Annotated in this window: 44 protein-coding genes, 1 pseudogene and 1 riboswitch; of the genes and pseudogenes, 21 read left to right on the forward strand and 24 right to left on the reverse strand. The window is 43.0% G+C overall.

Annotated elements, in window-relative coordinates:
* The first annotated feature begins 165 nt into the window (after window positions 1–165).
* The 4 genes from EGC80_RS22285 to EGC80_RS00015 all read left to right on the forward strand — a co-directional run bounded on the left by EGC80_RS22285 (window position 166) and on the right by EGC80_RS00015 (window position 5,049).
* Window positions 166–333, forward strand: a complete 168-nt coding sequence (locus EGC80_RS22285) for a hypothetical protein (RefSeq protein ID WP_164839396.1) — start codon at window positions 166–168, stop codon at window positions 331–333.
* Between the two features lie 229 nt (window positions 334–562).
* Window positions 563–1,828, forward strand: a complete 1,266-nt coding sequence (locus EGC80_RS00005; RefSeq protein ID WP_124013657.1) for an NRAMP family divalent metal transporter — start codon at window positions 563–565, stop codon at window positions 1,826–1,828.
* A gap of 839 nt (window positions 1,829–2,667) precedes the next feature.
* Entirely contained in the window at window positions 2,668–3,132 is a 465-nt protein-coding gene (locus EGC80_RS00010; RefSeq protein ID WP_101032653.1) for a YehS family protein, read from the forward strand.
* Between the two features lie 228 nt (window positions 3,133–3,360).
* Window positions 3,361–5,049, forward strand: a complete 1,689-nt coding sequence (locus EGC80_RS00015) for an NAD-dependent malic enzyme (protein WP_124013599.1) — start codon at window positions 3,361–3,363, stop codon at window positions 5,047–5,049.
* A 147-nt stretch (window positions 5,050–5,196) separates the two neighbouring features.
* On the opposite strand, the gene EGC80_RS00020 is transcribed toward EGC80_RS00015, so the two are convergent.
* Window positions 5,197–5,631, reverse strand: a complete 435-nt coding sequence (locus EGC80_RS00020; protein WP_124013598.1) for a DUF3069 domain-containing protein — start codon at window positions 5,629–5,631, stop codon at window positions 5,197–5,199.
* A 782-nt stretch (window positions 5,632–6,413) separates the two neighbouring features.
* On the opposite strand from EGC80_RS00020, the gene EGC80_RS00025 reads away from it, so the two are divergent.
* Entirely contained in the window at window positions 6,414–8,261 is a 1,848-nt protein-coding gene (locus EGC80_RS00025) for a tetratricopeptide repeat-containing diguanylate cyclase (RefSeq protein ID WP_124013597.1), read from the forward strand.
* 34 nt (window positions 8,262–8,295) lie between these two features.
* Complete coding sequence (queG, locus tag EGC80_RS00030; RefSeq protein ID WP_372491465.1) at window positions 8,296–9,537, forward strand: tRNA epoxyqueuosine(34) reductase QueG; 1,242 nt, start codon at window positions 8,296–8,298, stop codon at window positions 9,535–9,537.
* A 12-nt stretch (window positions 9,538–9,549) separates the two neighbouring features.
* Here queG and EGC80_RS00035 read toward each other — a convergent pair whose 3' ends face one another.
* Entirely contained in the window at window positions 9,550–9,762 is a 213-nt protein-coding gene (locus EGC80_RS00035) for a dodecin (RefSeq protein WP_101032658.1), read from the reverse strand.
* 215 nt (window positions 9,763–9,977) lie between these two features.
* Window positions 9,978–12,269 carry a 5-methyltetrahydropteroyltriglutamate--homocysteine S-methyltransferase gene (gene metE / locus EGC80_RS00040; RefSeq protein ID WP_124013595.1) on the reverse strand — a complete coding sequence of 764 codons (2,292 nt, stop codon included), beginning with the start codon at window positions 12,267–12,269 and terminating at the stop codon, window positions 9,978–9,980.
* 153 nt (window positions 12,270–12,422) lie between these two features.
* On the opposite strand from metE, the gene EGC80_RS00045 reads away from it, so the two are divergent.
* Window positions 12,423–13,328 carry a LysR family transcriptional regulator gene (locus EGC80_RS00045; protein WP_124013594.1) on the forward strand — a complete coding sequence of 302 codons (906 nt, stop codon included), beginning with the start codon at window positions 12,423–12,425 and terminating at the stop codon, window positions 13,326–13,328.
* Here the strand turns inward: EGC80_RS00045 and EGC80_RS00050 are convergent.
* The 6 genes from EGC80_RS00050 to EGC80_RS00075 all read right to left on the reverse strand — a co-directional run bounded on the left by EGC80_RS00050 (window position 13,308) and on the right by EGC80_RS00075 (window position 20,774).
* Window positions 13,308–14,048 carry an HDOD domain-containing protein gene (locus EGC80_RS00050; protein ID WP_124013593.1) on the reverse strand — a complete coding sequence of 247 codons (741 nt, stop codon included), beginning with the start codon at window positions 14,046–14,048 and terminating at the stop codon, window positions 13,308–13,310. The genes EGC80_RS00045 and EGC80_RS00050 overlap by 21 nt on opposite strands.
* A 119-nt stretch (window positions 14,049–14,167) precedes the next feature.
* Complete coding sequence (locus EGC80_RS00055) at window positions 14,168–16,147, reverse strand: TonB-dependent receptor (RefSeq protein ID WP_124013592.1); 1,980 nt, start codon at window positions 16,145–16,147, stop codon at window positions 14,168–14,170.
* A 143-nt stretch (window positions 16,148–16,290) separates the two neighbouring features.
* A riboswitch (cobalamin riboswitch) is annotated at window positions 16,291–16,505 on the reverse strand.
* 302 nt (window positions 16,506–16,807) lie between these two features.
* Window positions 16,808–17,473, reverse strand: coding sequence for a hypothetical protein (locus EGC80_RS00060; RefSeq protein WP_124013591.1), 666 nt, complete (start codon window positions 17,471–17,473; stop codon window positions 16,808–16,810).
* A gap of 126 nt (window positions 17,474–17,599) precedes the next feature.
* The gene (locus EGC80_RS00065) at window positions 17,600–17,923 is read right to left on the reverse strand and encodes a DUF3622 domain-containing protein (protein ID WP_101032664.1); all 324 of its coding nucleotides are present in this window, start codon (window positions 17,921–17,923) and stop codon (window positions 17,600–17,602) included.
* Between the two features lie 194 nt (window positions 17,924–18,117).
* Window positions 18,118–20,031 carry a peptidase U32 family protein gene (locus tag EGC80_RS00070; protein WP_124013590.1) on the reverse strand — a complete coding sequence of 638 codons (1,914 nt, stop codon included), beginning with the start codon at window positions 20,029–20,031 and terminating at the stop codon, window positions 18,118–18,120.
* A gap of 176 nt (window positions 20,032–20,207) precedes the next feature.
* Window positions 20,208–20,774, reverse strand: a complete 567-nt coding sequence (locus EGC80_RS00075; RefSeq protein ID WP_101032665.1) for a phosphoribosyltransferase — start codon at window positions 20,772–20,774, stop codon at window positions 20,208–20,210.
* Between the two features lie 374 nt (window positions 20,775–21,148).
* Here EGC80_RS00075 and EGC80_RS00080 point away from each other — a divergent pair, with 374 nt between their 5' ends.
* On the forward strand, window positions 21,149–21,808 hold the full coding sequence (locus tag EGC80_RS00080; RefSeq protein WP_124013589.1) for a DNA-J related domain-containing protein: 660 nt from the start codon (window positions 21,149–21,151) through the stop codon (window positions 21,806–21,808).
* A 444-nt stretch (window positions 21,809–22,252) separates the two neighbouring features.
* Window positions 22,253–22,909: a thiol:disulfide interchange protein DsbA/DsbL gene (locus EGC80_RS00085; RefSeq protein WP_124013588.1), complete on the forward strand. Its 657-nt coding sequence runs from the start codon at window positions 22,253–22,255 to the stop codon at window positions 22,907–22,909.
* A gap of 367 nt (window positions 22,910–23,276) precedes the next feature.
* Here the strand turns inward: EGC80_RS00085 and EGC80_RS00090 are convergent, their stop codons facing one another.
* The 5 genes from EGC80_RS00090 to EGC80_RS00110 all read right to left on the reverse strand — a co-directional run bounded on the left by EGC80_RS00090 (window position 23,277) and on the right by EGC80_RS00110 (window position 28,881).
* Window positions 23,277–23,807: a cytochrome b/b6 domain-containing protein gene (locus tag EGC80_RS00090; protein WP_233768567.1), complete on the reverse strand. Its 531-nt coding sequence runs from the start codon at window positions 23,805–23,807 to the stop codon at window positions 23,277–23,279.
* A gap of 3 nt (window positions 23,808–23,810) precedes the next feature.
* Window positions 23,811–24,332 (reverse strand): menaquinone-dependent protoporphyrinogen IX dehydrogenase, encoded by a 522-nt coding sequence (gene hemG, locus EGC80_RS00095; protein WP_124013587.1) that lies wholly within the window; start codon window positions 24,330–24,332, stop codon window positions 23,811–23,813.
* A 172-nt stretch (window positions 24,333–24,504) separates the two neighbouring features.
* Window positions 24,505–26,133, reverse strand: coding sequence for a di-heme oxidoredictase family protein (locus EGC80_RS00100; protein WP_124013586.1), 1,629 nt, complete (start codon window positions 26,131–26,133; stop codon window positions 24,505–24,507).
* A gap of 142 nt (window positions 26,134–26,275) precedes the next feature.
* Complete coding sequence (locus tag EGC80_RS00105; protein ID WP_124013585.1) at window positions 26,276–27,436, reverse strand: imelysin family protein; 1,161 nt, start codon at window positions 27,434–27,436, stop codon at window positions 26,276–26,278.
* A gap of 41 nt (window positions 27,437–27,477) precedes the next feature.
* Window positions 27,478–28,881: a hypothetical protein gene (locus tag EGC80_RS00110; protein WP_124013584.1), complete on the reverse strand. Its 1,404-nt coding sequence runs from the start codon at window positions 28,879–28,881 to the stop codon at window positions 27,478–27,480.
* Between the two features lie 194 nt (window positions 28,882–29,075).
* Here EGC80_RS00110 and EGC80_RS00115 point away from each other — a divergent pair.
* Both EGC80_RS00115 and EGC80_RS00120 read left to right on the forward strand, forming a co-directional pair.
* A pseudogene (locus EGC80_RS00115) lies at window positions 29,076–30,257 on the forward strand (MFS transporter).
* A 66-nt stretch (window positions 30,258–30,323) separates the two neighbouring features.
* Window positions 30,324–31,157, forward strand: coding sequence for a TIGR03899 family protein (locus tag EGC80_RS00120; RefSeq protein ID WP_124013603.1), 834 nt, complete (start codon window positions 30,324–30,326; stop codon window positions 31,155–31,157).
* On the opposite strand, the gene EGC80_RS00125 is transcribed toward EGC80_RS00120, so the two are convergent.
* The 4 genes from EGC80_RS00125 to EGC80_RS00140 form a co-directional block, all read right to left on the reverse strand.
* Complete coding sequence (locus tag EGC80_RS00125; protein ID WP_124013583.1) at window positions 31,147–31,746, reverse strand: hypothetical protein; 600 nt, start codon at window positions 31,744–31,746, stop codon at window positions 31,147–31,149. The genes EGC80_RS00120 and EGC80_RS00125 overlap by 11 nt on opposite strands.
* A 217-nt stretch (window positions 31,747–31,963) precedes the next feature.
* Window positions 31,964–32,584, reverse strand: coding sequence for a glutathione S-transferase family protein (locus EGC80_RS00130; RefSeq protein WP_124013582.1), 621 nt, complete (start codon window positions 32,582–32,584; stop codon window positions 31,964–31,966).
* A 122-nt stretch (window positions 32,585–32,706) separates the two neighbouring features.
* Window positions 32,707–33,384 (reverse strand): type 1 glutamine amidotransferase domain-containing protein, encoded by a 678-nt coding sequence (locus EGC80_RS00135; protein WP_206191870.1) that lies wholly within the window; start codon window positions 33,382–33,384, stop codon window positions 32,707–32,709.
* 43 nt (window positions 33,385–33,427) lie between these two features.
* The gene (locus tag EGC80_RS00140) at window positions 33,428–34,456 is read right to left on the reverse strand and encodes an NADP-dependent oxidoreductase (protein ID WP_124013580.1); all 1,029 of its coding nucleotides are present in this window, start codon (window positions 34,454–34,456) and stop codon (window positions 33,428–33,430) included.
* A gap of 204 nt (window positions 34,457–34,660) precedes the next feature.
* Here EGC80_RS00140 and EGC80_RS00145 point away from each other — a divergent pair, with 204 nt between their 5' ends.
* Window positions 34,661–35,107, forward strand: a complete 447-nt coding sequence (locus EGC80_RS00145) for a MarR family winged helix-turn-helix transcriptional regulator (protein WP_124013579.1) — start codon at window positions 34,661–34,663, stop codon at window positions 35,105–35,107.
* 214 nt (window positions 35,108–35,321) lie between these two features.
* Here EGC80_RS00145 and EGC80_RS00150 read toward each other — a convergent pair whose 3' ends face one another.
* Window positions 35,322–36,287: a sensor domain-containing diguanylate cyclase gene (locus EGC80_RS00150; protein ID WP_164839397.1), complete on the reverse strand. Its 966-nt coding sequence runs from the start codon at window positions 36,285–36,287 to the stop codon at window positions 35,322–35,324.
* Between the two features lie 649 nt (window positions 36,288–36,936).
* Here EGC80_RS00150 and EGC80_RS00155 point away from each other — a divergent pair.
* The 5 genes from EGC80_RS00155 (at window position 36,937) to EGC80_RS00175 (ending at window position 44,119) form a co-directional block, all read left to right on the forward strand.
* Window positions 36,937–37,902: a 2-dehydropantoate 2-reductase gene (locus EGC80_RS00155; protein ID WP_124013577.1), complete on the forward strand. Its 966-nt coding sequence runs from the start codon at window positions 36,937–36,939 to the stop codon at window positions 37,900–37,902.
* A 204-nt stretch (window positions 37,903–38,106) separates the two neighbouring features.
* Window positions 38,107–41,406 (forward strand): nSTAND1 domain-containing NTPase, encoded by a 3,300-nt coding sequence (locus EGC80_RS00160; RefSeq protein ID WP_124013576.1) that lies wholly within the window; start codon window positions 38,107–38,109, stop codon window positions 41,404–41,406.
* 21 nt (window positions 41,407–41,427) lie between these two features.
* Window positions 41,428–41,802: a DP-EP family protein gene (locus tag EGC80_RS00165; protein WP_124013575.1), complete on the forward strand. Its 375-nt coding sequence runs from the start codon at window positions 41,428–41,430 to the stop codon at window positions 41,800–41,802.
* 196 nt (window positions 41,803–41,998) lie between these two features.
* Entirely contained in the window at window positions 41,999–42,181 is a 183-nt protein-coding gene (locus tag EGC80_RS00170; protein ID WP_124013574.1) for a hypothetical protein, read from the forward strand.
* A gap of 828 nt (window positions 42,182–43,009) precedes the next feature.
* The gene (locus tag EGC80_RS00175) at window positions 43,010–44,119 is read left to right on the forward strand and encodes a sensor domain-containing diguanylate cyclase (protein WP_206191869.1); all 1,110 of its coding nucleotides are present in this window, start codon (window positions 43,010–43,012) and stop codon (window positions 44,117–44,119) included.
* 63 nt (window positions 44,120–44,182) lie between these two features.
* On the opposite strand, the gene EGC80_RS00180 is transcribed toward EGC80_RS00175, so the two are convergent.
* On the reverse strand, window positions 44,183–45,352 hold the full coding sequence (locus EGC80_RS00180) for an alkane 1-monooxygenase (RefSeq protein ID WP_124013573.1): 1,170 nt from the start codon (window positions 45,350–45,352) through the stop codon (window positions 44,183–44,185).
* Between the two features lie 9 nt (window positions 45,353–45,361).
* Window positions 45,362–45,691: a 2Fe-2S iron-sulfur cluster binding domain-containing protein gene (locus tag EGC80_RS00185; protein WP_124013572.1), complete on the reverse strand. Its 330-nt coding sequence runs from the start codon at window positions 45,689–45,691 to the stop codon at window positions 45,362–45,364.
* Between the two features lie 155 nt (window positions 45,692–45,846).
* On the opposite strand from EGC80_RS00185, the gene EGC80_RS00190 reads away from it, so the two are divergent.
* On the forward strand, window positions 45,847–46,860 hold the full coding sequence (locus EGC80_RS00190; protein ID WP_124013571.1) for an AraC family transcriptional regulator: 1,014 nt from the start codon (window positions 45,847–45,849) through the stop codon (window positions 46,858–46,860).
* Between the two features lie 406 nt (window positions 46,861–47,266).
* Here EGC80_RS00190 and EGC80_RS00195 read toward each other — a convergent pair whose 3' ends face one another.
* On the reverse strand, window positions 47,267–48,094 hold the full coding sequence (locus EGC80_RS00195) for a class II aldolase/adducin family protein (protein WP_124013570.1): 828 nt from the start codon (window positions 48,092–48,094) through the stop codon (window positions 47,267–47,269).
* 91 nt (window positions 48,095–48,185) lie between these two features.
* On the opposite strand from EGC80_RS00195, the gene EGC80_RS00200 reads away from it, so the two are divergent.
* From EGC80_RS00200 to fdhF, 3 genes are all read left to right on the forward strand, one after another.
* Window positions 48,186–49,091 (forward strand): LysR family transcriptional regulator, encoded by a 906-nt coding sequence (locus EGC80_RS00200; protein ID WP_124013569.1) that lies wholly within the window; start codon window positions 48,186–48,188, stop codon window positions 49,089–49,091.
* A gap of 159 nt (window positions 49,092–49,250) precedes the next feature.
* Window positions 49,251–49,967 (forward strand): oxidative stress defense protein, encoded by a 717-nt coding sequence (locus EGC80_RS00205; protein WP_124013568.1) that lies wholly within the window; start codon window positions 49,251–49,253, stop codon window positions 49,965–49,967.
* Between the two features lie 597 nt (window positions 49,968–50,564).
* The gene (fdhF, locus tag EGC80_RS00210; protein ID WP_124013567.1) at window positions 50,565–54,770 is read left to right on the forward strand and encodes a formate dehydrogenase subunit alpha; all 4,206 of its coding nucleotides are present in this window, start codon (window positions 50,565–50,567) and stop codon (window positions 54,768–54,770) included.
* Between the two features lie 462 nt (window positions 54,771–55,232).
* Here the strand turns inward: fdhF and EGC80_RS00215 are convergent, their stop codons facing one another.
* Complete coding sequence (locus EGC80_RS00215) at window positions 55,233–56,090, reverse strand: universal stress protein (protein ID WP_233768568.1); 858 nt, start codon at window positions 56,088–56,090, stop codon at window positions 55,233–55,235.
* Between the two features lie 29 nt (window positions 56,091–56,119).
* The gene (locus EGC80_RS00220) at window positions 56,120–57,610 is read right to left on the reverse strand and encodes a SulP family inorganic anion transporter (RefSeq protein ID WP_101032687.1); all 1,491 of its coding nucleotides are present in this window, start codon (window positions 57,608–57,610) and stop codon (window positions 56,120–56,122) included.
* Window positions 57,611–57,671: the final 61 nt, after the last annotated feature.

The following is a 57,671-nucleotide window of genomic DNA, read 5'->3' on the forward strand; positions in this document are numbered from 1 at the left end:
TTTAAATGCTTTTGATATGGAGATCAGATGAGGGATAAAACACTCGTGAGTGGCCACTTTAATACCAACCTAGCTCGGTACTGGTTATGGTCTACCTACGTAACATTCTGCTTCAACGTTATGGCTATTACATTGTTACTATCATGGTTTCCATTAAGAATTTTAGTGACAAAACGTTACATCACAAATATGAGTGCTCAATTAATCGAGCAGAAACGCATTGTGCGTGCAAACTTACTCACTAATTCTGAACATACTGATAGGGCATTTATTCAAGCGCACATGATGCACATCTTTGGCCTAGATAAACTCAGCGTAAACAAACACAATTGAATCCGCTATAAGAGCTCTAATTAACCTAACAGGTGTTATTGATGCAACGGGATTTAGAGCACAAATACGGGTACGAAAATCATTCCTAAATGGGCTAAAAAAACAACATGTCGACCACCCCTAATACGGATGCATTGCTCCTCAACTATCTACAAAAAATGCACACAAGCTTATTATCGATAAAACAGTCATTAACCGTTAAACAATCAAATTAGGTCGTTTTTTTATCATGCTAAATCAAAAAACTGCATTAGCCCTACCGTGGATGTCTCGTGTTAGCACCCTCTTTAAAGCCACAGGACCGGGAATCTTAATGGCCGCTGCCGCGATTGGCGCCTCTCATTTAGTCGCCTCAACCCGAGCGGGAGCCGAGTTTGGTTGGCAGCTTGCGTGGCTGATTTTATTAGTTAATATCGTTAAATATCCTTTCTTCGCCGCAGGCGCTCGCTACACCGCAGCAACGGATGAGAGTTTATTGCACGGCTATCATAAGCAAGGTCGTGGCTATTTAATGCTGTTTACCGGGCTTAACGTTATTGCCGCCATTGCCAGTACGGCGGGGGTATGCATGTTAACCGCGGCCATGTTAACCCAGTTTATTCCGCTATCGATTGATGTATTAGCGCTAATTGTACTGGTCAGCTCATTGGCATTATTAATTTTCGGCCACTACAAACTGCTTGATAAAATGACCAAGATCATCATGTTGGCACTTACTCTAACCACATTAGTCGCCGTAGCATTAGCCTTTAATCGGCATACAGGATTCGGGGCATCAGACGTTGCCGAATCGCCTTGGCAATGGGCTTATGTGGGCTTTTTAGTGGCGATGATGGGCTGGATGCCCGCGCCAATTGAGGTCAGTACTTGGAACTCATTATGGTTAATAGAAAAACGTAAAACCCAAACGGTGACCGCCAAGCAGGCTATTTTTGATTTTAATCTAGGCTATGTCACCACGGCATTACTGGCGATTGTATTTTTAGCGTTAGGCGCATTAGTGATGCACGGCAGCGGTGAACGATTCTCAGATTCTGGAGCCGTATTTGCCTCACAATTGATCACTCTTTACAGCCAAGTGATGGGCAATGAAAGCCGTTATTTGATTGGGATAGTGGCGTTTTTATGTATTTTTAGCACCACAGTGACGGTAATTGATGGTTATAGCCGCACACTCGATATGGGCTGGCGATTGCTGACCAATAAGCCTGCTCAACGCTCGCACCTAACGGCAATGATGCTAGCCATCAGCGCCTTAGGGTTATTACTGATTTTATTTTTTAAAGGGCCATTATTACCTTTATTAGAATTTGTGATGATATTAGCGTTCATGACTACCGTCATTTTTGCCTGGTTAAATTACCGCTTAATGACCAGCAAATCTCTAGATGCTAAACATCGTTATGGCCCGGTAATGGTCGGACTCTCTTGGGTAGGCTTACTGTATTTAACCGGCTTTGCTGGGCTATTTATTTACTGGTATCTAGCTAAATAATCTCACTAAAAGCCTAGAACGCTGCGCTGCTAGTACGCTTCGCGGCTAGAGGCTATAAAATCAACAGCCTAGCAGCGAAGCGATACTAGTAGACCAAAGGTCGCCCTAGCAGCGAAGCGATACTAGCAGACCGAAGGTCGCCCTAGCAGCGAAGCGATACTAGCAGACCGAAGGTCGCACTAGCAGCGAAGCGATACTAGCAGACCGAAGGTCGCCCTAGCAGCGAAGCGATACTAGCAGACCGAAGGTCGCCCTAGCAGCGAAGCGATACTAGCAGACCGAAGGTCGCCCTAGCAGCGAAGCGATACTAGCAGACCGAAGGTCGCCCTAGCAGCGAAGCGATACTAGCAGACCGAAGGTCGCCCTAGCAGCGAAGCGATACTAGCAGACCGAAGGTCGCCCTAGCAGCGAAGCGATACTAGCAGACCGAAGGTCGCCCTAGCAGCGAAGCGATACTAGCAGACCGAAGGTCGCCCTAGCAGCGAAGCGATACTAGCAGACCGAAGGTCGCCCTAGCAGCGAAGCGATACTAGCAGACCGAAGGTCGCCCTAGCAGCGAAGCGATACTAGCAGACCGAAGGTCGCCCTAGCAGCGAAGCGATACTAGCAGACCGAAGGTCGCCCTAGCAGCGAAGCGACACTAGCAGACCGAAGGTCGCCCTAGCAGCGAAGCGATACTAGCAGACCGAAGGTCGCCCTAGCAGCAAAGCGACACTAGCAGGGATAGAAATCGATTGCCGTTCTAGCAGGATTAATCTGACTAATGAATGATTACCCGTTATAATAGCATTTAGTCAATTGACCTAAACCATTAATGCGCCGCCGCGCCAGAGAACCTTATGATTAACAATGATATTCTTCGCCGTATTCGCTTTGTGTTTGATTATTCAAATGCCAAGATGACTAATATTTTCAGTCAAGCCAATGTAGAAATGTCTTCAGAGCAAATTATAGCGCTGTTGAAAAAAGAGGAAGAAGAAGGTTATCAAGCATGTAATGACACATTAATGTGCCAGTTTTTAGACGGTTTGATCATTAATAACCGTGGCTTAAAGCCTGGAACAGAAGTGCCGACACCGTTAAAGCAATTGACTAATAACCTTATGTTCAAAAAATTACGCGTCGCGCTCGAAATGCGTGAAGAAGATATTATTGCCACATTAGCTTTAGCTGATTTTGCGATGACTAAATCTGAGTTAAGCGCGCTGTTCCGTAACCCTAATCATAAAAACTATAAGCCTTGTGGCGACCAAGTATTAAGAAACTTCGTCAAAGGTTTATCGATCAAACACCGCGGTAAGTAATATATAACTTGATATTGATATAATACCGTATTAATGCGTAGCTTAGGCTGCGCATTTTTGTTTCTGGGGTTTACATTAAAACAACACAATAGTGAGCGATGAATAAAAGTACTTAATAAAAATGTGATTTAACTCACTTAACCGACCACAAAAAAGAACAGACGTGATAATCTACAATTACAAAAAAAGCCCTATTCTAATAACGATCTAACACATTAAGGTTTCCCCATGGACGATAACAAACGCCCCCTCTATCTTCCTTTTGCTGGCCCAGCGATCCTTGAATCACCTCTGCTTAATAAAGGCAGTGCATTTAGTGAAGAAGAACGCGTATTTTTCAACCTTGAAGGCCTCATTCCTTGGGTTATTGAAACCATTGATGAACAAGCTTCACGTGCATACGAACAATTTAAAAGCGTCACCAATGATCTTAATAAGCACATCTATCTGCGCAATATTCAAGATACTAACGAAACCTTATTTTACCGTTTAGTGCGTAATCACATCAGCGAAATGATGCCGATTATTTACACCCCTACGGTGGGTTTAGCCTGCGAGCGTTTTTCTAAAAATTATCGTCGTAACCGCGGATTATTCATTTCATATCCAAATAAAGATCGTATTGATGATATTTTGAATAATTCCACCCGTCAGAAAGTCAAAGTCATTGTGGTCACTGACGGAGAACGTATTCTCGGCTTAGGTGACCAAGGCATTGGTGGCATGGGGATCCCGATCGGTAAATTATCGCTATACACTAGCTGTGGTGGGATCAGTCCAGCATACTGTCTTGCGGTGACCTTAGATGTGGGTACCGATAACCCACATTTACTTGAAGACCCTATGTACATGGGCTGGCGTCATCAACGAATTGGCGGCGAAGAATATACTGAATTTGTTGAAGCCTTTATGCAAGCAGTAAGTCGTCGCTGGCCTGATGCATTGATTCAGTTTGAAGATTTTGCGCAAAAAAATGCTATGCCACTACTTGAGCGTTATAAAGATCAATACTGTAGTTTCAACGATGATATTCAAGGCACTGCTGCTGTTACTGTCGGCTCACTACTGGCCGCTTGTAAAGCCGCTAATAGTAAACTTAGCGAACAACGTATTACCTTCTTAGGTGCAGGTAGTGCAGGTTGCGGAATTGCCGAAGCCATTGTGGCCACAATGGTGTCAGAAGGCATTAGTGAACTACAAGCGCGCTCACAAGTATTTATGGTCGATCGTTGGGGCTTGTTACTCGACAACATGCCTAACTTATTACCCTTCCAACAAAAGCTGACCCAACATTGCGCCACGATTGAAGCGTGGGACAACTATAGTGACAATATTTCGTTACTTGATGTGGTTAATAATGCCAAACCGACAGTATTGATTGGGGTCTCTGGCTCACCAGGCCTGTTTACTGAAGAAATCATTCGAGCAATGCACAGCCATTGTAAACGCCCTATTGTATTCCCATTATCGAATCCAACCAGCCGCGTTGAAGCAACACCAAAAGATATTATGCATTGGACATCAGGCCAGGCATTAGTGGCAACAGGCAGCCCATTTGAACCTGTGGTCATTAATGGTGAAACCTTTGAGATAGCACAGTGTAATAACAGCTTTATCTTCCCAGGTATTGGCTTAGGTGTTTTATCTTGTGGTGCAAGACGCGTGTCCGATGAAATGTTAATGGCATCAAGCCGCGCCTTAGCAGAATGTTCGCCATTAGGTAAAAATGGCATAGGTTCGCTGCTGCCACCTCTAGAAGAGATTCAATCTGTCAGTAAGTATATTGCTTTTGCCGTTGCCAAAGCGGCAATTGATCAAGGTTTAGCCTTACCTTGTACCGATGATTTGCTGCAGCAATCAATTGAAGCTAACTTTTGGGAACCTGAATATCGTCGTTACAAACGTACTTCATTCTAAGAACTGTTAAGTTTCATTGGGCACTTTAGTATTGTAAAGCGCTGATCCTTGATAGAAAAATAACTGATTTAAAAGGTTAATCGTCTTTTAAACCATAAAAAATCCCAACCTAAGTTGGGATTTTTTGTCTCTATCATCACGACGAACTTAGGCAGACATCACTTGTCTAAAGCTGTTTAATAATGGACGATCGGTACGCGCTTTTTTAAGCTTACGTAAACACTCTTTCAGTGATTGCTCAGCTAAGCGTCCAAATACACCATCATATTCGTTATTATTCATCTCTTCTTCAGACTCAGCACTATCAGCAATCTCTTGCGCTGCTCGACTTAATTGCATCCATGCATTGGCAATATAAAAACCATGAAATTCGGCTTTAGTCATCAATTTCTGTGCACTTGCTGGCAAGGCATTCCATCCATTGGTAAATGCGTTCGCTTTGTCATCCATTAACTCTTTAAACAAGCCTTCGTAAGCTTCAAGTAAGGTTTCAGGTAACTTGGCCATGGGTAATACTTTATTAGCAACGTTATACGACACTTGCTTAACCACTTGTTGATACTGTTGATCTACTGCTGTCATTGTTTATCTCTCAATTAAAATCGGCCTCTAAAATACCCAAGCCACTTCAAAATGCTCGTTTCAGACTCCCAAAGGGCAAGCCGAGAAACGACATGTTTCTGCGCAATATACAAGCTAAAAGCTACAAGCGAAAAGCCTAGAGCCTAGGACGCTACGGGGCTAGATCCTATATAATCTTGTTAGCAAGCGGTGACGAGCGATATCAATAGATGTCAAGCCAAGAGCCCAAGTACTAGACAACTCTATCCGTGATCGCAGCGTTCGCTTGTTATCGTTTCTGAAGCTTTACTAGCAGCGCAGCGACCCTAACAGGACGCAGCCCACCCTAGAACCTAGTCGCTGTAGGCGCCCTATTCCTAGACCCTTGAAATCTGGTCATTTGGGTATACAACATACGTCGCTGCATATTTAACATCACCTGACGTTGCTAAGCTTCCTTCTGCACCACAAGGTAATAATACTGACAGCATACTTAATACGATAATTTGCGTAATTCTTTGCAGTATTTCTATCTCAGTTTATCCCGAGAGGCGTCTTTATACTCGTGAAGATGACTGAATGCAAATTGGATAATATCGCCAGAGAAAATAGCAGAAAAGAGCATGTTGTCACATTATTGATAAGACAAAAATATCATTTAACCTAACTAAAAGGTTATAATTTCATCACAAGACTTTTCCCGCTGAAGTCTGTACGATTCAAGAACAGAAGCTTCATAATAATAAAATTGAGAAATTGTAGCCTTGTCAGTCTTAAAGTTAACTCACATTATTAGTGTCATTATGCTCGTTTTTATCATTGGATTAACCAGCATCGCTTATGCTAATCCGATAGATAATCCCCGTGCCGATGAAATTTACCAGCTATTTGACAGCGGCGGTTTTATTTCTGATAAAGAAAATCGTAAGTTACTCGACGAATATAAAAGTATACTGTCCACCGACGATATTGTTCGGCAAAAACTCTATATTCGCCTTAATTGCTGGAGTTTACCGACTAACACAACCGAGAAAATAAAAGCGGCAGTTAACTACGCTGATGAATACCTGCAGATATACAGTCAGCCAACCCCATCATTAATCGGCATTGACCTGCAATATTGCAAGGCGTGGTATCTGCACGCACAAGGGAAAAATGACAGCTTATTCGCCGACCTTGACGCGGCCATCACCAGCGCTTATCTACTTGAAGATCCGCGTTTAATTGCCGATGGCCGTAGTATTAGAGGTTCAATTCTGTCCTATTTAGGCAATTTTTCTGCGGCACTTGAGGATCTGATCACTGCGCAAAACTTATATGAGTCGCTTAATTTAACTTATTGGGCCAATGTCAATTTAGGTGACCTAGCAAATAGCTATCGCCGCTTTGGCGATGCTCAAACCGCGTTAAAATATCAAATAAAGCTCGAAAAAAATTACCTACAAAATAAACAACGTTATGAAGCCAATCTAACCAATAACCAAATAGCACTATCATTGGAGAAACTTGAACGTTACGAGGAAGCCATTGCGCGCTACCAAAAAACTCACGATTTTTGGTTAACAGAAAATCACCCGATTGCTGCTGCCGATGCATCTATTAGTATTGCTGGCAATTTCATCAACTTAAATAGACTCAACGAAGCCGATGATATTCTCCAACGGGCTCAAAAGTTGATTACACCAGATAATGATAATAGTTATAGCTACATGAATTTATTTATGGCCGAGGTGCATTACCTGCAAAATGATTACGACCAAGCCATAATCAAGATTAATAACGCTGAAAAGGCATTTAACTTTAGTAATAACATCCGTGGACTCAATCAAGCATTACAACTAAAGAGTAAAATATATCAAGCTTCCCAGCAGTGGCAACAAGCCTATGAGGCGCTGGCGTTATTTGTAGAATCTCATTTATCACTCGATAAACAAGTCTTTTCAGAACGTAATGCAGAGATGCAAGCTCGATTTAATACCAACAAAATTCAAACCGAAAATGAATGGCTTATTCAGCGTGATAAAGATAAAGAAGCGCAATTAAATATTATGCAGCGCAATGAGCAGATGCAGATCGTTATCATCATCTTAGTTGCGATTATTTTATTGATTGTGTCAATCTTCGCCTACAAGCAAGTGATAAGGAAACAACTCTTTAGACGCCTAGCACTAACCGATGAGCTCACCAAACTCGCCAATAGACGTGACACATATGCTCAAGGTAATCACTTCTTATCATCATCAAAACAATCGGGAAGACCTTTTTCGATTATTTCTTTTGATGCAGACCATTTTAAAACAGTGAATGACAAATTCGGCCATAACATGGGCGATAAAGTACTGGTAAAACTGGCGTCAATTAGCGCAAGCATGATGCGAGAAACCGATATTGTAGGTCGTGTTGGCGGTGAAGAATTTTTAATTTTATTGCCTAATATTGATAAAGCTAAAGCCATTGAAATTGCCAATCGCCTAGTGCTCACCATCGAAAAATATGATTGGTCTCAAATATCAGCCGGACTGCATCAAACCGTCAGTGCCGGTGTGGCTAGCTATAGTAACGAGGAAGACTTGTCACCCTTGTTACTCAAAGCCGACAAAGCGCTCTATTGTGCCAAAGCTGCTGGGCGAAATTGTGTTAAAGCAGCATAAACGAGTATAATTTTACCGTGTTTACTTAATAATAGTGTTTATGACTGCAACCAACCCAGCTTTAGTGCCAGATATTGGCTCTGCTAGCCACTCAATCAATGAGCCAACACCCGAGCCATGTCCGTTGACAGCGGCCCAGCTTGATGTGCTCAATCGCCAAATAAAGCTATGGGGTAAAGAGCTTGGCTTTGCCCATATTGGCGTCGCAGATATTGACTTAAGCCAACATGAGACAATATTACAAGATTGGTTAGACAAGGGTTATCACGGTGATATGGCTTATATGGCCGCGCACGGAATGATGCGCGCGCGACCCGCTGAACTGCATCCCGGAACCATTAGAGTGATTTGTGCTCGGATGGACTATCTTCCCCCTGATGCGGGTTTTGCCAGTAATTTAACCGACCCCAATCTGGGCTATATTTCTCGCTACGCCGGTGGGCGTGACTATCATAAATTAATCCGTCAACGGCTTAAAAAACTCGGTGATAAAATTAACCAGTATTGCCAACAACTCGACTTTGGCGCGACTGATTTTAGACCCGTTGTCGATTCAGCGCCTATTTTAGAGCGTCCATTAGCCGACAAAGCGGGGCTAGGCTGGACAGGAAAACACTCGTTACTGTTACATCCTGATGCGGGAAGCTGGTTTTTCCTTGGCGAGTTATTAATTAACTTACCGTTACCATTAGACATACCAATCGAAGAAGGCTGCAATACTTGTGTCGCCTGCATAAAGTCATGCCCGACCGATGCCATTGTAGCGCCCTATGTTGTCGATGCTAAGCGGTGTATCTCTTATTTAACGATTGAATTAAAAGGCGCTATCCCAGAAGAGTTTCGCCCACTAATGGGCAATCGTATTTATGGCTGTGATGACTGTCAGCTAGTGTGCCCAGTCAATGCTAAAGCACCACTGACCCAAGAGACAGATTTCCACACTCGCAGCGCCCTTATTCAACCTGATTTACTGACCTTATTTGCTTGGTCTGAAACTTATTTTCTCAGCCAAACAGAAGGCAGTGCGCTGCGCCGAATGGGCCATAAACGTTGGTTACGTAATATCGCGATTGCATTAGGTAACGCCCCTGCTAATCCAGCTATTATTACTGCATTAGAGCAACGTAAACACAGTGAAGAAGTGGATGATATGGTACTTGAACATATTGAATGGGCATTAGGACAACAAATACAAAAAGCGCCACAATCGGCGCTTTCACGTAAAACTCAACGAGTGATCAGATCAATACAAAAGGGTTTACCCAGAGACGCATAAACTAAAAAGCCCCTAAGCATTAGAGTCTAAGGTAAAACCCACTTTAACGGTTACTTGCCAATGAGCAATTAAGCCTTCTTCTAAGTGGCCACGGGTTTCGATAACTTGAAACCAGCGCAAATGTAGTAAACTTTTATTGGCTTCTGCAATCGCATTTTTGACCGCCTCATCTGAACTGATTGGTGATGACCCGACCAGTTCAATCACTTTATAAGTGTGGCTCATGATAACTCCTATTGTCAGCTGAACATCCTTACTTTTATTGTAGTCAATAATGGCCCAACTCACACATTATCGATGAAGGACCAATGAAACCACCGTTACTACACTCAGCGGTCAACAACTGAGCACTGCAACGAAGTCTGCATTAAACCGCTCAGACGACTTCAGTAAAGCGACTATTAATCAGATGGATATCTATCAGGCTTATATCATGCCAATTAAGATAAACGCCTAAGCACTTTAGCCGCTGCAATCATATTCCGCAGCGCTGGCTCAACCTCATCCCAGGTACGGGTTTTTAAACCACAATCAGGATTAACCCATAACTGTTTCACCGGCACCTTTTGCGACGCTTTAGTCATTAAGTCGACCATTTCATCAACGGTTGGAATATTCGGCGAATGAATGTCATACACACCGGGACCAATTTCATTAGGATAATGAAAATCTTCAAAGGCACTCAGTAGCTCCATACGCGAACGTGACGTCTCAATGGTGATGACATCTGCATCCATCGCCGCTATGGCATTAATGGTGTCATTAAACTCGCTGTAACACATGTGTGTATGGATTTGAGTTGCATCTTCAACACCTGCAGCCGATAACTTAAACGCATCCACCGCCCAGGTTAAATAATCTGCCCATTGGCTTTGTTTAATCGGTAAACCTTCACGAAATGCTGGCTCATCAATTTGAATAATGCCAATACCTGCGCTTTCTAAATCGACCACTTCGTCACGTACTGCTAATGCAAGTTGGTTGGCAATATCTTTACGAGGAATATCTTCACGAGCGAACGACCAATGTAAAATGGTCACCGGACCCGTTAGCATGCCTTTAACGGGCTTGTCGGTTAAGCTTTGCGCATAGGTAGCCCAGTCGACCGTCATTGGTTTTGGACGAGACACATCGCCATAAATTAACGGTGGCTTAACGCAACGAGAACCATAACTTTGCACCCAACCAAATTGAGTAAACCCAACACCGTCTAATTGTTCACCAAAATACTCCACCATGTCATTACGCTCAGCTTCGCCGTGGACTAGCACGTCGAGACCCAATTTAAGTTGACGAGAAATGGTGTCTTGAGTAACTTGCTCAAGCTGTGATCGGTAATCATTGTCATTGATTTCGCCTTTACGCCAGCGACTGCGTAACCCCCGAATGGCTGGCGTTTGCGGAAATGAACCTATGGTGGTTGTGGGTAATAATGGCAGCGCTAACTTTTGTTGTTGGGCAATGATACGGCGGGCAAATGGACTGTCACGTTCAAAATCATCAGCGGTTAACTGCGACACACGTTCAACAACCTGTTGATTAGCTGCTGCAGCTTTTGCCAAGCGGCGTTGCTGGCAACGATCAATAATCGCTTGGCTAGTTGCTGAACCTTGCCCAACGATTAATTGATAAATTTCGTTAAGTTCAAATAATTTTTGTTTCGCAAAAGCTAATTGGCCAAGTAATGGCGTAATTAATTGGCTTTCAACCTCGACATCCACAGGACAATGCAACAATGAACATGAAGGTGTAATCCACAAACGATCGCCTAACCTGGTCGCTAATTCGGTCACTTTATCAGCAATCAAATCAACATCAGCAGCCCACACATTGCGACCATTAACCACCCCAATAGAAAGTACCTGTTGACTAGAAAGCGCATTAACAAACACATCAAGCTGTTCTGGCGCGCTGACTAAATCAAGATGTAGCCCCTCAACCGGTAATGCACTCACCAATGCTTGATGATGGGCAATAGAACCGTAATAACTGGCGAGTAAAATATTTAAAGATGCTGGCTTTTGTTGCGCTAACGTTTGATAACTTTGACGAATAGCTTGCTGCCACTCATCGGTTAAGTCTGCCGCTAATACCGGTTCATCAAATTGCACCCAACTCACACCTTGGGCTGCAAAACGAGACAAAATTTGCTGATAAGCAACCAGTAACGGCGGTAATAACACCAACTTATTAAACTCAGTGAGGCTTTTAGATAAGTATAAATACGTCACTGGACCGAGCAGCACAGGTTTTGCTTGATGACCTAATTGCTGCGCTTCTGTAACATCATCAAACAGTTGGTCGTAGGCTATTTCGAACGCTTGATCAGCGCTCAATTCTGGCACTTGATAATGGTAGTTAGTATTAAAAAACTTGGTCATTTCTGCCGCACACGCATGTTGGCCGGTTTGCGAACGGCCACGAGCCACGCGAAATAAGGTGTCAATATCGACAGGGGCTTGGCTGCCATCAGCTTGAGTGACCCGATGACGAGCGGGGATCACATTTAAGGTCGCACTCAGGGTTAACACTTGGTCATAATAAGCAAAATCCCCTACAGGCAGTAATTCAACACCTGCATCTGCTTGCCACTGCCAATGGGTGCGTTTTAATTCACAGGCAACGTTTTTCAACTCCGTTAATGTGGCTTCACTGCGCCAATAGCGCTCTAAAGCAAACTTCAATTCACGCTGACGTCCTATGCGAGGAAATCCTAAACTTGAAATTTTCATACTGCTTGCCTTTTCGTTAAGCAAAAATTTATACCATTTATGCAGAAAACCTGCATAGGCGTCTGGACGTCTAGAAGTTTATTGTGTTATTCTGTTGTCAAGCAATCGAATTGATTTCATCAAATAGTTGAGCAAGATTCATGTGGAGAGAAAATGATAGAGCTTAGACACCTTCGTACCCTGATGGCGTTAAAAGAAAGTGGCAGTTTAGCGGGTGCGGCTAAAAAACGGTTTGTCACCCAGTCGGCGCTTTCTCATCAAATAAAAGAGTTAGAGACACGGATTAACTCAAGTATTTTTGTTCGTAAGAGTAAGCCGTTAACCTTTACTCATGAAGGCTCACGTCTGCTAAATTTAGCGGAAGAAATCTTACCGAAAGTGATTGCAACCGAGTCGGATCTTAAACGCGGTTTAGAGGGTGAAAGCCAACAGCTTAAGCTCGGCATTGAATGCCATAGTTGTTTTCGTTGGTTAATGCCTGTTATTGAGCAATTTAAACAACATGCGCCAGCGGCTCAAATTGATATTTCAAGTCGGCATTTATTTGATTCACTCAATGCATTGCAGACGGGGAGTTTAGACATAGTGCTAACCTCAGATCCAGTGCCGGGACACAGTGTCGCTTACCAGCATCTATTTGATTTTGAAGTTAAATTAATTGTAGCCAGTGATAACACCTTAGCGGCACAAGCGTTTGTAACGCCAGCCCAATTGGCAAAGCAAACCTTAATTAGTTACCCCGTGCCGTTAGCGCGCTTAGATATATACAAACACTTTTTAGAGCCCGCGGGTATTGAACCTGGCGAGCAAAAGCAATGTGATTTAACCTCAATGCTATTGCAGCGTGTTGCCTGTAATGACGGCATAGCAACCCTGCCAACTTGGTCTATCAGAGAAAGTCAGGGGCTGAATCTTACTGCGGTTAAATTAGGGGCAGAAGGACTAAAGCGTCCATTGTTTGGTGCTTATCGCCGCGATGCCACTAATGCAAATTTAATCCAAAAGTGGCTCGAACTTGTAGCAAATGAAGGCATAATACTACAGCGGGTTGATCAGTAATTGTCGTTTAGATAACACGCGTCGAAGCACAAGTCCTGGAGAATCAGGGTTTTGTGTTTGGCGTAAGTTATGGGCAATTAAAAATTCATCGCGTAAATCATCATCCAAACCTAATGACTCAAATGCATCAAGTGATAACTGTTGTTGTTGCTTATCAATCAGTGATTTTATTACTGTCAATGATACGGGCCGAGATAACTCAGCATTTAAATAAGCAAAAGCCGTTAGCGCAATCACCTGACCAAACACACTAAATAGTGCTAATGTTTGCATTTCATCCGCATCAATTTTAGTTCCAACACCGATTTTATTATCTTCACGTAACTGTACTATACAATCCATCGCGATCATTTCATTTAAGGCCCAATAGCCTTGGACTAATTTTTTGTACGGTTCTAAAAGCTCATCAAGCCGTTCTTTAAGATAAAACGAAAACGCATAACGATAGATGTTCACTTGGCCTAAACGGATTAAGGCATCCTTGACACTTCGGCTTTTGCTCGATATCACCCCTGCTGTTTGTGCGGTATTACTGCGCAACAACAAATGGGCTGCCAACGCAGGGTCGGCAGACACTGTGTCGATAACAACTCTAATATCAGCTTCGTTAATCAGGGCTTTTTTTAATGGAAGTAATATGCCACGACGACCAATGACCTGTTCTTCATTGCCAATAATAGCTTGAACTTGAGTAAAAACTTGTTGCTCAAGATTAGTCATATCTATCGATTACCTTTTTTAGAATAAACACGCTATAAATTAATTTAACGATATATTAAAACGAAAGCCAGTAATAGTTTACTGGCTTTTATGGGTAACTATTTATTAAGCCAAATTATCTAGAAACGATAACCCGCAGTCAGTCTAATTGAGCGACCCGTACCAGAATAATAACCACTGCCAAACGCAGAGTAATAACCGGTACCAACATAGTCTTCATCAAGTAAGTTATCAACACGTAAACTGCCATTCCAACCAGCATGAGCATAGTTTAATGCAAGGTTGGTTAGCACGTAGTGGTCTAACTTATCACCGATATTACTGTTATCGCCTTCCATGTAGCGCTCACCCGTATAAACACCTTCAACAAATGCTTGCCAATGATCGGCAAAGTCATAGCTCATGTAAGCCTTACCCGAATGCTCAGCCACCCAAGATAACGCTTTGCCGTCGTTTTCACCTTGAGTGAACTCTGCATCAATATAGTCGTACGAAGCACCTAGCAGCCAGTCATTTGATAACTGCACATCATAAGCAGTGCTCACCCCAAAACGACGAGATTGATCCGCATTAACGTTCGCGCCACCACCATAAGGGCCGTCAGTTCTTCCGCCTTCATAAACAATCTCATCTTCTAACTCAAGTTGATAAGCATTGATTTTTAACGTTTGAGTGGCGGTAGTATAGTCCCAACCCGCTTCGTAAGAGCGGCCAGTTTGTGGATCTAAACCTTGTACCGTCAGCGGCGTAAAGGCTTGTTCATCTACTTTTGCAAAGCGGAAGTTATCATTGGCACGGACATAAAAACGATTTTCACTGCTTGGGCGATAGTTAAATCCTAACTCAAATGCATGCGCGTCGTTATCGATTTCAATACGGTTAGGATAAAGTAATTGGTCGTATAAATCGTCTGTTACTTCTGAATAACGCCCCCCGACGACATAGGATAATGTCGGCGAAATAGGTACCGATGCTTGCACATAGGCGCTGCTTTGTTGTTGTTCATTATTACGTTGAATATAAAGCGTATCAAAATCGGCTTCACCTTTGCTGACATCAATACCTGCAACAAAATTTAAATCACCGCGATCTAAATGATAATTGGCGCTAGCTTTAGGTGAAAAACTCAATAATTCACGTTCAATTCGCCCTGCACCGCCGAACAACACGCTGGTCGTTAACGAGTCTGAATAGGTTAAATCCGCGCCTAAGGCCCAAATATTATTTAACTGATATTGATAACCACTTCGCAGTGCGGTGCTCATTTCATGAGAGTATTCGCCCTCAGAAAAAGCCGCGGCTTGGCGTGGATCGGCCTCATATTGTGCTAACGTGAGTGCACCCGGCGTTTTACGATCGTTATCAAAATAATTAACTTCAACATAAAAATCTTCGTTAGCGGTTTGATACTGTACCCGACCTAAAATAGATCCGGTTTCATTATCATTATTGTCGCGGTAATTGTCGCTTTCTTTATAGCTTGCCGCTAAAAAATAACGCCATGCGTCGTTAATGGAACCTGAAATATCGCCTTTAGCTTCATAGGTATCAAAACTGCCGCCACTGACTTGTAAGCCACCACTAGTTTCTGTTGGTGCCTTAGTAATGATGTTAATAACGCCGCCAACCGCTTGGTCACCATACAACACCCCTGCACTACCGGTTAAAATCTCAACCCGCTCAACTAAGTTAAGCGGAATGGATTCAATACTCGGCGCAGCAATATCAATATTATTCAATCTGCGTCCATCAACTAAAATCAGCGTGTTGTTGGCCGCTTGTGATGCAGAAAATCCGCGCATAGAAAATACGCTACCCGAATTATTATCCGACACCTGAATGCCAGACTGTCCACGTAATAAATCGGTTAAATTGGTGACTCCGCTCATTTGAATATCGGCGGCATCAATAACATTGACGTTGGCCGCAATGTTTAGTGGATTGGCAAGATTACGCCCAATGACCACAATGGTTTCATCCATGCTGATAGCTGAAGACCCGGGGGATGTATCGGTTGACTCTGCCGCAATAGCATTAACCGTTGCCACACTGAAGACAGCACTTAATAGCAGTGCAATTTTTGTTGGTTTAGTACCCATTTACCTTTAACTCCTGAAAGGAAAAATGGGGCAATAGCGCCGTAATATAGATAACCACTGTCGCCCTAATCTCCTGAAAAAAATCGTCAGAATAAGTCAACAAGCAGTATCACATCACATTTCGAGATCTGCCCACCGAAATCATCGAAATCACCTTTAAGGCCGGTCTCCGGACTGAGGTTGTGGCGTTATACCTATGGCATAACCCGCGCGAGTCTAGATGATTAACGCAACCCTGTTGCGCACCTGACTCTCACCAATCACCGTTGCGGGGGCAGTACCAGATTTACACTGGTTTCCCGATTATCTTGCTTTGGTCTATCGATCCACTGCAAGCACCGTAAAGATTGACTAACTAATCTCATCCCGGGCTAATAAGCCGAGTTGAGGTTAACGCTTGAAATAACGTGAGTTGAGGTTCAACCCATCATTAAAAATATCTGTTTCGTTATGCCAGCATTAGCATTTAGTACCCTAGTACCGTTTAATTATTGCTGACATCATAAAGTAATAACGCAGAGATTATAACGGATCCAAAGGTGAACTTGATACCAACAAAAGAGTAACCTGCAGATTATTCAGCTTGTAGAACAGTCAATTTGTTGGTTAGTGGCACCTAAGAGGGTTATCAACCATATGACACGGCGCTAGGATTCGACGCTAGGGATACGTCATGAAGTCACGATAATTATCGATAGTGATAGGAGTCGTTTCGGTAGTAAACACGTCTGTTCGAATAGATTTATGGATTAGGTAGACATTTTCGTCATCACTTATTACAGAAAAATAGCCCATTTCGCCTTGTGGACGGCTGATATAAGACACATCTTCCACTGCTGAAGAGTGATGAATATTAGGCATACTGGTGCAGCCTAATAAACCATGTACCGCTTCGAGCCCGTCAACTTCAGAACTGCCAAGCTGTTGATAAACAATTTTCCCTTGGCAATGTTGTTGATAAGTCGCCGCCATTGAATCTAAAAAACGTTCCGGCTCAACATCATTGGCTAACCCTTTAAACCCCTGCATGCAGACTAAACTAGACCAGTCATTTAATGACTCATTGGTTGGAATAAACTCAGCCATCGTCATGTCGCCACGTTTATCACTGAATGCAAGTTTCCAATCTAATGGCGGTAAAAAGCCGAACTTTGCAGACAAGGTTATGAGTTTCTGGACATCATCAGACATCACCATAACACCTGATGACTTATCAACGTCGCCAAATGCCATCTGTGCTGGAGGGGTAGCAGATGCACTACTGGGGAACAGGAACATTATTCCTAAACACCCCGAGCAGCCTATAATTGCAGCAATCTTGTTCATCCAAATGAATCCTTATTTGGTCAAGATAGAGATAAGTTGATCAAAAATCATGCTAATTTAGTACGTCCTATCCTGAACATACAAAAATTGAAACTTATCTATAACCTATACATAGTGGGTAAAATATTAGTTAAGCTCGTCTTCATCTTCATCTTCATCTTCAGCATCGAACAGCTCTTCTTCGTCAATGGCCGATTCAGCAGCAATAGCAGCCGCTAAGCTTTTAGCTTTAAGGTGCTTCTCTGTTTTACGCTGGTTACGATCAGCTTGCTTAGATAAAAAACCTTGCAGTGCTTGCTCGCCCCATGCAATGGCTTCTGCTTCTGATGCAAAACCATCTTGGCTTTTTGATACTATGGTTTTAGTCGATGTCATACGACGAGTGATTTCAGTTTTCCAAGTGTTTTCAATTTGAATAACACGTAAAGCATACTTTTTGCTATCGCTCATAATCTATTCTTTCCTACTTAAGGTATCACAGGCTAAAACCCATGAAATTTCAGCCGCGCAGTGTACTCGAAACACACGAGTTTGGGCAGCTATTTAATGGTTATTTTTGCAGCTTATTTGAAAAACTAACCCAATGGCAAGCTTAATACTGCCAGCGGAAAAGCAATGATGGTTAAAATCATGCTGTGGCGCCATTATTGTTTCACTAATTGGTTGGAGCCAACAATCATCATTTCACATTTATGGCAGTCAAAAATCAATTTCAATTTATCTTTACCTACCTCTAAAAACATAGGATCCGCTTTAATACCTTCAACTTCTTTCGGGCATAAATTAAAACTGTAACGCAGACAATGTTTAGTGACCATTAACGGAGCATCATGCAAAACGTTATTTTTCTCATAGGTGTCTTCAATTTGAATCACCCCATGTTGATGGTAAAAAGATTTCGCTTTTTCATTCGCCACATTAGATAAAAAGCTCAGTGCCTTTTGCGGGAAACGTGCTGTTTTATCATGCACCCAACGCTCTGGTCGTTGGTAACTGGCAACTCTTGCCGTCATTAATGCACTAACGGCATCGCGGCGTAACTCATTAACAACCGAGATGGGTAAAAACCACATCTGCTGCGTGAGTAAATTAACCTTGTTCAATACAAAGTCACTGCTGCCAAGTTTACTGAATTGTTTTTTCAGATTTTCGGCGGTCTTGACTTGGTCATTAGCGGGGGCTTTATCGCACGCTAACATGACTGTCGCACTGATATTATGCCGATCTGTAATCGTTAATCCCACCCCGTCATCGGTATCAAAAAATTGCATATCGACAGTCATTTTACGGCTAGCAGAATCTTTGTTAAGGCTAGCTTCGAACTTATGGTCAAAGTTACGGAACATCATCACCCCAATTTTAAGATCTTTGGGTACCTCGGTTAAATGCAAGACATTCCCCTCAGCACGGTTGATGCGCACGCCAGAGAGTTTATCGTCAGACAAACGCTGTGTTTCGTAGTGTTCAACAAAAAAACAGAGGCCATCACCATTATTAAAGTGAATGTCTTTGCCACTTTCACGGGTATCGATTTTAATAAAGTCTTTACCTACTTCGGTGATACGGCCCACTTTTTCACCAATGAACTTAGGCGAACTAAAATGCTCAATGGCCTCAGTACGTTCATTAACAAAATAATCCGTTTTACCACGGTTAAAACTTTTATCAGGATCGGGGATAAAGTTAAACGTGCAACGACCATGAGAAATTGATTCTACATCATCACGTTTAGCCATAATCGCATCAAGTTGCTGACGATAATGAGCGGTGATATTTTTAAGGTAAGTAATATCTTTTAAGCGGCCTTCAATTTTAAACGAACTAATACCAGCATCAATTAACGCTTCTAAATTATCGGTCTGGTTATTGTCTTTTAATGATAATAAGTGCTGATTTTCAGCTAAGACGTCACCTTCGCGAGTGGTCAAATTGCACGGTAACCGACACATCTGTGAACATTCACCGCGATTAGCACTGCGATTAGAATACGCATGGCTCAAATTACATAAACCGCTATAACTGACACATAATGCGCCGTGAATAAAGAACTCTAACTTCATTTTTGTGCTAGCAGCAATATCGCGAATTTGTGGGATATTGAGCTCACGGGCTAATACGACTTGCGAAAAACCAACTTGCTCTAAAAAGACCGTTTTTTCAGGGCTGCGGTTATCCGTTTGCGTACTGGCATGCAACGCAATAGGCGGCAGATCAAATTGTAAAACACCCATGTCTTGAACAATCAAGGCATCAACCCCCGCTTCATAAAGCCGCCAAATAAGCTTTTGGGCTTTATCAAGTTCGTCATCCATTAAAATGGTATTTAACGCCACAAAAACCTGAGCATGATAACGATGAGCAAATTCTGCCAAACGAGCAATGTCTTCAACACTGTTACCAGCATTATGGCGCGCGCCAAAGGCAGGACCACCAATATAAACCGCATCAGCACCATGGCGAATAGCCTCAATGCCGTAATCAGCATTTTTAGCAGGCGCTAATAGTTCTAATCGACGTTTTACGGGTGCCTCAGGTGTAAACAATTCTACAGTAACCATAATGTTAACTAAATTTCGCATTAATTCGGATAAAAAAAGTGCGCCAGCATACTAATATTGTCGCATTGACATAAGTATGTTGACGCATTCAAATAGCGGTATACTTTAGCAAACTTTACATAAAGTTATACATGAATTCGTTGTTATCAACGCCTAAAATGGCTGCAACGCTAGGCTTATAAAAACAGATCTTGGATATTTTTAAAGTCAGTTTTACCTTCAGCAATTTCTTGTGGGTTTAAACCAGACACTTCATGTGGGAACACTAACCAATCTTCAGATGAATGAATAAAATAATCTGGCTTTAGATCGACTTTAGTGTTTTTGGGTTTGTAGTAAGGACATGCTATACGAATATCGGTTGGCATGTTCAAACGCATAAATTTTCTTAATTTACCAATAAGCGCATCAACACTGCGCCCCGAGTCAAATACGTCATCAACAATCAACAAACCGTCGCTAGCATTGGCATTTTCGATAATGTAATGCAAACCGTGCACTTTAATATTTTTATCTTGTTTGTCAGTGCCAATACCATAATAAGACGAGGTTCTAACTGCAATATGGTCTGTTTCGATTTTCTTAAAATCAAAATACTCTTGAACGGCAATACCGATAGGTGCTCCACCGCGCCAAATACCCACGATAAACTGTGGTCGAAAGCCACTGTCATATACTTGTGCAGCGAGTCTAAATGAATCTTCCAAAAGTTGTTGCGCACTAACAAAGAGTTTATCTGTCATTGGTTAAAGCCCCAGTTATTTTATTGCGGCGAATTTTATATCAAATAAGCTTTTCTTGCCTGCAAGAAAAGGAATTAATTGATCAAAAGCAATAAAAAAATCAAAACGTTCGCCACATCGCCATTATCTCAAGCGCCACTAGTAGCGTCAACCGATCCTAATGTGAACAATAATCCACCTCATTAACAAGTATCCTTTATCAATACAATATAGAGTAGGCGTTAAGTTTGCTATCTCAAGCTTGAAGGCAAAGTTCAAGGTCAATACCTGGGTCGTAATGACAATAAAATCTACTTGTCATTAAAAACGACTATGGCATAGTGGGCTGCCATGAAAAGCAGATTTTATCGCCAATTCAGGACCCATACGCCACTATGCTAGTCAATAAAACCTTACACCATGCCTATGGAACTGAACAGGCAAGCACCACAGACAACAACGAACTCAAGGTGCCTAAAAGTGACAACCCGCTCATATGGCCTGTGCTGAGTTTGTTGCAATCAACCAACCAAAGTTGGAAAGTACATCATTTGGCGAGCGAGTTACAAGCCAAAGGATTAATGTATAATCTTGACCCTTTACCCGAAAAAGACCTCTTTAAACGCAACTTTCTACTGATGAACGCCTTATATGAATTACAAGACATATTAATCCCCAAACAGTGGTTACAAGTAAAGGCAATGGAGATCCAAATATTTAGGATTATTCCGGCCAATGCTGATGTGCAACATATTTGCGATGGTGCATTACGCGATTATTATCTCGATTGGGCCAATTATGATGCCAGCGTTAACGTTATACAAGAAATGCTGGAGTCATTCTGGTCAAGTTATCAGGAGTATATTGGCGTCAACACCCAGTTAATGCACCAAGGTCATGCCTTGACAGTATTTGAACTTGATGACACTGCCACCGATAAAGACATTCGCAAACAATGGCGCAAACTCGCGCTTAAATGGCACCCCGACCGCGAACAAGGTAATGCCGAACGTTTCCGTGAAGTATGCGAAGCATGGCAAACCCTAAGAAATTAAGCGTAGGCTGCCAATAATTTACAGGCTCAATATCTTGGTCGAACACTCATAGACCATGATAGCGATTGTCCACAGAACTCTGCATGACTAACTGTGCTTTAGTTATTTAGCGATGCGCATTAGCCATTTAATCGTTAGCTATTTACAGCCATCAATAAACAGGCTTTGGTTAATTATCCAGATTAACCTTCTATATCGCATCATCTAGATTGAACAACTCAATGCCACTTTATGATGACATTCCTTAATAATCATTAAGTTCACTTCAATATCTTGCCTTAATTCAGAGGTTAACCTCATAAAGCACGCACGGATCACGAAATTAACGCCTTTTTAATTGATGATTTAAGCCATAATTCAGCTTAGAAACTTACCCTAATTAGCTCGAGCAGATTAATCTAATCCTATTGATTACTCGCTAATAACATTGATCTGAGGTTTTACATGATTAAATATTTCGCCGTTGCATTGACGCTCATAGCAGCCTCATTTAGCACATTTGCTGCGCCATTTGTTGCAGGCAAGCATTACACTCAAATTTCCAATAATATGGTTACTAGTACGCCAAAAATCACTGAGTTTTTTTCATTTTACTGCCATAACTGCTTCAATATGGAAACTCAGTATCTTGCTGAGATTAAAGCAGGATTAGATGAAGAGGTCACCTTCGATACTAAGCATGTTGACTTTATGAACAGCGATTTAGGCACTGAAGTGATGCGATCACTGGCTGTTATTCATGAGGTTGGTCAAGCAGAAAAGCTCAACCACGCAATGTTTACGGCTATCCAAGGTGATAAAGGCGCCAATGGGCATGATCACAATGCTCAAGGCCACCAGCATGAATCACAAATAAACAGCCGTGAAGACATTAAAAAAATCTTCAGCCAATTTGGTGTCGATGCCGCAACCTATGACACATTGGCCGACAGCAGTACTACCGATAAAGCATTGGCTTTATGGCGTCAGCAACAAACGTTATATAACGTCAGTAGCGTACCCGCATTTATCGTTAATGATAAATACGCTATCAATATGAATGAAATTAGCACTTTAGATGAACTAATTGAGTTGATGAACTATTTAGCCACCTCAAAATAACGGCCGCATCTTGATGAGTAATCAACACTAATGAAAAAAATGGCTATCAATTGATAGCCATTTTTTTCGATTTATCCCATCTGTAATTCAGAGATAAGAACCTATACTCAAACGACCTCGAAATGCAGGATTACGCATGTGCAGACTGCTAAGTTCTAGGGCGGACTCCGTCCTGCTAGGGTCGCTACGCTTCTAGATCCTAGGACCTAAGACCTAGCACCTAGAAGGAGCGAAGCACCGCCCTCTGGCGAGCTTGCGAGTTCCTAGCAGCGCAGCGCTCTAGGCTCTTCCTACGGGAGCGCTGAAACGAGCATGATGAAGTGGCTTGGGAGGATATAACCAGATCATCAGAACCAGACCACGCTCTCTAATCAAAAAAATCACGTAAATGCAGTAGTCCAAGTAACGCATGTACGAGTAATAAGCCAGCAAAACAGTTTGCAAATAAACTATGGTAATAGCGTAAACTCAGTGCATATTCACCACCTTGAGCCAACCACCACCCCACACCTGTGACAGATACCATCAGCAATAACAATAAACATATCCCGGCAATCACACTCAATAAGCCTTTACCGCCAGATAGCGGTAATTGTCCTTTAGACAAGCCCTGTAGGTCTTGCTGACATTGACGCCATTCGCCTACTATCCAAGGGTAAAACTGACGCCATTGACCTTGCCTACAGACATCAAAAGCAAAAGCTACGGCTAACAAAGCACAACACAAACCGCCATAGACATGCCAGCTATTCCAGCCACTGCTATTAGGCGGCAAACGCCGCCCCATTAATATCCACGGGCTAGTGGCAATAAGCAAAACGCTCAACACCCCTGTTACGGCGTGCAATTTAGTGGCTATCGCATCGTACCACTGCGATGCTGTCATCGCTGGCTTCATCAATTATGCCTCAATGATCTGCTGAGCAAATTCATCAACTTTATGCCAGTCGGTAAACTCTACCTTGGTATTAGGATCGGTAGGGCCTTTGGTTATCCACATAATAAACCGAATAATATTTCGGTCCATCACACCGTAGCCTTGGTAGTCTAAATTACCACCAAACACTTGTAATAATGTTGGTTGCCAAACACTTTGCTGTAAAAATTGCTGCATATAGCTATTAGTTTGCGGGGTGTTTTTTTGCGGTTTACGCGCCACTAAGCTAACCGAAAAAAAACCACTGGGTTTGTTTTCTAATTCCGTACGATGAGCTTCAATAAATTGATACAACGCTGGACGATGTTTGCCATGACGAATACTGGCACCGATGTACACTTTATCAAATAGGGCTAAATCGGGAGCTTCCGCTAAGGATGCGACCGTGACCAGCTGATCTTGCCCAACCAGTTGACGCTGTAAATATTCACATATTTTTTGAGTGTAACCATGGACACTTGAATGGATCAGTAAAATTTGGCTCATGCTGACCTCGAATGAAATCATTTAAAAGTAATACAGTATCTTAGACCACTGGCGTGAAAATTTACATGAAACAGATCACGTCATCATGATCCACAATAGCGGCAATGTGAACTACCGCGCAAAAAAATACCCTAGCCATAAATGCCTAAGGTATTTGAGCTTTACAGCAAATTTACAACGACTGTAAAAAGGCGATAACCTGATCACGCTCTGCTTGCGTTAAGGCCATAAAGTCTTGTTTAGACGTTTTAGATTCTCCGTCATGCCACAAAATGGCTTCTTCCAAGGTTGCTGCGCGGCCGTCATGTAAAAATCCGGCTTGTGGATTAACCGTTTGGGTTAAGCCTATGCCCCACAATGGTCGAGTACGCCATTCATTACCGTCGGCTAAAAAGTCTGGACGACCATCTGCCAATCCCTCACCCATATCGTGCAACAACAGGTCACTAAAGGGATAAATAGTTTGGCCTTTTAAGCTGTCGCTCATCGGTAATCCGCCGATATCACCTGAGGTTTTGGTCACAAACGACGGCGTATGACAACTGCTGCAATTGAGTTGCTCAAATAACCTCGCGCCTTCGCGCACTGCAGTTTTATCAACGTTACGTCTGGCTGGCACCGCTAATGTTTCGGCATAAAACACCACTGAATCACTGAACTCTGCACTGGCCTCTGGCGCACCGTTAACATCTTCACCAGTATCAACAAACCCAGTACGGGTTAAATATGAATCATGTAAACTGGTGCCAACAATGCTTTCATCAGGAAATAACGGGTTAGTAATACCAATATCACCACGTAATGCGCCTAACGATTGTACTCGGACACTTGGCGTGTTGGCTTTCCAACCAAAGCGACCTAAAGACACGGGTGTACTGTCACCATTTTGTGCTTTTATGGCATCAAATACCCAATTAGCCCGTCCAGAAATATCATCTTTATTGCTGTCATCAGCATCAACATTGGCGAGAATGCTTGCCTCAGGTATTGCTTCTAGCAACCCTAAACCAAACACAGGCATGCCGTTACGCCAACCCATTAACACATCATCTTGTAATAGATTTGAGGTTACATTGGCACTTTGTTTGGTTTCACCTGGTGCATCATATGGATTTTCGACCGCGAAAATAGGCTTCTTCAAACTAATAGTGCGTCCATCGGCATACACTTCATCATGCCGTTCATAAGACAAATACACATCTGCTTGACCAACAAATGCATTGTCTTGCCAATCTGGGCGCGCTTTTAATACTCCGCGATGGAATAGCTGGTCACCAAAATCTGGCACTTTAATCGGCGCACAGTAATTATTATCTGCAGTTCCTACACTACAAGGCTCAGCAGGAGCTTTACTGATACGTAAGAAAATACCCGCTGCCGAACCCAGTTTTACCCGAGTTTCATCTGCGGCCAAAAAGGGAGTGGAATTTCGACCATCGCGTTGATGGCAAGAATTACAGTCAGCATTATTAAATACAGGGCCTAAACCATCAAGCTCAGGATGTTGTTCATTCGGTGCGGTAGTAAATGACACTTCAAAATTGGCATCACCTTCTAGATGTAACTCGAGTTCATCGTCAGTTAAATTAACTGATGGTGTCGAAAAACCATGGCCAGAACTATTGGCATCAAACGTAGTGGTGTCACCGCCTAAAGCAACAATTGAGGTATAGCTAGGATAAGTCACTACCGGATCAATGGGGTCTGGCGAGATTTCATCATCGCCGCTGCCACCACAAGCACTTAGGCTAAGCCCCAGTAATGCTACAAACCAATATGGTTGTCTTAATAATTTGTTCATCTTTGTCTCACACATTCACACTAAAATTGAGTTTATTTGGCAGTAATGCGACCTTGTTATTAGTTGAGTCTCTATTTTTTTGGTCACACTTACCCTCCCAATAAGGTCGTTCCATGGCCTTATTGAGACGGTAACAGCTAAATTATGAGTTCCAATCAGATAATAAAGGCAGCACATCTGACTGCAGCGTCGCTTGTAACTTTGTTAATGCATCCACAGCAACCTGGGTTCTAGCACGGCCGTCATCATCTAGAATCGCTTGGCGGAAAGGCATGCTAGTGCTACCCGAAATGGCTTGAATTTTTAAAATGGCATCATCAATTTCGCTGGCGACACGCGTAGCTAAAGTCGTATCAGCTGCTGTCACAAAATCAATTAAACCTTGCTTATCGGCACCACCCGTAAACTCACCTTGATAAACGTTACGTACACCAATGATGTTATTTGAAAAGTCGGTTAGTGAGTTCCACGAATACTGCGACTCCACCTTAGAAGTGTCTGCCGTGGTTAATGACTCTCCGAATGGATCGGCAATTTTACCGTTACCCACTTCATCGACAATACCAATCATGCCGTTGATCAATTCTTCAATAACGGCCAACTGCGATGAGTAAATAGTGTTAGTGGCATCGCCAGGAGTTTTAAGCAACTCGGCATAAGGTTTGGCATTTTTATCTTGTGGGTTATGGCTCACTTGCCAAGCATCGTCTAATTGCGCGGTGTAATCGCGGAACACTTCCGCTAAGGCGATTAAATACTCACGCTCTTTGGTGCTAAGATCTGCAATCAACTTTGTGTTGCTGTTAACACCATCGCCAAACAACAGATATTCCATGGTATGAAAACCTTGAACGTCATCATTCCAAGCTTTAATAGTTTCGGCATCAAAACCACTGTTACTATCTAACTGAGTCTGTAAATCGGTGGTGTTTAATGGCCAGCTGTCTAAATGCGGGTCGATACTCAATGAGTCGACTGGGCCAAAGATATGCGACTCACCTTGTTCCCAAGGTTGGCGAGCCGACTTCCACGCATTTTGAGCGGCCACTAAATCGGCTTGTGAAGTTGAGGTTAACAAGGTTTGTGTTGCCAGTAACAAAGTATCGCCTTGTGCAGCTAAGTCTGCATAACCCGCCACAATGACATCATCGGTTAAGTTGATGATCATTTCAGTAGCGACAAAGCTAAACCCCGTTGTTGGTACCACTGGGGTTTCGGTGCTTGTATCATCAGAACCTGAACCGCCACATGCTGAAAGCGTAGTGATTAAAGCCAGTGTAATTGCAGTGTGTTTAACGCGCATAATAAAACTCCGTATAAAAAATTGACTCAAAATAAATAAACTTATAGCGAGAATTGATATCCCACACCCAAAGCAAAAAAGTTAGTGTCAGGAATGCTGGCAACTGCCACTTGATGCAGACCTCCTTCGGCTTTAATCACAACCTCAGGTATAGGAGAATAGTTAATACCTACGCTGCTCCAAGTGTTTTCATAACGCTGGGTTGCTGTGCCCGTTTCAACGGCCATAAGTGGATTGGAATAATCGATATTGGCAAACACTGTCATCGGAATATCAAACCATTCGTCGAGCTTTACACCTGCCTCAACAAAGAACGATTGTGACTCTGAACCCAATTGGGCAAAGTTACCTGGACGTAAACCTGGGGTGGTTTTGTTGGCTAGGGTGATCGCATCAGCATTGTCTAACGTGCCATATAAATATTGACCACGAAGTATCCAAGGTCCTTCAACAAACGCACCTGCGACAGACATAATCCTTAATGCACCATCAACGTCTAACTTGTTACTTTTATGGCGATTACCACTGGTATTGCCATAGTAATAAGCAACGCCGATAGCACTGCCGGTTTTAAAGTTGCCGTAATCAAGACGTCCTGCAAACGCTAGGTCATCTGTATTGACTTCTTCAAAGCGTTTTTGATGGCCAGATGCCACCCAATCATAGGTGCGAAAATACTCAGAATTTAAGCCACTAATGACTTGTGCTTGATAATGAAAGTCTGACATTTCGCCGTAAACACCAATACCGTTTTCGTTCCAAACGGTCGGCATCATTGCAGCCTCACTTTTATGGCGCTGCACGGTCAAATATTGGCTAGGCTTATGCAGAATGCTTGATAAGCCAATGGGCAAATGAATGTTACCGAACTTCACCCCAAACGCTTTGCTAGGGCGGTAGCGAATTTCCGCTTTTTCAACGACCACTTCACCACCCGCTTCAACTTCAGATTCAAACTCACCAAATTCATCAAAGCCGTCATATTCTAATGCGGAGCCAGTGCCACCATGTTCATATTCAATTTCAACCTCCATGCTCCAATCATCAGTAAACTGATAACCAAACTCAGTCACTATCCGCTCTAAATCCGTACGATTACGTCGCTCTGCAGAGGTATCTTGGACGTTATCGAAATATTCATCACTGGTGTAAACCGCGCTGCCATATGAGTTAACACTAAAACGGCTAAAACGATCATGTGCTTCAGCAGTTTTCTGTACCACGGTGTCAACTTGAGTCGCCACCAGTTTGTTTTGTTGCTGCTGTTGCTTTTGCTCAGAAGCTAAAGTAGTAAGCTGTTGTTTTAATAGTGCAATTTCAGCTTCCTGTTTAGCAATTGCTTTAGCAAATATTTCGGTATTCGTTGCGGCGTGTGCATTCGACATAACACTTAAGCCCAATACACTTGCGACAGATACTGCCAACAAGGTTAACGTGTTATTCATCAATTTCTCCAACCTAGTGAGTTAATGCTTTACTCAGATACTAAAACAACCATACAGCAAATGATAATCATTCGCAATATTATTTGCATTAGTGTTAGCTTTGGTTTTAATTACTTTTCACTTAACAAACCGTTTTATGTCACTATGGATTAATAAGCTTAGAGATAAGAGTTTCAACCATGTCAGACACGTCAATGACAAGTACTGCCCCCCTCACGATCCAATGGACAAACCCACAACACTTACTGCTGTGGATGACCTTTGTTATGTCAATGGTGTTTGCTGTTTGGCAGGCACTATTAAATAACTGCGTTCACCGGGGCTGAGATAGACTTATTGCAAAGCCTAAGAGAAGTGCCGGGATTTTTAGCCTTTACCGCAGTGTTTGTGTTGTTAATGATCAAAGAGCAGACCTTTGCCTTATCATCATTGGCGCTATTGTGTATTGGTGTGGGCATTACCGGCTGGTTTCCCGATGTCATCGGGCTGTATTTAACGACGGTACTGATGTCGATTGGCTTTCATTACTTTGAAACCATAAATCAATCGCTTACATTGCAATGGGTTGAAAAGGCCGATGCACCTGAGTTTATGGGTAAAGCATTAGCTTGGCGTTCGGCGTCGGCGCTACTCGGCTACGGATCAATTTGGTTGATAATGAGTTGGCTTAGCCTCGATTACATTTGGATGTACAGCATCATTGGCGGATGTGGATTATTGATGGTGTTTGTGATGACGGTATATTGCCCTCGTTTTACCATTGGTTCCATTCAACACAAGCATTTAATAATGAGAAAACGCTACTGGCTGTATTATTTACTGACCTTTTTCTCTGGTGCGCGCCGGCAAATATTTATGGTCTTGCAGGCTTTATGATGGTTGAAAAGTTCGGTTATTCGGTATCCGAAATTACTGGGTTATTTCTAATTAATTATGTGGTTAACTTAATCTTTGCGCCTAAAATAGGCCGCTTTATTGGTCGAATAGGTGAACGCAATGCCTTGATTATTGAATACATTGGCTTAGTCATTATTTTCAGTTGTTACGCCTATGTCAACGACGCCAATATTGCTGCAGGATTGTATGTCATTGATCATCTTCTTTTTGCAATGGCGATAGCGACAAAGACTTATTTTCAAAAAATTGCAGATAAACACGATATTGCTTCAACCATGTCGGTCAGCTTTACTATAAATCATATAGCAGCGGTTATTATTCCGGCGTTATTAGGTATTTTGTGGTTAAGCTCGCCTAAGTCGGTTTTCTTTATCGGTACTGGATTTGCCGTATGCTCACTCGCGCTAGCATTCAATGTGCCGCGCCATCCACGACCAGATAATGAAACCTTATGGTCACCATCAAGAACAAAGCACTAAACGATTCAGCGCAGATGTCATACCATACAGGCATGACGCAAGCGCAATGCATAAAGAGGTTTAATGATGGTTGATGTTGATGTTACGCAAATCCAAGATGGCAACACTCAAGTGTCCGCTCGCAAAAAAACCTTATTGCTCGGGCGCATTATCGGTTTAGCAAGCGAAGAAGATTATCGGCCTTCAACTGCATCCGTTGCAGAGCGTGCAGAACACCGTCAACGCAAACAACTCAGCCAACATCAGGCCAACCTTGAAAGCATTTTTGCCTTAGCGCTCACTTACACCCCATCGGATGTTACTGGTGTGGAGTTAGATCCTGATTGGCGCTATCAATTCTTTCAAATGGCAGAACAAATTCATAATCGTAAGATGCAAGATTTATGGGCCAAAATTTTGGCCAGCGAAGTCGTCAACCCTGGTAATTTCAGCCTTCGCACCTTGGCGCTGCTCACACAATTGACGCTTCGAGAAGCACAGATCTTTGAAAAAGCGTTAGGTATGTCAGTCAAAATTAATACTGAACCCAGATTTAAATTACTCAGCAGTTATCGTATTAATGGCGGGATAAAGCAATATTTTCGTAAGCATACTCAAACCAACTTCGGCCTGTCACAGTTCGGGTTACCTTATTCGAGTATTTTAACGTTAGTCGATGCGGGGTTGTTACATAAAAGCGAATTTGAAACTGGACTATTAAGCAGTAATGAAAATATTCAGTTAACGATGTGTAATGCCACTTTGACCCTAAAACCCAAAGATCAACACTTGCTATTTACCTATTATCGATTTACCACTGTAGGTGATGAGTTATGCCAATTAATTCAGCCAAAAAGTGATAATGAATTTATCAATACGCTTCAAACCATCTTAGCTAAAGACTTTATCGTTAGCGGTTAATATTTTTATAAAGGTGCGAATACTTGGCTTTATGTTCGCTAAATAAAAATTGGCGCAACATTTCACGCGACTCACCCTCGGCACTAATTTTTGCCGCCATGATCCCGTTCTCAGTCCTTACAGGTTCAAAAACCATATCAAGGTGCACACCATTAGGTAAAATAAGCTGGGTTAAATGGGGCATTTTGGCATTAAGTTCTTGCGGCACTTTAATCGTCATCCCCGAGCTAGACAAAGATAATACCTCAACATATTTCGCGGAGTCATTATCCATCACCTTGATGTTTTTGACATGTTCAAGCCGCCAGCTGCGTTCTCCACCGCGCATATCAATCACTTCAGGGACGCCCAACTGTGGCGAAAATTGTCCTAGGTCATCTTGTTTTAAGGTTAACGGAAACCACAACTGATAAAAGCTTATCTCAGCGAGCAAGGTTAGTTTGGCATTCCCCAGAATATGAGCAAGTACTTGAGGTATTTCAGTCGCGACACTTAATGAATGTTTCGCTAATGAATTATCGGTACTGTCATCTTCCGGTGCAAAAACATCGCTAAAGTAAGCGAGTTCTTCATCAGATAAAGTAGACATAAAGTAACCTTATTTCAAACAAGAACACTTTTATTATACTAACACCTTAGTATGATAACAAACAAATTTTCAACAAAAATGTAACCTTTAACATGTAGTAAGCTAATTAATACCCAGCATAAACATTATAAATGATGTATTTCTAGCTTATTACTAATATCAACACCAACAAAAAAGACGAACTGAGTTCGTCTTTCAAAATACCACAAGATAATGATTAACGATCGTGTTCAGCTTCTATTTGCAGCGCTTTTTTAAATGACGTATGGCTCATTAATTGCTGATAATAGTTTGCAATATTTGGATATTTTTCAAACTCGCCATTTTGACCGACAATCTCTGCAATAAACGACATCATAATATCAGCACCACTGAGACTGTTGCCGACTAAATATGACTTACCATCTAGACGGTCATTAACATAACCGATAACTTTGGCGGTTTCAGCATCGGCATATCCACTAATAAACTGGGTTTCAGCCCCCTCCATTTTGACAAACATTTTCAACAATAATGGCAGTGCGGCTGAGCTTTCAGCAAAATGCATCCATTGTTGATAATCAATATAATCAGCCGTGCCTGGTGCTGGCATTAATCGATCCGCGGCATACGTTTGGATCAAGTAATCGGTTATCGCACCAGATTCGGCAATAGTATATCCGCTGGCTTCTAATACCGGAGACTTGCCTAACGGATGCACTTTTTTAAGCGATTCTGGTCCTAAAAATGTGCTTGCATCACGTTGGTAGGCGACTAAGTTATAGTCAACACCCAATTCTTCAAGTAACCAAATAATGCGTTTTGAACGTGATTTATTTAAGTGATGTAAGGTAATCATTTAGATATTCTCTCTAGAGTAAAGGCGTTCGCAAAAGAAGTCATTACAGTCCACTTCAATGCCAATCCAGTGATAAAAAAGAGACGCTAGATTGCTCTAGCGTCTCTTAACTATGAACAATATTACGATAATAACGCTAACATTTTTTCTGCCACTAACTCTGACGACGCTGGGTTTTGACCCGTAATTAATTTACCGTCAACCACAGCATATGGATGCCAATCATCAGCCTTAGAATAGGTAGCACCGTTTTGCTGCAGCATATCTTCAACTAAAAATGGCACAATATCGGTGAGTTGTACGGCTGCTTCTTCGCCATTGGTAAACCCAGTCACATTCTTACCTGCAACTAATGGGGTGCCGTCTGGCTTTTTAGGGTACTTAAGCGCAGCAGGTGCATGACATACCAAGCCTAAAAGCTTGTCGGTTTTGTAGCACTGCTCAATTAACGCAATCGAGTCTTTGTCATTGGTTAAATCCCATAACGGACCATGACCACCAGGATAAAACACCGCGTCATACTCAACTACGTCAATTGATGCCAATGTGTGCGTATTGGCTAATAACGCCTGTGCTGGAGCATCGGCAGTGAAACGACGGGTAGAATCAGTTTGAAAATCTTCTTTATCACTTGTCGGGTCTAATGGCGGTAAGCCACCTTTAGGTGACGTCAGCACAACCTCAACACCTTTGTCTGTAAATGCGTAGTATGGTGCCGCTAGCTCTTCTAACCAAAAACCGGTTTTCTCGCCTGTGTCGCCTAATTTGTCGTGCGATGTTAATACCATTAATACTTTCATTGTTATTCCTTAAATAGAGTTTGTTTATCCGTAATCGGTTAGATTACAGAGGATTATTTACTTTAATGACAACCTTGCCGAAGTTTTCGCCCTTTAGCAGCCCGATAAAGGCTGAGGTCATGTTTTCAAGACCATCGACAATTTGTTCACGATATTGAATTTTGCCTTGTGCCAACCATTGCCCCATATCATTGGCAAATTCTGGATAGCGGTCGCCGTAATCGTCAAAAATAATAAAACCTTGCATCTTAATACGCTTAACCAGCAAAGTGCCCATCAGTAATGACAAACGATCAGGGCCATCGGGTAACGAGGTCACATTGTACTGAGAAATTAATCCACACAATGGCACTCGAGCACCGGTATTTAATAACGGTAAAACAGCATCAAACACTTTACCGCCAACGTTTTCAAAATACACATCAATGCCGTTACCACAATGTTTTGCCAGTTGCTGTGCAAAATCAGCCGCTTTGTGATTAATACATTCGTCAAAACCTAGCACTTCTTTGGCGTAACGACATTTTTCTGCGCCGCCGGCAATACCCACCACTCGACAACCTTTTAATTTACCAATTTGGCCAACCGTTGCACCAACAGGGCCAGTAGCGGCTGCCACTACAATGGTTTCACCCGCTTTAGGTGCACCAATGTCCAATAAGCCCATATAAGCGGTAAAGCCTGGCATGCCCATAATACCCAAGGCATAAGAAGGATTGCTTGGATTATCGCCCAACTTCATTAAGCCTTCGCCATTTGATACCAAGTAATCTTGCCAACCACCAAACGATAATATCCACTCACCCACTTTGTAATCTGGATGATTAGACACTTCAACTTGTGATACCGCCGCGCCCACCATAACATCGTCAATGGCGACGGGCTCTGCATATGATTTGCTATCATTCATGCGGCCACGCATATAGGGATCAAGTGATAAATACACCGCGCGCAATAACACCTCACCTTCTGCCGGTACAGGTTTGTTGACGGTTTCTAAGCGGAAGTTGTTGGCAACAGGTTCCCCTTGAGGACGGCTGGCGAGTACGATGCGACGATTTTGAGTGTTCATTTTGTGTCCTTTAAATAACATAAGCACCATAAAATGGTACTGAGAAGACAATATGACCTCGGTTGTTAAAAGCTATTTACAGCAGTAATACTGATATCTTGCAAACACTGCTACCATGAACAACCAAGGCCAAATAATACGTTTCTTTTACTTAAGTTGATCAGTCCAAATCTGATCAGTGACTTTGAGATCTAAATAACTGATATGAATAAAAATAAATCCCTATTACTCGAAAACCAGTTGTGTTTTGCTGTTTATTCAACGTCACTGGCCATCACGCAGCTGTATAAACCGTTACTTGACTCTATTGGGCTAACCTACACCCAATATTTGGTGATGTTAGTCCTCTGGGAGCAAGATGGCTTAAGCTTAAAAACCTTAGCCGGTAAACTCGGTCAACAATCAGGTGCATTAACACCTGTGATCAAACGTCTCGAAACCGATGGGCTACTGACACGCATTCGCGATAGTCAAGACGAACGGATGTTATCCATGCAATTAACCGAAAAAGGTCACCAACTTCAACCCCGAGCTGAGCAGATCCACAAATGTGTTATTGAACAATGCGGTATCGATACATCTGAACTCACCGAACTTAAACAACAATTGGACCAATTTAGAGCAAAACTCCCATCACATATTGAGCTCTAACGCACAAAATGACCAAAAACTTGCACTAAGTTTGCTTTGCACTTGCTATATGATAATCACGATAACAAATTGTGTGCAACTTAAATTAACAATTTTTAAGATCAATGAGCTATTTAATATGATTATTACATCGGATTGTCACATTAACTGATGGCCATGATACTCAATGTGATCCGCTGCGACGCACAACACATCAGTTATTAAGTACATATTATTACGCTATATTGACACTATTACGTCCGCTATTTTTTGACGAATATAACGCCTTATCTGCCCGCTTAAAAAGCTCTAAAAATGTCTTATCTTGAGGATGTATTGTTGCTACACCAATGCTAATGGTTATTGGCGGTGCCAGCGGTTCATCATATTGTTGTTGAGCTTCCCTTAAGCGTTCTGCCAGTATATAAGCAGAATCAATATCAGTATCGGGTAATAAAATGGCAAATTCTTCGCCGCCAATTCGAGCCAATACATCGGCCTCGCGGATCTGGTCATGACATATATTGGCAACGCGCTTAATCACCTCATCACCCACTAAATGGCCATAAGTATCGTTGACCGCTTTAAACAAATCAATATCAATAATCATTAACGAAAAAGGTTGGAAATAGCGGCTAGCACGCAAAAACTCGTGTTCACAAAATGAGGTAAATGAGCGCCGATTGAATAAGCCGGTTAACGGATCAGTATTCGCCTGCAGCTCTAATTTTGAACGTAAATGATACTCAGCGGTGACATCGGTAGAAATACCAATGAGACCAATTAATATGCCTTTTTGATTATATAAGGGTTGCTTAACCTCGTGGTACACAATCAAAGAATCTTCGGTATCAACAATAATATCATCAGCTATTTTACTTTGTGAATTAAGCACTTTATTGTCATTGTGATGTAAAATATCAGCGATATTGGCAGGGAAATAATCTCGTTCTGAAGTGCCTTTTAGTTTCTCAAGCGTGACGCCAAAATAATCGAGGGTGAGTTGATTGGCAAAAATATACTTATACTGGGTATCTTTGACATAAATATAGACATCGACTTGGTCTAAAATAAGTTCATAGGTATCTGACATCATCTTGCTAGCTTGATGCTGACGATATTGATTAAGATTCAAAAACAGCAACAAGGCAATCAAAGATAATAAGATGAAAATCAATAATCCGATGGTTTCAATCGACACGAGCATTCCTTAGCTACTATCCACATCCATGTATGTCATTAATAGTGTTAACCACAAAAAGTAAATAACATCTATTAATAACGATATAGTCAATCATACTGTTTAAATAAGTATGAGAGCATCTGCAGTAAAAATCAAACCATTAAAGCCTTTTCATCAAGTTATTGAAAATAAACTAAAATATATTAATTCCATTGTGCTGTGATCGACAATATCGATAATCTCGCGACAACATATATTATCGATATCACTGATCGACTATGATTAATAACATAACTGCTTATAAATAACGCTGGCTTTCATCACAAAAGGCACCTCTAACAACGCCTCTATTTGCTCAACAGGGCTCACTGGCATCGCTATAGTATCGCTATAGTATCGCCATAGTTGCCCACTTCAAGCGTAACAAGCTATCGTCTACCCCATCGTTAATCCAAGCACCGCCAAGGCAATGGTGCTAATAGTCTTTTTATCCATGGATATTCCCTTTTATATTTTAATGGGCTAAATTTTTACACTGGCAAAAAATCTGTTATGTTACAAGCAAGTAAAAGGTCATTTTACTTTATAGCGATTTAAAAAATCGTCTAGCCATGAATAAGCGATTAAATAATAAGCCGCTAACTAACCAACAGTGAATTAACTCACAATGGAAATTGCAATTTTTGGCGCAGGTTCAACAGGATGTTATTTAGCAGGACAATTGTGCCTATCGGGTTTAAAAGTGACGTTAATTTGTCGCCCAGCAATTAAGCAAAAAATCATCGCCAATAACGGCATTACCTTGAGTGATTATCAAGGGTTTAATCAGACCGTGATGCCGCAAGCGTTAATCACTGACATTACTCAACAATCATCAATTAATGGCAAATTTGATGTGGTATTTGTTACCTTAAAATGCCATCAAGTCAGCACTATTGCCAATCAGTTAATGGCCATTACCCATGACCATAGCAGCATTATATTTATGCAAAATGGCTTCGGCAGTTTTGACAGCATTAAAGACTCGCTCGATCATTACGCCTTACTCCAAGGGATCACGCCGTTTAATGTACTGCAACTGCCTAATGGCGTGTTTCACAAAGGCACTGAAGGCGTATTTACCTTGCAAAAAAATCCTCATACTGTCGCGATTCAGTCGGCATTAATTTGCCAAGGATTTGGTTGCGACATAGCAGCAGACTTCACTCCGATGATTTACGGTAAATTATTATTAAATCTCAATAATGCCCTTAATGCTGTCACCAATTTGCCGATTAAACAGCAGTTAAGCCATTATAAAAATCGCCGCGTACTGGCTAAGGCAATGAAGGAGTGGCTAGCAGTATGCGAGGCAGCAGATATCCAATTACATCAATACACTAAGGTCAAGCCCACTTGGTTACCCACCATTTTATCACTGCCAAATTGGTTATTTAAGCTAGTTGCTAAACAGATGCTCGACATCGATCCCAAAGCGCGTTCCTCAATGTGGCAAGACATCCAAGCTAAACGTAAAACTGAAGTCGATTTCATCAATGGTGCAGTCGTCAGTATTGGGGAAATATATGGCGTAAAAACGCCAGTTAATCGGGCAATAGTAGAACACATTAAACAACTAGAACAACGACATTGACCAGAAGTTATATGCGATATCGTTGTCGAGGCAAATGTAATTCACTGTTATTTTTGCACCAAAAATACAACTGACGTAATCGCACCCTACAATCAAACGCGCACAAATAGTATGACCCAGGCTATCTCTGGATGAGTGTGATCATGGTGTAACTTAAATTGGCCTAAAACTTAACCCGATTAACGTATTGGAAAACAATCAAACATGAGCAACAGCAGTTTCTTTTTTGGCGAATGGCAAATTAATCCGCAAAGTAACAGTGTTCAGTCGGGTGATATCATTCGCAGTCTTGAACCCAAAGCCATGGATGTATTGCGTTTACTGTGCCAACACCAAGGGGAAGTGCTCACCGCTGATGATATTATTCACCACTGCTGGAACAGCATCGCCATTGGCGATAACCCGCTACACAAAGTCATTACCCAACTGCGCAAAGCATTAGGCGATCAAGCATCAAACCCCAGTTACATTGAAACCATCCGCAAACGCGGTTACCGCACCCTTGCCAAGGTTGAGTTTCCCATTGGTCACCAAACAAGAATTACGACTGAGCCATGGCAAGGCCAATCACCCTTTCCCGGCTTACGCGCATTTGAACCGAACGATGCCGAGGTGTTTTTTGGTCGGGGTGAACAAGTCGATACCTTACTCAATCGTATTACAGCACAAATCAAATTCGGCCGCGCATTTTGCTTAGTACTTGGCCCAAGCGGCACAGGTAAATCGTCGTTAATTAATGCCGGTGTTATTCCTAACCTAAAAAGCGCCAGCGGCTTTAATGGTGTCGGCGTGCTCGATTATGCCAGCATAGATTTAGCCGATGTCACCCAAGATAGGCTGCTTATTGATATTGCCTGCGCCATGCTCGACTGGGAAGTTAACCACATTGCCGTTTTCAGCGAGTTAAGTGCACAAGATCTTGCCCGGCAGCTTGAACAAGATATGCCTAGCGTCATCGCCCAATGCCAACAGGCAATAACCGCGGCTAAACCAAGTTATCAATACAGCCAAGCGCAGTTTTGCTTGTTCGTTGACCGTTTAGAAGTGTTGTTATCATCGCCTATTTATAGCGAACAACAGCGCACAGATGCCTTAGATATTCTCGAGCGTTTAGCCACCTCAGGGGTTGTACTGGTGCTCAGTGCTTGCCGCAACGACTTTTACCCCCAAGTGGTCAGTCATCCAAGCTTAATGGCAGGCAAAGCCAATGGCTCACATTTCGATTTATCTGCGCCAACCCGAACCGAATTGATGCAAATGATCCGCTTGCCGGCCAATGCCGCTAACCTCACCTGGTCAGTAGACCCTAATACCGCCATGCCATTGGACGAAATGCTCTGCAGCGACGCCGCCTCAAACCCCGATGCCCTGCCCATGTTGCAATACACTTTAGAAGCCCTGTACCTCAAGCGCGATGAAAATGACCAGCTATTAGTCTCGGTTTATCACTCACTAGGCGGTTTAGAAGGCGCTATCGGTAAAAATGCTGAACAAGTGCTCGCCAATCTTAGCGACGCTGAACGCGGCGCATTACCTAAAGTGTTATCCATGTTAGTGACCTTATCCGAAGATGAAAAATCGGTCACCAGCCGCGCGGCAAGTTTGGAAAGGCTCAATAGCGAAGCGGAACGAAATCTGGTTAACGCCATGGTCAACAAGCGCTTATTTGTGTCACATCTGCAATACGACCAAGCCTGTTTTAGTATTGCCCATGAAGCATTGCTAAGACGTTGGCCCCGTGCGACTCAGTGGATAACCCAGCACAGCGACAGCTTAGCCATTAAAAGCCGCTTACAGCATCAGTCACAGCGCTGGCTAAATGAGTCAAAAAGCACCGCCTATTTACTCACCGAAGGTAAGCCCTTAATAGAGGCACAAAGCTTAGTCGCCAATCCGTTATTTACCTTAGAGCCACACGAAGCCGCCCTGATCCAAGCGTCAACCAAACAGGCCAATGCTGGCCGGTGGCGTCGCCGCGTTACCATGCTGACCCTGGTTACCTTAACGATTATTGCTATCGCCATGAGCGCACGCAGTATTAAAGCCGAAAACCAAGCCCAGCAAAAACGCCTTGCGGCAGAAAACTTACTTGGTTTTATGGTGGGCGAATTCGCCGATAAAATGCGCGGCATTGGCCGCATGGACTTGCTCGATGGGATCAGTAGCAAGGCGCTGGAATATTTCAGCGACTTTTCTGCCGACGATGTCAGCACGTTAAGCTTTGAAGCCCAGTTTCAACACAGCCAAACCTTAGAGGCCATGGGCGAAGTGGCCTATTCGCGCGGCAATACCGACGAAGCCCACAGCGCATTAATCGCCGCCCGTGAACGCATGCTGCCGTTACTTGAAATACAACCCAAAAACCTCAGTTTACTTAAAACCTTAGGCGCCAATGCCTTTTGGCTCGGCCAGCTTGAGTACGATCAAAGTGATTGGGCTGCGACGCAGCCTTGGTTCGAGCAGTATTTAACCTACAGCCAAGCCATGTATCAATACGCGCCAGAGGACAACGATGCGGTCATGGAATTGTCTTATGCCCACAACTCCTTAGGCTCGATTTACATGAAGCAGCAACACTTTGCTGCCGCCCGAGAGGCATTTGAGCAATCATTGCTGTTAAAACTAAACATATGGTTTAAAGATCAAACCAATAGCCAGTTAATCGCCGATATTGCTAATGCACGCTCGTGGCTTGCCAGCGCCGCCACCGCCCAAGGTGACATTACCGCGGCAATACAAATACATCAACAAATTCAACAACAGTTGGCCAATCAAGCATTAGTAAAACAGCCCTATTTACTTGAACGGCTATCCAGTAGCTACCAACAACTGGCGATTTTGTTAAGTTATCAAGGCCAGCGCCAACAAGCCTTTATCAAAGCACAACTTAGTTTAGTAGCGATGACTAGCGCCCTTAAACAAGACCCGAAAAATGATATTTGGAAGACCCAACAATATTACGCTTACCTTGATATGTTGACATTTAGCCCTGACCCAATTGAACAGGGCACTGAATATAGTATTGAATCTTTAGCAATTATACTTGCTACAGATATGACCTTAGTAACATCAACTAAGAAAAATGACCTATGGGCTAAATATCAGCTGGCTGCGGCAAATTATTTAGCGTCACAAGGACTGCTTTCAGAAAGCCTTGTTTATGCGCGCCAAGCTATTGTGTCTTTTAGCCAATTAACCACGGAATTTAACCAAAACACTTCCTATTCAGCAGGTTTAGCTCAAAGCAACATGCTTGCGGCAACATTGCTGACATCCTTAGGTCAGGCCAAAGAGGTAGACATACTGTGTGAACAAGCTAAAAATCAATTGGCACCTATTATCGATCACAATAACGATCCACAATTTACCATTCCTTATGCTAAAGCCCTCGACTGCCTCAAAGAGCTTAAGCAACACCCAGATATAGTTCAACTGCTAGAGAATTCGGCCATAACCGATTTTAGGTTTAGCCCAAAAGCTAAAACCCTAAACCCTAAACCCTAAACAAAAAGTATGGAGAATATAATGTCAAATACTCAAGGCCAAGCAACGTTTTTTAACCTCACCGTCACCCTCGACAATGATGTGCCAATATTTACTTACACCAACCTAGATGGCACCGCAGTATGTGGCAATGTGGTCATTAACCAATACAGCACCATCTCTTACCGGCTAATTGACAAAACAGGTAAGGGGCTTAAATTTGTTAGCGCGGCCTTTACCACCCCGTTTGATAAAATTATCGATGCCATCACCATCAGCAGCGATGGCAGCTTAATTCAATTAACTGATTTAGATGAAACACCAGGCAATACCGGCTTTCAATTTGTGCTATCAAACAGCAGCAATACCTTACTGGTACTCAGTCCAGATCCTGAAATTATCAATCACCCAAACTAGATATTAAATACATTAAACATTAAAGCTCAGGCTTGCCCTGAGCTTTTTATCTTGTTCAACCTAGCTAAACCAGCAATAGCTAAACCAGCAATAGCTAAACCAATCCATAGCCTAACCATGGCTAAAACGGCGTGTGTTATTCATTAACACACTGTGTTTTTTAAAAGTTAACTTATTATATTTAAAAGGAATTAGTATGAAATGTTCTATCTCTTTGGTGTTTGCCGCCATATTGTGTGCCGCTCCGATTATCAGCCAAGCGGCAACCCAACAAGAGATTGATTTAGCACTGGCACCGATCAAAAATAGTGCAGAACGGCAAGTGCTATTAAGCGATATGTCAGCGTTAGATGCCCTCGAAGATACCTTGCTCAACTAAACTAAACTAACTAACTAAACTAACTACACTAACTACACTAACTACACTAACTACACTAACTACACTAACTACACTAACTACACTAACTACACTAACTACACTAACTACACTACAGTTCAGTTCAGTTCAGTACAGTACAGTACTGTCTATGTTGTTCAACAAAACGCCCCCCATAGAATGCTTATCCTGATATAAAATATATCGCCGCTCGACAATCTTTAGCCTTATAAAAACCAATCACCTCTCACTATCAAGCCGCTAGTATCAAGCAACTAATATCAAGCCATTAGTATCAAGCCGCTAGCATCAAGCAACTAATATCAAGCCATTAGTATCAAGCCATTAGTATCAAGCCGCTAGTATCAAGCCGCTAGTATCAAGCCATTAGTATCAAGCCATTAGTATCAAGCCATTAGTATCAAGCCATTAGTATCAAGCCGCTAGTATCAAGCCGCTAATATCAAGCAACTAATATCAAGCAACTAATATCAAGCAACTAATATCAAGCCATTAGTATCAAGCCGCTAGTATCAAGCCATTAGTATCAAGCCGCTAGTGTGCCCCTATACAAGGTTTTTTTACTCAGTCATGTCTCTATTTTGGATCAACTCACACCTGCAGATCGCTGTAACACTCAAGCGCTAACCAATAACATTTAGCCAATAGCAATACTTTTACTCAATAAACATCAATTTGCAATCCATTTAAATATATTCAAATCAACAAGTTAAAATCAGAAGGTTACCGAAAGGTAAAAAGGCATTATTCCTAATAGAGTATTTGACATCAGCACCGAGTCGACAGTCGAAACACACAAAGGAATGCACCATGTTTAACCATGACAAATTAACTGAACTCAATGACACCATTTCCCGAGTGACTAAATTAACAGACTCGTTTGCTAAATATCCTGGCATAGTCAAAAAGCAGATTTCAAATAACCTTATGACTCGCGAAAACGTTATGTATAAAAACATGGTGACTGCACAACAACATGGTCAAATCACCACCGCAGAAAACCTACAAATCACCACTTTGCTCAATGTGATAAGTGCGATATCAGAAGCGATTTTTGTGATTAATTCTGCTGGTGTGATTGAGATGATAAATCCATTGGCGGCTAAATTATTTGGTGCACATAATGAGATGTTAATTGGCCAAACTTGGACCGATTATTTACAAAGCCCGTTTAAAGATGAATATCAATCGTTATTTGATGTTTGGAATAAGGCAAATGCAAGCAATAAACAAACCGCGCCGTTTAATCACGGTCCAAAAGAAATTATCATTAATCGCGGTGACAGCACCTTACTCGAAGCCGACTTGTCATTGTCATGCTTACCCTCAATGCAAATGGGATCTGAACCATTATTCATCGGTATCATGCATAACTTAACCAACCATAAAGCTGAGTACCATAAACTGCGCCACTTGGCTCACACAGATAAATTAACTGGCCTTGCAAACCGTCACGCCTTTGATGATGCCCTGCAAACCAACTGGAATGACAGTATTAACCACGACCAACCCTTGTGTTTAATCATTATCGATGTCGATTATTTTAAAATATTTAACGACCAATTTGGTCATGTGAATGGCGATAAATGTTTGCAAAAAATTGCCAAGGTGCTTTTGGATGCATTGCCATCAAGCAATGCCATGGCAGCCCGCTATGGTGGCGAAGAGTTTGTGGTCATTTTACCCAACAGCAACCCATTAACAGCTGAATATATTGCTCAAAAAATTCAGCGAAGTATTAATCAATTAACCTTTACCGACTTGGGGTTGCCTGCGCAAACTAAAATCAGTGTCAGCCAAGGTATTGCCTGTGAACGCGGCGGTCAATATCGCACCCCAACAGCCCTAGTATGCGCAGCAGATACCGCACTTTACCGCGCAAAATCAAGCGGGCGTAATCGAATCAATATCAGTGGCTAACCGTTAACGACTAACAATTAGCCATTAGCGAATAGCCATTGGCAGATAAATCCGCCTACTGGTTCAAATACTTGCTTTAGCACAGGTTTGATAAGCTGCAATACCACTGTTTGCATTGGCTTGCAGGGCAAGTTGATACTCGATAGCTGTGGCAAAATGTGCATCCCAATGCTGCAATTTGGGCAACATAAGTTGATGCCACAATGGTGGAATAAGCGTAAGGACAAAAGTACTCAGATACCCGCCAATCATTTGCGGTGCGTGCGGATACGGTGACAATTGATGATAAGGTAATTGGCCTTGGGCGTGATGATGCGAATGGCGAGTTAAATTAAACATCGCCCACGAACTCACCCGTTTATTGGTATTCCAAGAATGGTGTGGTTGTACTGGCGAGTTGACCGCTCGAACTAAGCCATAATGCTCCATGTAATTGACTATTTCTAAGGTCGCTTTAGCCCACAACGCCATTAGTACAAAAAAACTTACCCCCTGCCAACCCGCTAGCCAAAACACCCACCCCATAATCACTAAGCTCATGGCATATCCTCTTAAGGCTTTGTTGTGCCAACTCAATAGCGCAAGCTGTTTACGCATAAGCCTTTGTAGCTCAATGTGCCAGGCACTTATATTGCCTTTAATGGTCGACATAACAATGTGCGCATACACATTCCGGCCACGGGGCGCAGTCGCAGGATCGTCCAAGGTACTAACATACTTGTGATGCCCATACACATGCTCAATGGCAAAGTTAGCATCAAAGCTAAAGGCCAATAACCAGCGGCCAATCAATAATGACACCGGCTGCCAAGTTCGGTGGCTTAACTCATGGCCGGTAATTGTTGCCATTACACCAACCACTAAGCCTAAATAAATCACCATTACCCCATACTGGATCAGGCTGGTATTTTCTCGCGCCAATAACACATCATAACCACTGATACGGGTGATCAAAGCGCCATATTGACCGATATCCTGGCTGGCAAACTGCCAACTGCTAACAAACACCAACATCACGGTTAAGGGCAGCGCCAACCATAATTGCCACGTCAGCAAGGCCGGAAACTGATAGCTCGGCGTGTGTACATCATCACCAAATAAAATATCGCCACCTAAATACACCGCCACCCATATAGCAAAACCTATACTGATGTATGACTCACCCAAGGTAATACTGGCAATGGCAATCAGCGCCATAAGGTGAAACGACATAAACTTAAGATATTTAAACATCACAGTGTCCTACTCTTGCGGCTCATCAGCCAGCTGACGCTGACGAAAATTCAGTTTAATACTGACATTAGACCTTGGCACACTTTGGCACGCCAAAATCATTCCTTGAGCTATCGCCTTGGCTGATAACACGTAAGCACTGTCGGTTAACTGTTTAACCTCACCAGACACTAACTGGCACCGACAAGCGCCACAGCTGCCCACCTGACAATGGTGAGGAAAGCGAATGTTGGCCGCCAGTGCAGACGTTAAAATGGTTTGCTTTACGCTGACTCGCTCAATCACTTTCTGGTCATTAATCGTTAGGGTCACAGGTTTGGCCGTAAACATTGACAACATAAGCCGTCCTTTAAGGTTAAAGGTTAAAGGTTAAAGGTTAACTTTACGCCAGCATCCAAGATAGAAAAGAGGGGGAGATGGACATAAAGGGGTCATTAATAGACAAATGCAACAAAATCCGTTACAACTAAGTTAAATCCATTGATAAGAATGTTATGCAGCCACTGCCAATTTTTTACTTAAACCAAGTTTATCAACAACTAAGCCTGTGGGAATGTAATGTTAACATTTGGCTGAGGCATAACGGCATCACACTTGAGCAATTACAAGACCCGTACTATCAAGTGAGTTTTGATGATTATCAACGGCTAATAAACTCTGCAATCAATCTTTCGGCCAGACCAGACCTAGGTTTACATGTCGGCAATCGAATAAGCATTAACACTCATGGCATGATGGGTTTTGCCATGCTTAACAGCAGCACGCTTAAACAAGCCATTGATACATTGAAGCAGTTTATTAACACCCGCACGCCGCTGGTTAGGGTAAATATCCACGAAACGGCCGACACCATGGTCATAACATTCCAAGAAGTACAACCACTAGGCGTAATACAACAACCGTTTATGGATGCACTCTTGGTGACTATTGCTAAGTTGCTGCAACAACTCAGTCCGCACTCTCCGGCGTTATGTCAGATTAATCTGAGCTTCCCTGCGCCAACTTATTGGCAGCAATATTCGGCATTAACTAAGGTGCCAGTTCATTTTAACCAAGCTAGCACCCAGTTTATATTAACCCAAACATTGTTAACCCAACGCCTTGAGATGGCCGATCCCAGCTCATTTATGCAAGCCAGACAATGGTGCATTAACGAACTCGATCTACTTAACGGACAGCAGAGTTTGAGTGATAAGCTGTATCAGTATTTATTGCCAAGCCCGATGCCATTACCCAGTTTGAGTGACACCGCAGCGCATTTTCACATGACACCACGCACCCTGCATCGCCATTTAGCTCAACAGCAAAGTAGCTATAAAACTATTGTGGCGTCGGTGAACCATCACATTGCTAAGCATTATTTATCGCAATCTCAAGGCAGCATTAAACAACTGGCATATCAATTAGGTTATGTGGATGTGACTAATTTTCGGCGGGCATTTAAGCGCTGGCAAGGCATGACCCCAAGTGAATACCGCCAGCAGCAAAAGACAGGATCCGAAATATGAGTTTTTAAGATGAGTATCTAATGTGAGTATCTAATATGGGTCGCGAATGTGAGTTTCTAATATGGGTCGCAAGTGTGAGTATCTAATATGAGTCGCGAGTGTGAGCATCTAATATGAGTCGCGAATATGGGTCGCGAATATGGGTCGCGAATGTGAATATCTAATATGGGTCGCGAGTGTGAGTATCTAATGTAGGTCACGAATGTGAGTATGCCATAAACGTAAAAAAGCAAACTGCGTTAACCTTAAACCCATGCTAAACATCATCAAGACAAGCGCCAAGGGTCGTCGTATTCCGCTAATAATCAATCTGTCATGGGCGGTCATTTTTGTTCGCTAAGCAAGTTTAGCGAACCTCAGATCACCATAATAAACGCGTATTAAACTGCTTTGTGGCTAAACAAGCTTAGTCTAAAAAGCTGTTATCTTGAGCCAGCATGACTTGATACAGAGGTTGAAAATTACCCCAAGTGACTAAGTCAGACCCATTAAATTGACGGGTTTTTGTGGCAATATCATGGCCAATCAACTTAAGTTCACCTGCCGCTTGTGCCAGTAATTGGCTATGACAACAACTGTCTAGCATAACAAAGTTGGCCGTGGCCGCATCAACTGACTTCCCTACGGTCAATAAGCCATGATTTTGTAAAATCACCGCCGCATGGCCTTGCAGCGCCTCAGCAATCATGTCGCCTTCAGACACCTCGGCAACCACACCGGTAAAGGTATCAAACACACTGTGGTTGTCATAAAACATGCAAGCATCTTGTGAAATCGGTTTCAGTAACTCACCTAATGCCGAAAACGCACGACCATAAGTGGTATGGGCATGGGCTACCGCATTCACGTCTGGGCGCGCATGATGAATACGTGAATGAATCGCAAACGCGGCATTATTAATCGGGTGCTTACCTTCCAAAATTTGACCTTTATGGTTAACACGCACTAAGTCTGATGCCCTAATTTTAGAAAAATGCACCGCCAAAGGGTTTACCCAAAATGAATCGGGATCAATACAATCACGCAAGGTAATGTGGCCCGCCAAACCTTCATCGAATCGATAATGGGCAAACACTCTAAATGCAGCGGCTAGGCGCTGTTTTTCAAATTGTTGTTGCTGTTGTTTACTGTCAAATTTTGGCGGTAACGGCATCGGATACTTATCGGTACCAATGGTCATTTTTTTAATTTGTTGGGCTTGTTGTGCTTCGTGTTCGTCGTGTGAAATGGTCATCTTGAGTCTGCTTATATTGGTTTAGTTTGACTTTAATTTAACCAAGCCTAAAATAAATTCAAATGATACTAACTTATAGATAACTATTAATATGCTGCATAATAAGATTGATTTGAATCTATTTCTGGTCATGGTCACGGTTTATCAGCAAGGGAGTATTACTGCCGCAGCCACTAAGTTGCACTTAACCCAACCTGCGGTGAGCCATGCTATCGCCCGCTTACGCAGCAAATTTAACGACCCATTATTTGTCCGTCATGGCCGTAAAATGGTGCCAACAGCCTTGTGCCAAAAAATCATTCCCGATGTGCTGCAAGCGATTAATTTACTTAATAACACCGTCAGCCAACCTGCCACATTTGATATTCAGCAGCATAAACGGGAAATAAAACTCGGTTTAAGAGATATTTTAGAGTCGATGTTTTTCCCAATATTGGTGCCTGACTTACTTAAAAACACCCCTAACCTCACCATAAACAGTCGTCAAATTAAGCGGACAGAACTTGAACCCTCATTGGCTCAGCAAAGCTTAGATATTGTTATCGACGTGCTGATGCCAACCCATAAAGACATACGCAGTAGCTTAATTTGTCATGAAGGTTTTTCGCTTATTTGCCGCAAAGATCACCCCATACTGCAACAGCTAACCCTGGAACATTACGCTAAAGCGTCACATGCGTTAGTCAGCTTAAAAGACTTTACCATCGACACCGTCGACATGGCATTAGCCACCCAAGGGATCACCCGCAATATTGCCTTGCGCTGCGAGCACTACTTTGCCGCCATTAACGTTGTTAGCCAGTCAGACATGATAATGACCATGCCCAACAGCTATGCCATGTTGCTGCAACAATCTATGCCTATTGTGGTGTCACCCTTGCCATTTGACGTACCCAATTTAGCCGTACACATGTATTGGCATAAACAAGCTGAAGAAGATCCAGTAAACCAATGGATAAGAACTAAACTGCTTAATATCTCAGCGCAGTTGTTCTAGTGGTCTTTAAAATAACAAATAGAATAACAATAAAAATAATCACCCATAAAACAATCACCCATAAAAACCCTTTTTTAATCTAGCTCCGTTTACACACATAACAGACCAAGATTAGCGGTTTAAAAAATAGCATAAAGCGAACTATTAGCGGAGTCATCAATGAACAGACCATTACTTATTAGTATCCTCTCGGGCGTATTATTCACCTTAACCGCAGCCAGCAGTTTATCGACACTGCAAGCGGCTGAGTTAAGTTTCGCCCATATTGAAACAGAAGGAACCAGCACCATAGAAGCCCCGGCAGACATGGCCATCATCAATGTCCAAGTATCAATAGAAGCGGATAGTGCCAAAGCGGCTAAAGACAAAGCCGACGATGCCGTCAGCCAATTTATGCAGCGTTTACTCAACGCGGGTATCGACAAAAAGCACATTCAAAGTGCTAATTTACAGCTCAATCCACAATACAGTTATGTGCAAAATGAACCACGAAAATTGACCGGCTATAGCGCAAATCGTCAAATGACGGTAACCGTAATGGACCTCAACAGCTTAAATGAATTACTCGATAGCGCTTTGGTTGAAGGGATTAATAACGTTAATAATATCGAGCTGAAATCCAGCCAAGAAGCACAAATCATTGCCCAAGCTCGCCAAGCCGCCATTAACGATGCCAAGCAAAAAGCCCAATCGCTCGCCAAAGGCTTTGGCGAACAAATCGCTGGCGTATGGGAAGTAAGGTACTTTCCGCAGCAATCACATCAACCTGAAATGTACCGTGCCAGCATGAAAATGAATGCTGATGTGGCGCAAACCTATCAACAAGGTCAAGTGACGATTAGCGACAGAATCGAAGTGGTATTTAGACTCAAATAGTCATACTGCCGGAAGTCGCTAAAGGCAATGTGCCAGAGCTTATCGCTACGCTGGCACATTAGCTTGCAGCCAAGCAACAAAACCAATGGTGATAAGCATCCGTTAGGGTAACTGAACGAGTCTACTCTTTAAAACAGAGCAGCTTGGTGGATTAACACAGTATATTTCACCTCAGATCAGATAATAAACAGTTATCAAACAGCCCTTTGTACGGCTAACTTCATTATATTTATTGGCAATAGGATCGTCCAGAATCATAAACAATGGCAATAAACATTCACTTTTATCTGTAAAAATAACAAGCTCAAACAAGTAATAACCTTATATTTATTAAGGTTTTATTATAAAAATTTCATTTAATTGCCACAAAAATGATCTGAGTCACATATGGATCTCGCTCCTCAAACTAAACTTAATGAATTGAATGTGACTGTGGATGCGAGAAAAAGGTTAGCAAGATTAATCTGCATTACTGACATAAAAACCACTATAGGCATACTCCATTTACGCTGTTGTACCCTAATGATGTCCTACTCGTCGCATCCTCAAAGGCATTAAGACTTAGCCAGTGACTCCGAAAAATTAAAAGGCCTTGCAATGATTGATATCACTATCGACGGCACAACGCTATCGCTTCCCCAGACAAACAACTTGTTAAAGGCAGCCATTGACGCCGGTATTAATATACCTAGCTTATGTGACTTCTCCCACAATCAAGAGAAGCAGCACTGTAATTTATGCCAAGTACAAATAAAAAACCATGATGGCAGTTTACGGTGTGTTCGTGCCTGTGAGACACCGCTGGAAGCCGGCTTAGATGTGATTACCAAGTCGAGCTATTTAAGCAAAATTCGTCAACAGGCACTCAAAGATATTCTTAGCGATCATTTTGCTGATTGTGAAGCCCCTTGCCAAACCGCCTGTCCAGCCGGCGTTGACGTGCAGTCGTATCTGTATCATATCGGCAGAGGCGATCATAAAGAAGCTGTCAAGGTCATTAAAAAAACCTTGCCTTTGCCACTGTCCATTGGTCGTGTTTGTCCGGCATTTTGTGAAGCAGAATGCAGTCGTGGACTGGTTGACGAACCGGTGGCTATTCGCCAACTCAAACGTCATGCAGCCGATCTGGATTTACATGATTTGGAATCTTATGTTCCGCCAAAAGCACCGGCTACCAATAAACGCATTGCGATTATCGGCAGTGGCCCTGCGGGATTAACCGCGGGTTATTATCTGTCTAATAATGGTCACGATGTGACCATTATGGAATCTGCACCTAAAGCTGGGGGCTGGTTACGTTATGGCATCCCAGAGTATCGCTTACCTAAAGATATTCTTGATAAAGAAATTGAACTGCTCACCCGTAACGGACTTAAGATCCAAACCGGAGTGGCACTGGGTCGTGATACCAATTTAACCGAATTAGTGGCCAATTATGATGCAGTTTGCCTTGCTATTGGGGCACAAAAAGCCGTACCAATGAACTACCCTGGCAGTGATTTAAAGGGCTGTTATTTAGGTGTAGATTATTTGCGCGATTATTGCACCGACAAAAAACTTATCACAGGTAAAAAAGTAGCCGTGATCGGTGGCGGTAACACGGCTATCGATTGCGCCCGCACCGCGGTCCGAGATGGCGCTGATGTGAGCTTAATCTATCGTCGTAGCCGTGATGAAATGCCAGCAGAACCCTATGAAATACATGAAGCCGAAGTGGAAGGGGTTAAGTTTCATTTTCTCACCAATCCAATTGAAAACCACAGTGATAGCCAAGGCCAAGTGAAATCAGTCACGTTTGCTAAAATGGCGCTGGGTGAACCCGATGCTTCGGGCCGACGCTCTCCCAAGGCTACAGGCGAAACGTTTGAGGAAGCGTTTGATACCGTCATTCCCGCGGTATCTCAAAAAGTGGATTTAGCCTTTTTAGACCAGCCAGAAAATCAGATAGACAGTGGTCACATTGCCTTGACTCGCTGGCATACTTTCCTTGGCTGCGAACAGACCATGTCTGCCGGGGTGGAAAAGTTATTTGTTATCGGTGATTCACGCACCGGCCCCTCGACCGCTGTGGCTGCGGTTGCCGATGGCCGAAAAGCCGCTGAGGCCATTGAGGGATTATTAACTGAAGGGTTAACTTGCCATTTAGAACCCGCAGCGTTTAACTCGATAAAAGCCAAGAAAACGTCTTCATTGTCTGCTGAATTATACCCTGACACGGCCAAACGGCCACGCTTGAAAATGCCAGAATTAAACCAGTTAAATCGAGCGCTTAACTTTGCCGAAGTCGAGCTAGGATTCATTCCCGATGCCGCAATGAAAGAAGCCATGCGCTGTTTAGAATGTGCTTGCCAAGCCAATACAGATTGTCAGTTACGCGACTATGCCACCGAATATAAAGTAGACGGTAAAGCACTTGATCAGAGTCAGGCACGTAAATTTAAAGTCGATAACAGTGCGCCTTTTATTACCTTTGATGCCAATCGTTGCATCAGTTGCGCCGCTTGTGTTGAAGCCTGCCATCAACAAAGTGGTCATAACGTTATCAGCTTTGAACCCAATAGTTATCAAGCACTGCCAAATGCGACCGCCGCCATTAGCCGCAATGCCCCTCGTGTCGGCTTCACGGCTTCAATGAGTGACAGCGATTGTGTTCAATGTGGTAACTGTGTTCAAGTCTGTCCAACTGGCGCCTTGGTTGATGCCAGAGATAAAACTCAAGGCCGTGATATAGCGTTAACCAAAACCTCAACGGTGTGCACCTATTGTGGTGTCGGTTGCCGTGTTGAACTGCATGTTGACCAAAGCAAGAATCACGTTATGCGGGTAACCGGTGACAGTCATTCGCTGGTAAATGAAGGCATGTTGTGTGTAAAGGGCCGCTCTGGCTTTGACTTTTTGAACAGTCCTAAACGCCTCACTACGCCATTAATTCGCAAAAATGGTCAGCTCCAACCAGCCAGTTGGGCTGAAGCCTTAGGCTATATAGCAGAGCAACTTCAACCGATTAAAGATGCTGCGGGCCCAAGCAAGTTCGCCGCATTGTCATCGGCTAAATGCACCAATGAAGAAAACTATTTAATGCAAAAGTTCACCCGTAGCATTATGGGTACCAATAGCATAGATCACTGCGCTAGACTGTGTCATTCATCGTCGGTTGCAGGCTTATCCGATACCATTGGCGGCGGGGCCATGACCAATGATATTCCCAGTATTAAAGATTCAGATGTCATTTTTATCATCGGCTCCGATACGACCACTGCCCACCCGATTATCGCCTCGCATATCAAAAGAGCAGTCAATCAACATGGCGCGCGCTTAATCGTCGCGGACCCAAAGAAAACCACTATCGCAGACAGTGCCAATTTATATGTATCACATAAACCTGGCACAGATGTGATGCTACTCAATGCCATCATGCAACAAATTATCATCCATGATTGGCAAGACATGGAATACATCAACAAGCGTATTGAAGACTATCAATTGCTAAAGCAAGAAGTGATGAAGCCTGATTATAATTTAGTCAATGCGGCGTTAATCACTGGGGTGAGCGCCGAAGACATTGCCGCCATGGCAAAAATGATCGGCACCGCTAACAAAACCGCCTTGTATTATGCAATGGGAATTACCCAACATACTTCAGGTTATGACAATGTCGTGTCCACTTCTAACTTACAGTTACTGTGCGGCAACATCGGCGTAAGCGGCGCGGGACTGAATCCATTGCGCGGCCAAAGCAATGTTCAAGGCGCTTGTGATATGGGGGCGTTACCCGACTTTTATCCCGGTTACCAGAAAAACAATAATCCCGTCAATAACGCTAAATTTGCCAACGCATGGGGAAATACTTCGCTGCCGTCAGAACCAGGACTGGCGGCGACTGAAATCATGCAGGCTATTGTTAAAGGCAAACTAGATGCACTTTATGTATTGGGTGAAAATCCGGTACTAAGCGATCCGGATCAAGCCCATGTGATAGCAGCACTGTCAAAAATCAACTTTATGATTGTGCAAGATATCTTTTTAACCGAAACCGCCCAGATGGCCCATGTGGTATTACCCGCAACCGCCTTTGCGGAAAAAGATGGCCATTTCACTAACACCGAACGTCGAGTACAACAGTTACGCGTGGCATTAACGCCACCGGGTGAGGCGATTGTAGACTGGAAAATTATCCAAATGATTGCCAACACCCTGGGTGCCGATTGGCACTACCACAGCACAAAAGATATTTGGCAAGAAATTAACCAGCTCACGCCACAATATCAGGGCCTGACTTGGCAACGACTTGAACACAAGGTAGATGGTTTACAGTGGCCATGTTTTGATGAAAACCATCCTGGCACACCGATTTTGCATACCGAGACGTTTTTGCGCGGCAAAGGTAGAATGATCCCGGTGAGTTATCGTCTGCCCGCCGAAATGCCAGATAGCGAGTATCCATTAATCCTGTCAACAGGTCGCTTGCTGGAGCAATTCCATACCGGCACCATGACACGCAAAACACCTGAACTCGATATTAAAGGTTCACCCAGAGTGATGATTTCTGTTTATGATGCAGAGCAGTTAGGCGTGGGTAACGGTGATATGTTAAAACTCAGTACCCGCCGAGGTGAAATAGAAATAGCCGCCTTTGTGACTAAACGAGCCCAAGTAGGGGTATTATTTTTACCCTTCCACTTTGCCGAAGCCGCAGCCAATAAACTGACCATCAATGCATTGGATCCTATCGCTAAGATCCCCGAGTTTAAAGTGTGTGCCGTTAAAGCTGAAAAGTCACTGCAACCAAGCACTATGGTCTAGGTCTAACCGCACGTGTCTTAGCAAGTGCCTAGAACGCTACGCTGCTAGGACGCTTCGCGGCTAGAGTCTATAAAATCTTAGCAAGTGCCTAGGACGCTTCGCGGCTAGAGGCTATAAAATCTTAGCAAGTGCCTAGAACGCTGCGCTACTAGGACGCTTCGCGGCTAGAGGCTATAAAATCTTAGCAAGTGCCTAGAGCGCTACGCTGCTAGGACGCTTCGCGGCTAGAGGCTATAAAATCTTAGCAGCGAAGCTGTCCCTAGCAGCGAAGCGATACTAGCAGTGACGAAGTCACGCCCTAGCAGCGAAGCGACCCTAGCAGTGACGAAGTCACGCCCTAGCAGCGAAGCGACCCTAGCAGTGACGAAGTCACGCTCTAGCAGCGAAGCGATACTAGCAGTGACGAAGTCACGCCCTAGCAGCGAAGCGACCCTAGCAGGACGCCAACGAAGTCATGATTGCTTAGCGCAACAATAACAATGGAATATGACTTTTACTGATCATCCGTGTCGTGTTGCTGCCTACAAAAAATTCACGAATACGTGAATGACCATAAGCACCCATGACCATTAAATCAATTTGGTTTGCTAGTTGGTAAGCTTCAAGGGCGATTTGCACCTCTCCCTGACAAACCGCTGTTGTCACCTCAAAACCTGCCTCGGTAAGAGATTCTGCAACCAAGGTCAATTCGGTCATTGCTTGAGATTGATGGTCAGATGCCATCACCAAATGGCATTCGAGCCCTTCAAGTAGTGGACTGCTTACCACTCGATTAAGGACTGTTTTAGAGGTCTCACTACCATCGTAGGCAATCATAAAACGTGTTGGTATTTGAAACTCAGCCATGACAACTAAAATAGGCTGTTTAAGAGTTCGAATAACACTTTCTAAATGAGTTCCAATCGCCTGCGCCTGATCTTGATGTTGCTCTCCTTGACGCCCGATAACCACGAGTCTGGCATCGGATTCTTGCTCTAGCAGCGTTTCAACCAAATCCCCATGCCGCTGTAGCGTTTCAACCACAACTAAAGGTTGTGCGTCAATAATGCGCGTTTTGGCATCTTGAAGCATATATTTGCCTTGTTCGAGTGCAAGCTTGCTCATGCGCCCTTCAAGTTCAACCATTTCAGCAAGTAGATGTTCTCGGCTACCAAGGCCAATATTTCCCGACAGGTTTAACTCTGTAGGATAGCCCGATTTATCCAATACATGTAGTAAGGTTACTGGGGCATCTAACTGCATGGCCGCCCATCCACTGGCATCGGATACGGCGAGTGTGGCTTTTGAACCATCGATACAGGCAATCACATTTGTCATCATTATTATCCTTTTATGCTGTTGCTATGGGCTTAGTGACCAGACATTATGTTTTCAACGTCTTCAGGCTTATCATGCACACCAAATTTATCCACAATGGTCGCACTTGCTTCGTTAAGACCAATCAATTCAACTTCAGTCCCCTCTCGGCGGAATTTAATCACCACCTTATCGAGTGCCGATACGGCAGTAATATCCCAAAAATGTGCTTGAGATAAATCAATGGTGACCTTATCGACCACTTCTCTGAAATCAAATGAATCAACAAATTTTTCAGCTGAGGCAAAAAATACCTGTCCGACAATTTGATAATGACGCTCAGCTTCGGCTGTCGTCGAGGTGCTCTTAACAACCATGAAACGGCCAACTTTATTGGCAAAGAATAGCGACGCGAGTAACACGCCAACAAATACTCCAATGGCTAAATTATGGGTTGCCACGACAACAACTACTGTGGCGACCATCACAAGGTTAGTCGATAAAGGATGATGTTTAAGATTACGAATAGAATCCCAAGAGAAGGTTCCTATAGACACCATGATCATCACGGCAACGAGTGCGGCCATAGGGATCATTTTTAACCATTCACCCAAAAATACGATTAACACTAATAGGAAAATACCCGCTGAAAAGGTCGACAAACGTCCACGACCGCCAGATTTAACATTGATAATTGATTGACCGATCATGGCACAACCCGCCATTCCGCCCAGTAAACCGGCACCGATATTGGCAATACCCTGCCCTTTACATTCGCGGTTTTTATCGCTTGGCGTATCGGTTAAGTCATCAACAATGGTGGCAGTCATCATCGATTCTAATAAACCAACAACAGCCAGTCCTGCAGAATAAGGAAAGATAATCATCAAGGTTTCAAACGTTAACGGCACATCAGGCCAAAGGAAAATAGGTAACGTATCAGGAAGTTGCCCCATATCACCGACAGTACGGATATCTAAACCAATAAACGCAGCAAACACAGTTAGCGCGACAATACACACTAAGGGCGAAGGCAGCGATTTACCAATCACAGGAATTAATGGAAATAAGTAAATGATACCCAGGCCTGCTGCTGTCATGGCGTACACATGCCAAGTCACATCAGTGAGTTCAGGCAACTGAGCCATAAAGATTAAAATGGCTAACGCATTCACAAAACCCGTCACCACCGACCGCGAGACAAAACGCATCAAACTGCCAAGCTTTAAGTAACCTGCCGCAATTTGGAGTATGCCCGTCAATAGAGTCGCTGCTAATAAATACTCAAGACCTTGTTCTTTAACTAAGGTCACCATCAATAGTGCCATTGCACCCGTGGCAGCAGAAATCATTCCCGGACGACCACCCGTAAAAGAAATCACCACAGCGATACAGAACGAAGCGTACAGGCCAACCTTAGGATCAACCCCAGCAATAATAGAAAAGGCAATCGCCTCAGGAATTAACGCTAGCGCAACGACAATACCGGCTAACAGATCTCCACGGATGTTCGAGAACCACTCTTTTTTCATGCTTTGTATCATGTATTTTACTCTGTTTAAATTTTGGCCAATATATCAACAACATAAGCTAACGCTCGATCTA

The organism is Shewanella psychromarinicola (assembly GCF_003855155.1).
Classification (GTDB): domain Bacteria; phylum Pseudomonadota; class Gammaproteobacteria; order Enterobacterales; family Shewanellaceae; genus Shewanella; species Shewanella psychromarinicola.

Coding starts and splice junctions, on each gene's coding strand:
- EGC80_RS00005 (WP_124013657.1), top strand. CDS start 563: ATGCTAAATCAAAAAACTGCATTAGCCCTACCGTGGATGTCTCGTGTT.
- EGC80_RS00010 (WP_101032653.1), top strand. CDS start 2,668: ATGATTAACAATGATATTCTTCGCCGTATTCGCTTTGTGTTTGATTAT.
- EGC80_RS00015 (WP_124013599.1), top strand. CDS start 3,361: ATGGACGATAACAAACGCCCCCTCTATCTTCCTTTTGCTGGCCCAGCG.
- EGC80_RS00020 (WP_124013598.1), bottom strand. CDS start 5,631: ATGACAGCAGTAGATCAACAGTATCAACAAGTGGTTAAGCAAGTGTCG.
- EGC80_RS00025 (WP_124013597.1), top strand. CDS start 6,414: ATGCTCGTTTTTATCATTGGATTAACCAGCATCGCTTATGCTAATCCG.
- EGC80_RS00035 (WP_101032658.1), bottom strand. CDS start 9,762: ATGAGCCACACTTATAAAGTGATTGAACTGGTCGGGTCATCACCAATC.
- metE (WP_124013595.1), bottom strand. CDS start 12,269: ATGAAAATTTCAAGTTTAGGATTTCCTCGCATAGGACGTCAGCGTGAA.
- EGC80_RS00045 (WP_124013594.1), top strand. CDS start 12,423: ATGATAGAGCTTAGACACCTTCGTACCCTGATGGCGTTAAAAGAAAGT.
- EGC80_RS00050 (WP_124013593.1), bottom strand. CDS start 14,048: ATGACTAATCTTGAGCAACAAGTTTTTACTCAAGTTCAAGCTATTATT.
- EGC80_RS00055 (WP_124013592.1), bottom strand. CDS start 16,147: ATGGGTACTAAACCAACAAAAATTGCACTGCTATTAAGTGCTGTCTTC.
- EGC80_RS00060 (WP_124013591.1), bottom strand. CDS start 17,473: ATGAACAAGATTGCTGCAATTATAGGCTGCTCGGGGTGTTTAGGAATA.
- EGC80_RS00065 (WP_101032664.1), bottom strand. CDS start 17,923: ATGAGCGATAGCAAAAAGTATGCTTTACGTGTTATTCAAATTGAAAAC.
- EGC80_RS00070 (WP_124013590.1), bottom strand. CDS start 20,031: ATGGTTACTGTAGAATTGTTTACACCTGAGGCACCCGTAAAACGTCGA.
- EGC80_RS00075 (WP_101032665.1), bottom strand. CDS start 20,774: ATGACAGATAAACTCTTTGTTAGTGCGCAACAACTTTTGGAAGATTCA.
- EGC80_RS00080 (WP_124013589.1), top strand. CDS start 21,149: ATGCTAGTCAATAAAACCTTACACCATGCCTATGGAACTGAACAGGCA.
- EGC80_RS00085 (WP_124013588.1), top strand. CDS start 22,253: ATGATTAAATATTTCGCCGTTGCATTGACGCTCATAGCAGCCTCATTT.
- EGC80_RS00090 (WP_233768567.1), bottom strand. CDS start 23,807: ATGAAGCCAGCGATGACAGCATCGCAGTGGTACGATGCGATAGCCACT.
- hemG (WP_124013587.1), bottom strand. CDS start 24,332: ATGAGCCAAATTTTACTGATCCATTCAAGTGTCCATGGTTACACTCAA.
- EGC80_RS00100 (WP_124013586.1), bottom strand. CDS start 26,133: ATGAACAAATTATTAAGACAACCATATTGGTTTGTAGCATTACTGGGG.
- EGC80_RS00105 (WP_124013585.1), bottom strand. CDS start 27,436: ATGCGCGTTAAACACACTGCAATTACACTGGCTTTAATCACTACGCTT.
- EGC80_RS00110 (WP_124013584.1), bottom strand. CDS start 28,881: ATGAATAACACGTTAACCTTGTTGGCAGTATCTGTCGCAAGTGTATTG.
- EGC80_RS00120 (WP_124013603.1), top strand. CDS start 30,324: ATGGTTGATGTTGATGTTACGCAAATCCAAGATGGCAACACTCAAGTG.
- EGC80_RS00125 (WP_124013583.1), bottom strand. CDS start 31,746: ATGTCTACTTTATCTGATGAAGAACTCGCTTACTTTAGCGATGTTTTT.
- EGC80_RS00130 (WP_124013582.1), bottom strand. CDS start 32,584: ATGATTACCTTACATCACTTAAATAAATCACGTTCAAAACGCATTATT.
- EGC80_RS00135 (WP_206191870.1), bottom strand. CDS start 33,384: ATGAAAGTATTAATGGTATTAACATCGCACGACAAATTAGGCGACACA.
- EGC80_RS00140 (WP_124013580.1), bottom strand. CDS start 34,456: ATGAACACTCAAAATCGTCGCATCGTACTCGCCAGCCGTCCTCAAGGG.
- EGC80_RS00145 (WP_124013579.1), top strand. CDS start 34,661: ATGAATAAAAATAAATCCCTATTACTCGAAAACCAGTTGTGTTTTGCT.
- EGC80_RS00155 (WP_124013577.1), top strand. CDS start 36,937: ATGGAAATTGCAATTTTTGGCGCAGGTTCAACAGGATGTTATTTAGCA.
- EGC80_RS00160 (WP_124013576.1), top strand. CDS start 38,107: ATGAGCAACAGCAGTTTCTTTTTTGGCGAATGGCAAATTAATCCGCAA.
- EGC80_RS00165 (WP_124013575.1), top strand. CDS start 41,428: ATGTCAAATACTCAAGGCCAAGCAACGTTTTTTAACCTCACCGTCACC.
- EGC80_RS00170 (WP_124013574.1), top strand. CDS start 41,999: ATGAAATGTTCTATCTCTTTGGTGTTTGCCGCCATATTGTGTGCCGCT.
- EGC80_RS00175 (WP_206191869.1), top strand. CDS start 43,010: ATGTTTAACCATGACAAATTAACTGAACTCAATGACACCATTTCCCGA.
- EGC80_RS00180 (WP_124013573.1), bottom strand. CDS start 45,352: ATGTTTAAATATCTTAAGTTTATGTCGTTTCACCTTATGGCGCTGATT.
- EGC80_RS00185 (WP_124013572.1), bottom strand. CDS start 45,691: ATGTTGTCAATGTTTACGGCCAAACCTGTGACCCTAACGATTAATGAC.
- EGC80_RS00190 (WP_124013571.1), top strand. CDS start 45,847: ATGCAGCCACTGCCAATTTTTTACTTAAACCAAGTTTATCAACAACTA.
- EGC80_RS00195 (WP_124013570.1), bottom strand. CDS start 48,094: ATGACCATTTCACACGACGAACACGAAGCACAACAAGCCCAACAAATT.
- EGC80_RS00200 (WP_124013569.1), top strand. CDS start 48,186: ATGCTGCATAATAAGATTGATTTGAATCTATTTCTGGTCATGGTCACG.
- EGC80_RS00205 (WP_124013568.1), top strand. CDS start 49,251: ATGAACAGACCATTACTTATTAGTATCCTCTCGGGCGTATTATTCACC.
- fdhF (WP_124013567.1), top strand. CDS start 50,565: ATGATTGATATCACTATCGACGGCACAACGCTATCGCTTCCCCAGACA.
- EGC80_RS00215 (WP_233768568.1), bottom strand. CDS start 56,090: ATGATGACAAATGTGATTGCCTGTATCGATGGTTCAAAAGCCACACTC.
- EGC80_RS00220 (WP_101032687.1), bottom strand. CDS start 57,610: ATGATACAAAGCATGAAAAAAGAGTGGTTCTCGAACATCCGTGGAGAT.